Annotated in this window: 54 protein-coding genes and 1 other RNA gene (2 of these 55 only partly in view); 31 read left to right on the top strand and 24 right to left on the bottom strand. The window is 61.0% G+C overall.

Annotation, left to right across the window (positions count from 1 at the left end):
- Together BBI10_RS06100 and BBI10_RS06095 are read left to right on the top strand one after the other, a co-directional pair.
- A protein-coding gene (locus BBI10_RS06100; RefSeq protein ID WP_065987487.1) for a disulfide bond formation protein B crosses the window boundary here: on the top strand, positions 1-391 show its 3' portion. The gene continues 137 nt to the left of window position 1, outside the view; 391 of the gene's 528 nt are visible here — the last part of the coding sequence; the start codon falls outside the window, past its left edge; it ends in the stop codon at positions 389-391.
- Positions 392-573: 182 nt separating this feature from the next.
- Entirely contained in the window at positions 574-1,032 is a 459-nt protein-coding gene (locus BBI10_RS06095) for an Rsd/AlgQ family anti-sigma factor (RefSeq protein WP_065987486.1), read from the top strand.
- An 80-nt stretch (positions 1,033-1,112) separates the two neighbouring features.
- Here BBI10_RS06095 and BBI10_RS06090 read toward each other — a convergent pair whose 3' ends face one another.
- Positions 1,113-1,790 carry an FKBP-type peptidyl-prolyl cis-trans isomerase gene (locus BBI10_RS06090; protein ID WP_065987485.1) on the bottom strand — a complete coding sequence of 226 codons (678 nt, stop codon included), beginning with the start codon at positions 1,788-1,790 and terminating at the stop codon, positions 1,113-1,115.
- A gap of 179 nt (positions 1,791-1,969) precedes the next feature.
- Here BBI10_RS06090 and BBI10_RS06085 point away from each other — a divergent pair, with 179 nt between their 5' ends.
- Positions 1,970-2,950: an AlgP family protein gene (locus BBI10_RS06085; protein WP_065987484.1), complete on the top strand. Its 981-nt coding sequence runs from the start codon at positions 1,970-1,972 to the stop codon at positions 2,948-2,950.
- On the opposite strand, the gene BBI10_RS06080 is transcribed toward BBI10_RS06085, so the two are convergent.
- Positions 2,947-3,414, bottom strand: a complete 468-nt coding sequence (locus BBI10_RS06080; protein ID WP_065987483.1) for a TIGR02444 family protein — start codon at positions 3,412-3,414, stop codon at positions 2,947-2,949. The genes BBI10_RS06085 and BBI10_RS06080 overlap by 4 nt on opposite strands.
- A 46-nt stretch (positions 3,415-3,460) precedes the next feature.
- On the opposite strand from BBI10_RS06080, the gene BBI10_RS06075 reads away from it, so the two are divergent.
- The 4 genes from BBI10_RS06075 to BBI10_RS06060 all read left to right on the top strand — a co-directional run bounded on the left by BBI10_RS06075 (position 3,461) and on the right by BBI10_RS06060 (position 8,768).
- The gene (locus BBI10_RS06075; RefSeq protein ID WP_065987519.1) at positions 3,461-5,371 is read left to right on the top strand and encodes an ATP-binding cassette domain-containing protein; all 1,911 of its coding nucleotides are present in this window, start codon (positions 3,461-3,463) and stop codon (positions 5,369-5,371) included.
- Positions 5,372-5,510: 139 nt separating this feature from the next.
- Entirely contained in the window at positions 5,511-6,137 is a 627-nt protein-coding gene (locus BBI10_RS06070) for a LysE family transporter (RefSeq protein WP_065987482.1), read from the top strand.
- 228 nt (positions 6,138-6,365) lie between these two features.
- Positions 6,366-8,258: a cytochrome c/FTR1 family iron permease gene (locus BBI10_RS06065; RefSeq protein ID WP_065987481.1), complete on the top strand. Its 1,893-nt coding sequence runs from the start codon at positions 6,366-6,368 to the stop codon at positions 8,256-8,258.
- Between the two features lie 27 nt (positions 8,259-8,285).
- Entirely contained in the window at positions 8,286-8,768 is a 483-nt protein-coding gene (locus tag BBI10_RS06060) for a YaiI/YqxD family protein (RefSeq protein WP_065987480.1), read from the top strand.
- Between the two features lie 42 nt (positions 8,769-8,810).
- On the opposite strand, the gene elbB is transcribed toward BBI10_RS06060, so the two are convergent.
- Positions 8,811-9,491: an isoprenoid biosynthesis glyoxalase ElbB gene (gene elbB, locus BBI10_RS06055; protein ID WP_065987479.1), complete on the bottom strand. Its 681-nt coding sequence runs from the start codon at positions 9,489-9,491 to the stop codon at positions 8,811-8,813.
- Between the two features lie 135 nt (positions 9,492-9,626).
- Positions 9,627-10,256, bottom strand: a complete 630-nt coding sequence (locus tag BBI10_RS06050) for a DedA family protein (RefSeq protein ID WP_244160318.1) — start codon at positions 10,254-10,256, stop codon at positions 9,627-9,629.
- Between the two features lie 518 nt (positions 10,257-10,774).
- Between BBI10_RS06050 and ppk1 the strand changes: the two genes are divergently transcribed.
- Complete coding sequence (gene ppk1 / locus BBI10_RS06045) at positions 10,775-12,997, top strand: polyphosphate kinase 1 (protein ID WP_065987478.1); 2,223 nt, start codon at positions 10,775-10,777, stop codon at positions 12,995-12,997.
- Here the strand turns inward: ppk1 and ppx are convergent.
- The 5 genes from ppx to BBI10_RS06020 form a co-directional block, all read right to left on the bottom strand.
- Positions 12,984-14,486 (bottom strand): exopolyphosphatase, encoded by a 1,503-nt coding sequence (gene ppx, locus BBI10_RS06040; RefSeq protein WP_065987477.1) that lies wholly within the window; start codon positions 14,484-14,486, stop codon positions 12,984-12,986. The two genes, ppk1 and ppx, sit on opposite strands and share 14 nt — an antisense overlap.
- A 348-nt stretch (positions 14,487-14,834) precedes the next feature.
- Positions 14,835-15,569, bottom strand: a complete 735-nt coding sequence (locus tag BBI10_RS06035; RefSeq protein ID WP_065987476.1) for an amino acid ABC transporter ATP-binding protein — start codon at positions 15,567-15,569, stop codon at positions 14,835-14,837.
- Positions 15,556-16,206: an amino acid ABC transporter permease gene (locus BBI10_RS06030; RefSeq protein ID WP_065987517.1), complete on the bottom strand. Its 651-nt coding sequence runs from the start codon at positions 16,204-16,206 to the stop codon at positions 15,556-15,558. The genes BBI10_RS06035 and BBI10_RS06030 overlap by 14 nt, the downstream gene beginning before the upstream one ends.
- On the bottom strand, positions 16,203-16,868 hold the full coding sequence (locus BBI10_RS06025) for an amino acid ABC transporter permease (protein WP_065987475.1): 666 nt from the start codon (positions 16,866-16,868) through the stop codon (positions 16,203-16,205). The genes BBI10_RS06030 and BBI10_RS06025 overlap by 4 nt, the downstream gene beginning before the upstream one ends.
- 22 nt (positions 16,869-16,890) lie before the next feature.
- On the bottom strand, positions 16,891-17,676 hold the full coding sequence (locus BBI10_RS06020; protein WP_065987474.1) for a transporter substrate-binding domain-containing protein: 786 nt from the start codon (positions 17,674-17,676) through the stop codon (positions 16,891-16,893).
- 266 nt (positions 17,677-17,942) lie between these two features.
- Between BBI10_RS06020 and BBI10_RS06015 the strand changes: the two genes are divergently transcribed.
- The 7 genes from BBI10_RS06015 to BBI10_RS05985 all read left to right on the top strand — a co-directional run bounded on the left by BBI10_RS06015 (position 17,943) and on the right by BBI10_RS05985 (position 26,043).
- Positions 17,943-18,647 (top strand): FadR/GntR family transcriptional regulator, encoded by a 705-nt coding sequence (locus BBI10_RS06015; protein WP_065987473.1) that lies wholly within the window; start codon positions 17,943-17,945, stop codon positions 18,645-18,647.
- Positions 18,648-18,779: 132 nt separating this feature from the next.
- Positions 18,780-19,109 (top strand): thioredoxin TrxA, encoded by a 330-nt coding sequence (trxA, locus tag BBI10_RS06010; protein ID WP_065987472.1) that lies wholly within the window; start codon positions 18,780-18,782, stop codon positions 19,107-19,109.
- Positions 19,110-19,337: 228 nt separating this feature from the next.
- Positions 19,338-20,597 (top strand): transcription termination factor Rho, encoded by a 1,260-nt coding sequence (gene rho / locus BBI10_RS06005; RefSeq protein WP_037016529.1) that lies wholly within the window; start codon positions 19,338-19,340, stop codon positions 20,595-20,597.
- Positions 20,598-20,693: 96 nt separating this feature from the next.
- Positions 20,694-22,652 (top strand): acyltransferase family protein, encoded by a 1,959-nt coding sequence (locus tag BBI10_RS06000; RefSeq protein WP_065987471.1) that lies wholly within the window; start codon positions 20,694-20,696, stop codon positions 22,650-22,652.
- Between the two features lie 70 nt (positions 22,653-22,722).
- Positions 22,723-24,189, top strand: coding sequence for a 4-hydroxy-3-polyprenylbenzoate decarboxylase (gene ubiD / locus BBI10_RS05995; RefSeq protein ID WP_065987470.1), 1,467 nt, complete (start codon positions 22,723-22,725; stop codon positions 24,187-24,189).
- Positions 24,189-25,157, top strand: coding sequence for a CDP-6-deoxy-delta-3,4-glucoseen reductase (locus tag BBI10_RS05990; RefSeq protein ID WP_065987469.1), 969 nt, complete (start codon positions 24,189-24,191; stop codon positions 25,155-25,157). The genes ubiD and BBI10_RS05990 overlap by 1 nt, the downstream gene beginning before the upstream one ends.
- 211 nt (positions 25,158-25,368) lie before the next feature.
- Positions 25,369-26,043: a gamma-glutamylcyclotransferase gene (locus BBI10_RS05985; RefSeq protein WP_065987468.1), complete on the top strand. Its 675-nt coding sequence runs from the start codon at positions 25,369-25,371 to the stop codon at positions 26,041-26,043.
- Between the two features lie 57 nt (positions 26,044-26,100).
- On the opposite strand, the gene glpT is transcribed toward BBI10_RS05985, so the two are convergent.
- Positions 26,101-27,450, bottom strand: coding sequence for a glycerol-3-phosphate transporter (gene glpT, locus BBI10_RS05980; protein ID WP_065987467.1), 1,350 nt, complete (start codon positions 27,448-27,450; stop codon positions 26,101-26,103).
- 297 nt (positions 27,451-27,747) lie between these two features.
- The gene (locus BBI10_RS05975; protein ID WP_065987466.1) at positions 27,748-28,890 is read right to left on the bottom strand and encodes an acyltransferase family protein; all 1,143 of its coding nucleotides are present in this window, start codon (positions 28,888-28,890) and stop codon (positions 27,748-27,750) included.
- A 243-nt stretch (positions 28,891-29,133) separates the two neighbouring features.
- On the opposite strand from BBI10_RS05975, the gene BBI10_RS05970 reads away from it, so the two are divergent.
- Positions 29,134-29,781, top strand: coding sequence for an energy transducer TonB (locus BBI10_RS05970; protein WP_167355774.1), 648 nt, complete (start codon positions 29,134-29,136; stop codon positions 29,779-29,781).
- Between the two features lie 44 nt (positions 29,782-29,825).
- On the opposite strand, the gene BBI10_RS05965 is transcribed toward BBI10_RS05970, so the two are convergent.
- Positions 29,826-30,803, bottom strand: coding sequence for an NADPH:quinone oxidoreductase family protein (locus BBI10_RS05965; RefSeq protein ID WP_065987464.1), 978 nt, complete (start codon positions 30,801-30,803; stop codon positions 29,826-29,828).
- 135 nt (positions 30,804-30,938) lie between these two features.
- Between BBI10_RS05965 and BBI10_RS05960 the strand changes: the two genes are divergently transcribed.
- A complete protein-coding gene (locus tag BBI10_RS05960; RefSeq protein WP_065987463.1) occupies positions 30,939-31,349 on the top strand; it encodes a flagellar basal body-associated protein FliL in 411 nt (136 codons plus the stop codon).
- A 15-nt stretch (positions 31,350-31,364) separates the two neighbouring features.
- Here BBI10_RS05960 and BBI10_RS05955 read toward each other — a convergent pair whose 3' ends face one another.
- Complete coding sequence (locus BBI10_RS05955; RefSeq protein WP_065987462.1) at positions 31,365-31,814, bottom strand: EVE domain-containing protein; 450 nt, start codon at positions 31,812-31,814, stop codon at positions 31,365-31,367.
- Between the two features lie 194 nt (positions 31,815-32,008).
- Here BBI10_RS05955 and BBI10_RS27120 point away from each other — a divergent pair, with 194 nt between their 5' ends.
- Positions 32,009-32,158, top strand: coding sequence for a hypothetical protein (locus BBI10_RS27120; protein ID WP_122534092.1), 150 nt, complete (start codon positions 32,009-32,011; stop codon positions 32,156-32,158).
- A 52-nt stretch (positions 32,159-32,210) separates the two neighbouring features.
- Here the strand turns inward: BBI10_RS27120 and BBI10_RS05950 are convergent, their stop codons facing one another.
- From BBI10_RS05950 to BBI10_RS05935, 4 genes are all read right to left on the bottom strand, one after another.
- Positions 32,211-32,840: a 5-formyltetrahydrofolate cyclo-ligase gene (locus BBI10_RS05950; RefSeq protein WP_065987461.1), complete on the bottom strand. Its 630-nt coding sequence runs from the start codon at positions 32,838-32,840 to the stop codon at positions 32,211-32,213.
- Between the two features lie 101 nt (positions 32,841-32,941).
- Positions 32,942-33,120, bottom strand: a non-coding RNA gene (ssrS, locus tag BBI10_RS05945) — 6S RNA.
- 31 nt (positions 33,121-33,151) lie between these two features.
- Positions 33,152-33,475 (bottom strand): cell division protein ZapA, encoded by a 324-nt coding sequence (locus tag BBI10_RS05940; RefSeq protein WP_065987460.1) that lies wholly within the window; start codon positions 33,473-33,475, stop codon positions 33,152-33,154.
- Entirely contained in the window at positions 33,472-33,681 is a 210-nt protein-coding gene (locus tag BBI10_RS05935) for a TIGR02449 family protein (RefSeq protein ID WP_037016503.1), read from the bottom strand. The genes BBI10_RS05940 and BBI10_RS05935 overlap by 4 nt, the downstream gene beginning before the upstream one ends.
- 149 nt (positions 33,682-33,830) lie before the next feature.
- Here BBI10_RS05935 and BBI10_RS05930 point away from each other — a divergent pair, with 149 nt between their 5' ends.
- The 8 genes from BBI10_RS05930 (at position 33,831) to gcvH (ending at position 42,967) form a co-directional block, all read left to right on the top strand.
- Entirely contained in the window at positions 33,831-34,388 is a 558-nt protein-coding gene (locus BBI10_RS05930) for a YecA family protein (protein ID WP_065987459.1), read from the top strand.
- Positions 34,389-34,469: 81 nt separating this feature from the next.
- On the top strand, positions 34,470-35,804 hold the full coding sequence (gene pepP / locus BBI10_RS05925) for a Xaa-Pro aminopeptidase (RefSeq protein WP_065987458.1): 1,335 nt from the start codon (positions 34,470-34,472) through the stop codon (positions 35,802-35,804).
- Positions 35,801-36,988, top strand: coding sequence for a 2-octaprenyl-6-methoxyphenyl hydroxylase (gene ubiH, locus BBI10_RS05920; protein WP_065987457.1), 1,188 nt, complete (start codon positions 35,801-35,803; stop codon positions 36,986-36,988). Before pepP ends, ubiH begins: the two co-directional genes overlap by 4 nt.
- A gap of 49 nt (positions 36,989-37,037) precedes the next feature.
- Positions 37,038-38,258, top strand: coding sequence for a 2-octaprenyl-3-methyl-6-methoxy-1,4-benzoquinol hydroxylase (locus BBI10_RS05915; RefSeq protein WP_065987456.1), 1,221 nt, complete (start codon positions 37,038-37,040; stop codon positions 38,256-38,258).
- A gap of 280 nt (positions 38,259-38,538) precedes the next feature.
- Positions 38,539-39,540 (top strand): extracellular solute-binding protein, encoded by a 1,002-nt coding sequence (locus BBI10_RS05910; RefSeq protein WP_065987455.1) that lies wholly within the window; start codon positions 38,539-38,541, stop codon positions 39,538-39,540.
- A gap of 124 nt (positions 39,541-39,664) precedes the next feature.
- Entirely contained in the window at positions 39,665-41,281 is a 1,617-nt protein-coding gene (locus tag BBI10_RS05905) for an ABC transporter permease (RefSeq protein WP_065987454.1), read from the top strand.
- Positions 41,282-41,435: 154 nt separating this feature from the next.
- Positions 41,436-42,518, top strand: coding sequence for a glycine cleavage system aminomethyltransferase GcvT (gcvT, locus tag BBI10_RS05900; RefSeq protein WP_065987453.1), 1,083 nt, complete (start codon positions 41,436-41,438; stop codon positions 42,516-42,518).
- A 65-nt stretch (positions 42,519-42,583) separates the two neighbouring features.
- Complete coding sequence (gene gcvH / locus BBI10_RS05895; RefSeq protein WP_065987452.1) at positions 42,584-42,967, top strand: glycine cleavage system protein GcvH; 384 nt, start codon at positions 42,584-42,586, stop codon at positions 42,965-42,967.
- Positions 42,968-43,063: 96 nt separating this feature from the next.
- On the opposite strand, the gene BBI10_RS05890 is transcribed toward gcvH, so the two are convergent.
- A complete protein-coding gene (locus BBI10_RS05890) occupies positions 43,064-43,381 on the bottom strand; it encodes a DUF2388 domain-containing protein (RefSeq protein WP_065987516.1) in 318 nt (105 codons plus the stop codon).
- Positions 43,382-43,657: 276 nt separating this feature from the next.
- On the opposite strand from BBI10_RS05890, the gene BBI10_RS05885 reads away from it, so the two are divergent.
- Positions 43,658-44,428, top strand: coding sequence for a glucose 1-dehydrogenase (locus BBI10_RS05885; RefSeq protein WP_065987451.1), 771 nt, complete (start codon positions 43,658-43,660; stop codon positions 44,426-44,428).
- A gap of 14 nt (positions 44,429-44,442) precedes the next feature.
- Entirely contained in the window at positions 44,443-45,492 is a 1,050-nt protein-coding gene (locus BBI10_RS05880; protein WP_065987450.1) for an L-idonate 5-dehydrogenase, read from the top strand.
- Here the strand turns inward: BBI10_RS05880 and BBI10_RS05875 are convergent, their stop codons facing one another.
- Complete coding sequence (locus BBI10_RS05875; RefSeq protein WP_065987449.1) at positions 45,493-47,277, bottom strand: GspE/PulE family protein; 1,785 nt, start codon at positions 47,275-47,277, stop codon at positions 45,493-45,495. It abuts the gene before it with no gap.
- Positions 47,278-47,389: 112 nt separating this feature from the next.
- Positions 47,390-47,737, bottom strand: a complete 348-nt coding sequence (locus tag BBI10_RS05870; protein ID WP_065987448.1) for a hypothetical protein — start codon at positions 47,735-47,737, stop codon at positions 47,390-47,392.
- Positions 47,738-47,884: 147 nt separating this feature from the next.
- Between BBI10_RS05870 and BBI10_RS05865 the strand changes: the two genes are divergently transcribed.
- Positions 47,885-48,355: an Lrp/AsnC family transcriptional regulator gene (locus tag BBI10_RS05865; protein WP_065987447.1), complete on the top strand. Its 471-nt coding sequence runs from the start codon at positions 47,885-47,887 to the stop codon at positions 48,353-48,355.
- A 197-nt stretch (positions 48,356-48,552) separates the two neighbouring features.
- On the opposite strand, the gene BBI10_RS05860 is transcribed toward BBI10_RS05865, so the two are convergent.
- Complete coding sequence (locus tag BBI10_RS05860; protein WP_065987446.1) at positions 48,553-49,920, bottom strand: inorganic triphosphatase; 1,368 nt, start codon at positions 49,918-49,920, stop codon at positions 48,553-48,555.
- Between the two features lie 165 nt (positions 49,921-50,085).
- Between BBI10_RS05860 and argE the strand changes: the two genes are divergently transcribed.
- Together argE and argA are read left to right on the top strand one after the other, a co-directional pair.
- Entirely contained in the window at positions 50,086-51,234 is a 1,149-nt protein-coding gene (gene argE, locus BBI10_RS05855; protein WP_065987445.1) for an acetylornithine deacetylase, read from the top strand.
- Between the two features lie 160 nt (positions 51,235-51,394).
- Complete coding sequence (argA, locus tag BBI10_RS05850) at positions 51,395-52,693, top strand: amino-acid N-acetyltransferase (protein WP_065987444.1); 1,299 nt, start codon at positions 51,395-51,397, stop codon at positions 52,691-52,693.
- A gap of 180 nt (positions 52,694-52,873) precedes the next feature.
- On the opposite strand, the gene gshA is transcribed toward argA, so the two are convergent.
- The 3 genes from gshA to BBI10_RS05835 form a co-directional block, all read right to left on the bottom strand.
- Positions 52,874-54,460 carry a glutamate--cysteine ligase gene (gene gshA / locus BBI10_RS05845; RefSeq protein ID WP_065987443.1) on the bottom strand — a complete coding sequence of 529 codons (1,587 nt, stop codon included), beginning with the start codon at positions 54,458-54,460 and terminating at the stop codon, positions 52,874-52,876.
- 197 nt (positions 54,461-54,657) lie between these two features.
- On the bottom strand, positions 54,658-55,041 hold the full coding sequence (locus BBI10_RS05840; protein WP_065987442.1) for a PaaI family thioesterase: 384 nt from the start codon (positions 55,039-55,041) through the stop codon (positions 54,658-54,660).
- Positions 55,041-56,138, bottom strand: the final stretch of a protein-coding gene (locus tag BBI10_RS05835; protein WP_065987441.1) for a Tex family protein. 1,227 nt of this gene lie beyond the right edge of the window; only the last 1,098 of its 2,325 coding nucleotides appear in the window; its start codon lies off the right edge, out of view; it ends in the stop codon at positions 55,041-55,043. Before BBI10_RS05835 ends, BBI10_RS05840 begins: the two co-directional genes overlap by 1 nt.

Here is a 56,138-nt window from a genome sequence, read left to right as displayed (position 1 = left end):
GGCGATATCGGCGGGTGTGTGCCTGCTCGCCGCGCTGCACGCGCCGGGCAAATCTGGCTGGCGTGTCTACGCCGGCTTTCTTTTACTGTCTTCCGCTTTGGGGGCGAGCGTCGCGGCACGTCAGGTCTGGTTGCAGGCTTCGCCACCCGAGAACATGGCCGCATGCATTGAAAACCTTCACTACCTGACGGAAACACAGCCCTACCTGAAGGTCATGGCGATGGTGCTGGCGGGAAGTGCAGGGTGCTCCGAGATCAACTGGTCGCTGTTCGGCATCAGCTTGCCTGAATGGAGCCTGCTGGCATTCTCTGGCTTGTGCCTGTTCGCGATGTACTACCTTTTTATCGAGTTCCGCCGATTCAGATCAATGGATCTGGGAACTCCTGATTAAACACTTGTATGAACTTTGTGTCCTGCGTACCTTGCTGGGCTAGTCATGCGGGCATAATCTGGGCCGCACGCATCATCGGATCAATGTTGCTGTCGACACTTTTGCGGGCCGGTTCCGACAATCCCGGAACGTACCCCAAAAGCGCCTGAAGCAGCATGCCCCTGAAGGGAAGAGAGAACATCATGCTGGAAAGTTGTCAGAACGCTCAGGAACGCTGGGGTGGGGTTCACAAGCTGATTGACCGCTGGTTGCTGGAGCGCAACGAGCTGATCACGGCTTATTACGCCTTGAGTGCAGAGCCGGGAGCGTTTTCGGAAAAACGCGCGCCCCTGCAAGAGTTTTGCGGCACCCTGGTCGATTACGTGTCGGCCGGTCATTTCGAAATCTACGAGCAGCTGACCAACGAAGCCAAGGCGTTCAATAATCAGCGAGGCCTCGACCTGGCTGACACGATTTATCCTCGGCTCGACGTCATCACCGAGAAGCTGCTGGCGTTCAACGATCTCTGTGACGAAGGCAAATGCGTCGCCGAGAAACTCAAGGAGTTGGGCAGCTTGCTGCACGAGCGCTTTGAACTGGAAGACTGCCTGATCGAAGTGCTGCACAACGCGCACAAGGAACAGGTTGGGGAAGAGGTCTGAGAGGGCCGCTGATGTAAAAAAGGGTGCCATGGGCGCCCTTTTTTTATGGTCTTTCGCGGCGAGCTCGGCCACTGCCGGTGTTACTGCGACACCCCCAGCAGCTCTATTTCGAACACCAGCGGCGTGTAAGGATCGATCAGATCGCCAGCGCCTTCTGCGCCATACGCTTGGGCCGAAGGGATGACCAGGCGCCATTTGGCACCCACTGGCATGTCGGCGAGGGCGGTGGTCCAGCCGGCGATGACGCTGTCCAGACGAAACCATTGTGGCTGCTGGCTCTGATCGAAGATCGTGCCGTCAGGCAGACGGCCCACGTACTTCACTTGCACCCGGCCATTGATGTCGGGTTTGGGGCCATTGCCCGGCGTCAGCTCGGTCATCAGGATGCCGTCCGCGAGCTGGCGAACCCCCGGCTTGGCCTTCTCGGCGTCCATGAACTTGCGCTCGTCCTTCAATGCCGCTTCAGTCTGCGGTTCGGTCTGGCCGGAGTTTTCAGCCTGTGCGAGGGCGGCATCGTGGTCGCTGAGAATCTGCTCCATGCGTTCCTGCTTGATCGCCAACGGCTTGCCCTGATACGCCGACTGCAGGCCTTCAAGCAGCGCGGGCAACTGCAGATCGGGTGCTTCCTGGCGCAGGCGCTCACCCAGGCTGGCGCCGAGGCTGTAGGAAAGATCGTGGGTGTTGTCGGACGCCGGAGCATCGGTCGCGTGAGCAAGGGGTACCAAGAGGAACAACGACATAAACAGGTAGCGCGACATGAATGCTCTCCGGCCTGGGAAGTGAGCGATTATGCCAGCGCTGAGGCCCGAGCGTGACGGGTATTGCCGGGTTTTTGGGCGTCCTGCAACAGAGCGGGGATTGTAGTGTCAAGATGCCCTAGCGGCGGTGCGGGCGGAGGTCTAGTATGGCCGCACTCAAATCAGCCAGGAGGTAAGTCATGTCGGCCACCAAGAAGCCAGTAAACACTCCGTTGCATTTGCTTCAACAGCTGTCGGGCAGCCTGCTCGAACATCTCGAAACCGCCTGCTCTCAAGCATTGGCTGACGCTGAAAAACTGCTCGCCAAACTCGAGAAGCAACGTGGCAAGGCGCAGGAAAAACTGCACAAGTCGCGCACCAAACTGCAGGACGCTGCCGCCGCCGGTAAAGCCAAGGCCCAAGGCAAGGCCAAAGACAGCGTAGCCGAGCTCGAGTCGTTGCTCGACGCTTTGAAAGATCGTCAGACTGAAACCCGCAGCTACATCCTCAACCTCAAGCGTGATGCTCAGGAAAGCTTGAAGCTGGCCCAAGGCATTGGCCGCGTGAAGGAAGCCGTTGGCAAAGCGCTGAACGATCGCGCTGCAAAAGACCCGGCTCGACCTGATGCCAAGCCTGTCGCGCCAAAACCGCCTGCGAAAATGCCTCCAAAACCAGCAAAACCTGCACCCAAAGCCGCCCCGGCAAAGCCTGCTGCTAAAACCGCCGTCAAAGCCGTCGCCGAAAAAACCGTTGCCAAGGTGACTGCGAAAACTGTCGCCGCCAAGCCTGCTGCGACCAAGGCACCAGCTGCCAAACCAGCTGCCAGCGCTGCGAGCAAGCCAGCCGCTAAAACCGCTGTGGCCGCCAAGACCACCGCTGCCAAGCCGGCTGCCGTGAAAGCCGCTGCCAAACCTGCTCCGGCTAAAGCGTCTGCTGCGAAACCAGCCGCCAGTGCCGCCGCCAAGCCTGCCGCCAGCAAAGCAGCTGCCAAACCGGCCGGCACAGCATCATCCAAGCCTGCGGGCGCCAAGCCAGTCGCTGCGAAGACTGCTGCAAAACCGTCCGCCAAGCCTGCTGTCTCTGCAACGGCCAAACCAGCGGCCGCAGCGCCTGCTGCTCCAGCAGTGTCCCCTGCACCAGGCGCTCCAGCCGCTGATTCGACCTCGAACAGCGCGTCCTAAGCGATATCGGTCCCGGCGCGAAGCAGAATCTGCAACGCGTCGGGACTGGCTTGAGCAGCACCTCCCGCCAGCGCTTCCAGCCACACACCCGTAGGTTGAGCATCTCGCTCAGGCCAGTCTTTGGTCAGCCGTTGCAGCCGCACCAGTAGCTCACGCTCGGCGTCAAGCTCAAGGGTTTTAAGTCTGTCGCGTAACGCCGTCAGCTCTTCGTCTTCTTTCGCGTCGGCCTTCCAGCGGGTCCGAACATCCCTCAATGGCCCCACCACCTTCTCGTGCCACGGGTCGGCCAATTGTCCGATTTGTCCTGCCCGCTCCGGGTGGAACTGCACACCACGCCGGTCCATCCAGACGCCGCACAGCAGCGCGCAGACATTGGCGCCATCGGCTTGCAGCTTCAGGCACGCCTGCTCGACGCCTGGGCGAGCATAGAAATCGAGGGTGAAACTCCATAGGTCCGAGAGCATCGTCATCTACCTGTTTTGGGCGAAGCTGGTAGACTCCGCCGCCATTATGATCAGACTTCAAAGCCTTACCTTACAGCGTGGTCCGCAACGTCTGCTAGAAGACGCCGAGCTGACCCTGCACGCCGGCCAGAAAGCCGGTCTGATCGGCGCCAACGGCGCCGGTAAATCCAGCCTGTTCGCGCTGCTTCGGGGTGAACTGACCCCCGACAGTGGCGATTGCCTGCTGCCTGCCGATTGGCGCATCGCCCACATGCGTCAGGAGGTCGACACCCTCGATCGTCTGGCGGTGGACTACGTCCTCGACGGCGATCTGCGACTGCGTCAGGTTCAGCATGACCTCGCGGCTGCCGAGGCCGCTCAGGACGGCGCCGCGCAAGCACGTCTGCATTCGGAGCTCGACAGCGCCGATGGCTACACGGCCGATGCGCGGGCGCGCAAGCTGCTCGCAGGTCTGGGCTTTACCAACGAGCAAATGGAGCGCCAGGTCAGCGATTTCTCCGGTGGCTGGCGGATGCGTCTCAACCTGGCGCAGGCGTTGATGTGTCCTTCGGACCTGCTGCTGCTCGATGAGCCGACCAACCACTTGGATCTCGATGCCATTCTCTGGCTTGAAGACTGGCTCAAAAGCTACCAGGGCACCCTGCTGCTGATCTCCCACGACCGCGATTTTCTGGATGCGGTGGTCGATCACGTTGCCCACGTCGAGCAGAAAAAGATCACGCTCTATCGCGGCGGTTACAGCGCTTTCGAACGCGCCCGTGCCGAGCGCCTGGCCCAGCAACAGCAGGCCTACGACAAGCAACAGGCCCAGCGCGCGCACATGGAGAAATTCATCACGCGCTTCAAGGCCCAGGCCACCAAGGCCAAACAGGCCCAGAGCCGGATCAAAGCCCTTGAGCGAATGGAAGAGCTGTCGGCGGCCCACGTCGATTCTCCGTTCGACTTCACCTTCCGCGAATCGACCAAGATCTCCAGCCCGCTGATGGATCTGTCTGACGCGCGACTGGGCTATGGCGACAAAGCCATCCTGCAAAAGGTGAAGCTGCAACTGACGCCGGGCGCACGCATCGGTTTGCTGGGCCCGAACGGTGCCGGTAAATCCACGCTGATCAAAAACCTTGCGGGCGAACTCGAGCCGTTGAGCGGGCGCATGGTGCGTGGCGAAAACACGGTGGTCGGCTACTTTGCCCAGCATCAGCTCGACTCCCTGGACGCCAAGGCCAGTCCGCTGCTGCACCTGCAGCGTATCGCGCCCACCGAGCGCGAACAGTCCTTGCGGGATTTCCTCGGCGGTTTCGACTTCCGCGGTGCGCGCCTCGACGAGCCGGTGCTGAATTTCTCCGGTGGCGAGAAAGCGCGGCTGGCCTTGGCCCTGATTGCCTGGGACAAACCCAACCTGCTGCTGCTCGACGAACCGACCAACCACCTGGATCTGGAAATGCGCCTGGCTTTGACCATGGCGCTTCAGGAGTTCAGTGGCGCGGTACTGGTGGTCTCCCACGATCGGCATTTGCTCAAGAGCACGACGGATAATTTCCTCCTCGTCGCCGATGGCCTTGTTCAGGAGTTCGATGGCGATCTGGACGACTACGCGCGGTGGCTGGTGGACTATCGCCTGCGCAATGCGCCGACCAGTAACACGCCGGTGAATGTCGACAAGACCGACAAGAAAGCGCAGCGACAGCAGGCCGCCGCATTGCGCCAGCAACTCGCGCCGCACAAGCGCGAGGCCGACAAGCTTGAAAAAGAGCTCGGCACGCTGCATGAGAAACTGGCGAAGATCGAAGTGGCCCTGGGCGACAGCGGCATTTACGAGGCGGCCAACAAAGACAAGCTTCGCGACCTGTTGGCCGATCAGGCCAAGCTCAAGTCACGTGAATCCGAGCTGGAAGAAGCGTGGATGGAAGCACTGGAATTGCTGGAGTCGATGCAGGCCGAGCTGGAAGCGTTGTCCTGATGGTGTGGCCTGCGTTAGTCGTATAACGCAGGCGACCGGAACAGCTGTCGGCCAAGTCGCCGCAACAGTCAGAAATAACTGGCCTTTGCAGGTCCGGAAACACTAGGTTAGGCGAAGATTTCGTTGCCTGAGGTGCGTGATGTCGCTCGAAACATGGTTGGCGTTTTTCGCCGCTTGCTGGGTTATCAGTCTGTCTCCGGGCGCGGGCGCCATCGCGTCGATGTCCAGCGGTCTGCAATACGGGTTCTGGCGCGGCTACTGGAATGCTCTGGGCCTGCAGATCGCGCTCGTCGTGCAGATCGCCGTGGTTGCTGCCGGGCTTGGCGCGGTGCTGGCCACTTCAGCCTTGGCGTTCACGCTGATCAAATGGTTTGGCGTCGCCTACCTGGTCTATCTGGGCATCAGGCAATGGCGTGCGTTGCCAAGCAATCTGGCGGATGAGTCGGCTGTGCGCCCGGTGGGCAAGCCCCTTGTGCTCATGGGCCGAGGCTTTCTTGTGAACATCAGCAACCCCAAGGCGCTGGTGTTTATTCTGGCGATCCTGCCGCAGTTCATCGACACGCATCTGCCGCTGCTGCCGCAATACCTGATCATTGCCGCGACCATGGTGTGCGTGGACCTGATCGTCATGGCGGGCTACACCGGCCTGGCTTCGAAAGTGCTCCGCGCCCTCAAAACCCCCAAACAGCAACGCCGGATGAACCGCACCTTTGCCGGGTTGTTCGTCAGCGCCGCGGCATTTCTCGCCACATTGCATCGGGCCTGATTTGGCAAAAGCCCGCCCCACTGGATGCACACGATGTATCGGTTGGACCGGCTTCAGCCGGGAAGAGGCCATTGGCAGCACCCTCAATTTTGCGGTGTGACACCTGACCTCTTCCCGGCTAAAAGCCAGTCCTGCGGTTGAGTCACTGCCATCAATGCAGCGCTTGAGTCCTCGGCGCCTAACATGAACAATGGCAACCCTTCGCATTCCTATTTGAGATCCACCCCCATGTTCCGCTCCCGCTTATTGCCCTGCCTGAGCCTCGTGCTGTTGAGCCTGTTCAGCGTCGGCGCCTGCGCAGCGCCTGCCGAGGACGCGGCTCAGGCTTTGCATTTGCTCGATTACGTCGGAGCGGACTACCCGGCGACGGTTGCGGACGGCAAGGTCGTGGATGACGCCGAATACCGCGAGCAGGTGGAGTTTCTCGCGGCGCTGCAGGGCACGATCGCCGGGTTGCCGGCAAGGCCGGAGCGCGCTGCGCTGGAGCAGGGTGTCTCAGCGCTGTTGAATGCGGTCAACCAGAAGCAGGACGGCGCTCAAGTGGCCCGTCAGGCACGTCAGCTCGGCGCGAAGCTCGCAGCGGCCTACGAAGTCAGCCAGGCGCCGGTGATTACCCCGGATCCTGCACGTGGCGCGCCCTTGTATGCACAGTATTGTTCGGTGTGCCACGGCGATGCGGGCGCCGGCGACGGTCCGGCCGGGATTGGTCTTTCGCCGCCACCCGCCAATCTACGGGACCCGGCGCGGCTCGACCGCCTGAGTCTTTACGACCTCTACAACACCCTCGGGCTGGGCATTGAAGGCACTGAAATGCCAGCGTTCGCGGACCAGCTGGATGATCGGCAGCGTTGGGACGTTGCCACTTACCTTGCAGGCTTCAGCGCGGATTCCTCTGCGAAGCAGGAAAAACCCTACAACCTCGCTGATCTCGCGCGGCAAACGCCCGCTGAGGTCAGTGCCGCCGAAGGGCCGCAGGCCGCTGCCAGCTTCCGTGCCCAGCGCGCGCAGCCGCCTCAGATTCAACGCGGCCCGGCTCAGCTCCTCGATTACACCAGCGCAACCCTCGACAAGAGTCTTGCCGCGTATCAGGCCGGTGATCGCGAGCAAGCGTATGACCTGTCGGTCGCGGCGTATCTGGAGGGTTTCGAGCTGGTCGAAAGCTCGCTCGACAACGTCGATGCCACCGTGCGCAAGGACACCGAAAAAGCACTCATGGCCTATCGGCAGTCGCTTCAGGACGGCTTGCCCGCAGCGCAAGCGGCGCAGAAACTCGCGGATGCCAAGGTCAAGCTCAAGGAGTCCGCCGATCTGCTCGGCAGCGATGGCCTGAGCACCTCATTGAGCTTCATCTCCGGTCTGCTGATCCTGCTGCGCGAAGGGCTGGAAGCGATTCTCGTGCTCGCCGCCATTCTCGCGTTCCTGCGCAACACCGGGCAGCAATCGGCGGTGCGCAGCGTCAACGTCGGCTGGGGGCTGGCGTTGCTGGCGGGTCTGGGTACGTGGGCGCTGGCAGCGTACGTCATTGACGTCAGTGGCTCGCAGCGCGAGCTGCTGGAGGGCGCGACGGCGCTGTTCGCCAGCGTCATGGTGCTGTGGCTGGGTGTGTGGATGCACGACCGACGTCATGCCGCCGCCTGGCAGGACTACATCAAGAGCAGCCTGGTCGGCGGCGGTGGGCGTTTTGGTTTTGCGGTGCTGGCGTTCTTCTCGGTCTATCGCGAGCTGTTCGAAGTCATTCTGTTCTACGAAACCCTGTGGCTGCAGGCAGGCCCCGCTGGCCACAATGCCGTATTGGCCGGGGGCGCCACGGCGCTGGTGTTGCTGGTCGGCTTGGCGTGGGTGATTCTGCGGGGTTCTGCGAAGCTGCCGCTGACGCTGTTCTTCGGTATCAATGCCGCGCTGCTGTGCGCGCTGTCGGTGGTATTCGCCGGCCATGGCGTCAAGGCGTTGCAGGAAGCCGGGATTTTCGGAACGCGTCCGGTGCCGTTCTTCGAGTTCGACTGGCTGGGCATTCACGCCGATGCCTATTCCCTTGGCGCACAAGCCATCGCGCTGTTGGCGATTGGGGTGCTGTATGGCCGCAGCCGGATAGCCGAGAAGCGCCGTGCGGCCGCTGCCTAAATTCACTTTCTGAAATCGGAGTCGCGTATGCGCGTCTGGATCGATGCTGACGCCTGCCCCAAGGCTGCCAAGGACCTCGTCGTCAAGTTTGCACTCAAGCGCAAGTTCGAGGTCGTGCTGGTGGCGGGGCAGAGCCAGATCAAACCGAGCCTGACCTTGGTGAAGCTGATCGTTTTGCCCAGTGGCCCGGATGCCGCCGATGATTATCTGGTCGAGCACGCCGTACCGGGCGAGCTGGTGATCTGCAGCGATGTGCCATTGGCGGATCGGCTGGTGAAGAAGGGCGTTGCGGCGCTCGACCCACGGGGCAGGGAGTTCGATGCGCAGAACATGGGCCAGCGCCTGGCGATGCGCAACCTCTTCACGGATCTGCGGGAGCAAGGCCAGGCCAGTGGCGGGCAGGGCGCTTACGGCGAGCGGGAGAAACAGGCGTTTGCCAACTGCCTCGACCGTATCCTGACGCGGCTGGCTCGCGAGTATCCCTCGCCGCCCACAGGCGATAGCCCGTAGGGCTGGCGCGCAGTCACTCCGCCTCCGGCCCCTTTTTAAACATCAGTCTGGAAGGCGGTCCTCGTTTTCCTGTACCAGCTCCAGCACCCGGTCCACCAGCTTGTTGATCCCGGATGCCGCGTCACCAATGGACTTGGCAACCATGTAAGCGGGTGTGCTCACCAGTTTGCGGTCCTTGTCTTCGACGATCTCCGTCACCTCACACTCCTGGTGGGTGCCGCCCATGCGGGTAATCGCTGCAGCAGTGTCGGCGTCGTTGCCAATCGTGCAGGTGACGCCCGGCCCGTAGATTTTGGCGGCCAGCGCCGGCGATACGCAGATGAGCCCGATGGGTTTGCCCGCGGCGGCGAACGCTTCGGCCATCGCCAGCACTTCAGCCTGGACTTTGCAGCCAGCGCCCTGGGTAGAGAAATCCGACAGGTTTTTCGCGGCACCGAAGCCGCCGGGGATGATCAAGGCATCAAATTCAGTGACGTCGGCTTCGCGGATGTCTTCGATGGCACCCCGGGCAATGCGGGCTGATTCAACCAGCACGTTGCGCGACTCGGGCATCTCTTCGCCGGTCAGATGATTGATGACGTGGTGCTGAGGGATATTGGGTGCAAAGCACTTCACTGCGGCGCCGCGCTGATCGAGGCGGAGCAACGTCAGCACGCTTTCGTGGATTTCCGCGCCGTCGTAAACGCCACAGCCAGAAAGAATAACGGCCACTTTTTTGGTCATTCGCGTGTTCCTCTCTCGGGCGCTCCGGCCCATAGCCGGTTACGCAGGTCAGCATTGCGCTGATTGTCGCAAGCCATGAGCCTAGGACAACGCCGTCAGCGAATGTCTCCAGCTCCGTAGGCATGCGCCGAGGATTTACTCGTCAGGGGTGTTCCGGGCGTCCACATGGACTTGGGCGTTGGCCGCGACGGCCAGCTTTTCTTCGCGAGCGATACGTGCGTTCTTGATGCGCCGGCGGATCCACAGCAGCACACCGATCACCAGCAATGCGCCCAACACCCACAGCTCGTACTTCTTGACGTTGCCCAGCAGGCCTTCGAGCACGGAGCCGAACTTGTACGCCGCTGCGCCCAACGCGGCTGCCCATACCGCTGCGCCGATGCCGTTGAGCAACAGGTAGCGCCCCGGTGGATAGCCGGACAGCCCGATAGCGACCGGCATGACCGTACGCAAGCCATACACAAAGCGGAAGCTCAGCACCCAGATGTCGGGGTGGCGCCGGATATGCTCCAGCGCGCGATCGCCCATTAACTGCCAGCGAGGCTTGCGCGCCAGTAGCTTGCGGCCATGCTTGCGTCCCATGAAATACCAGAGCTGGTCGCCTGCGTAGCTGCCGAAGAAGGCAACCACCACGACCAGATTGATATCCATGTATCCGCGGAACGCAAGAAAGCCGGCAAGCACCAGAATGGTCTCGCCTTCAAAAAAGGTCCCGAGGAAAAGGGCGAAGTAGCCAAATTCTTGTAAAAAATGCTGGAGCATCATTTGGGTGCTGGCGAAATGAACGCGCAGCCTAACGCGCCCAAGGCATTCAGGAAAGTATGCAAATGTGTCACCGCGTTAAAGTTTCCTACGTTCGGAAGCGATTGTTCGCGCGAAGAGCGGGTTTGAGTCGTACACGTTACGTCGCAATTACGCCTGTCACGTGAGTGTCATAATCGCCGCTTATAAATGTCACGCTTGCCGGCCTGGATGGGCGCGGATCCCTTCCTTGCACGTTGCCCTCTCCCTGGCGCCACGCGAATGTTTGCAGTTCAGGGCTTGCACCGTACGGAGAAATCCGTAGCGTGGAGAGTCAAACCGCTCACAGCATTGAGCCTGACGCTGGTCGCCACGCCCCGCGATATCGACTCAGGCTGCAACTATCGTCAGAACCGCTGCCCCCTGGGCGTGACCGTTGTTCCACGCTGTACGTCACCACTGTTGTGGCGCAAGCGGCATTCCGACATCGGCCGTATGCGCGGCCCAACTGTTACAAGGCCATTTGCCTTACAGGATTATTCATGAGCACCGAAGGATCTACCGAAGCCGCAGTCGGGCTTGACCCTCAGCCCGTCAATCAGGAAGTCACTCCGGTGGTCGAGCCGACCATTGAAGTGGTCCCCGCGCTGGAACCGCCTCATCCGGCCCCGCATGCCATCGCGGTGCCCAATCTGGATGACAGCAGTCTTTATATCCATCGCGAGCTGTCGCAGCTGCAGTTCAACATTCGCGTGTTGGAACAGGCGCTGGACGAGTCCTATCCGTTGCTTGAGCGGCTTAAGTTCCTGCTGATCTTCTCCAGCAACCTCGACGAATTCTTCGAAATCCGCGTCGCCGGGCTCAAGAAGCAAATCACCTTCGCTCGCGAACAGGCCGGCGCTGACGGCCTGCAGCCTCATCAGGCGCTGGCCCGTATCAGCGAACTGGTGCACGGCCACGTGGATCGCCAGTACGCCATTCTCAACGACATCCTGTTGCCGGAGCTGGAAAAGCATCAGGTGCGCTTCATCCGCCGTCGCAACTGGAACGCCAAGATCAAAGCCTGGGTGCGCCGTTATTTCCGTGACGAGATCGCGCCGATCATCACGCCGATCGGTCTGGACCCGACGCACCCATTCCCGCTGCTGGTGAACAAGTCGCTGAACTTCATCGTCGAGCTGGAAGGCATCGACGCCTTCGGCCGCGACTCGGGTCTGGCGATCATCCCGGCACCGCGCCTGTTGCCGCGTATCATCAAGGTGCCGGAAGACGTGGGTGGCCCGGGGGACAACTATGTCTTCCTGTCGTCGATGATCCACGCCCACGCCGATGACCTGTTCCAGGGCATGAAGGTCAAGGGCTGCTACCAGTTCCGTCTGACCCGTAACGCCGACCTGGCCCTCGATTCAGAGGACGTGGAAGACCTTGCCCGCGCGCTGCGTGGCGAGCTGTTCTCCCGTCGTTACGGCGATGCCGTGCGTCTGGAAGTGGCAGATACCTGCCCGAAACTGCTCTCGGACTACCTGCTCAAGCAGTTCAACCTGAGCGAGACCGAGCTGTATCAGGTCAATGGCCCGGTGAACCTGACGCGGCTGTTCAGCATCACCGGCCTGGACAGTCACCCCGAGCTGCAGTACATGCCGTTCACCCCGGCGATTCCGAAGCTGCTGCAGAACAGCGAAAACATTTTCAACGTGATCAGCAAGCAGGACATCCTGCTGTTGCACCCGTTCGAGTCCTTCACGCCGGTCGTCGATCTGCTGCGCCAGGCGGCGAAAGACCCTCACGTGCTGGCCGTGCGGCAGACGCTTTACCGCAGTGGCGCCAACTCGGAAATCGTCGATGCACTGGTCGATGCCGCGCGCAACGGCAAGGAAGTCACGGCCGTCATCGAGCTGCGTGCGCGTTTTGATGAAGAGTCGAACCTTCAACTGGCGAGCCGCCTGCAAGCGGCCGGTGCCGTAGTGATCTACGGCGTGGTCGGTTACAAGACCCACGCCAAGATGATGCTCATCCTGCGCCGTGAAGCCGGCGAGATCGTCCGTTACGCGCATTTGGGTACGGGCAACTACCACGCTGGTAACGCGCGTCTGTATACCGATTACAGCCTGCTCACCTCGGACGATGCCTTGTGTGAAGACGTCGGCAAGCTGTTCAGCCAATTGATCGGGATGGGTAAGACGCTGCGCATGAAGAAACTGCTGCACGCGCCGTTCACCCTGAAGAAAGGCATGCTGGACATGATTGCCCGGGAGACGCAGTTCGCGTCCGAGGGCAAGCCTGCGCACATCATCGCCAAGTTCAACTCGCTGACCGACCCGAAGATCATTCGCGCGCTGTACAAGGCGAGTCAGACCGGGGTCAAGATCGACCTCGTCGTGCGCGGCATGTGCTGCCTGCGTCCTGGCGTGCCGGGGGTGTCCCACAACATTCAGGTGCGCTCGATCATCGGTCGCTTCCTTGAGCACACGCGGGTGTTCTACTTCCTCAACGGCGGCGACGAGCAGATGTTCCTGTCGAGTGCCGACTGGATGGAGCGCAACCTCGACAAGCGCGTCGAGACCTGCTTCCCGGTGGAAGGCAAGAAGCTGATCTTGCGCGTGAAGAAAGAGCTGGAAGGGTACCTGACCGACAACACCCATAGCTGGCTGCTGCAGCCGGACGGGCGCTACATTCGCAGCACCCCGACCGGCAACCAGAACGCCCGCAATGTGCAGGCGAGTCTGTTGGAAAAACTCAGCAACCCGGTCCTCAGCGTACGTTGAGGATGATGCCGACTCGGGTCAGCCATTCCGCTTCGAGCGCGAAGTCGGCCTGAGTCAGCTGGTTGTTTTCCAGCCAGCCATCCGGGAACACGATGTCCAGATGGTTATCGTTGGCGGTCAGCACGGGTTGCGGCATTTCCTGAGTACCGCGAATGTGGTGAAACAGGATCGCAAAACGCAGCAGCGCGCACAGACGAATCAGCTTCACGCCTTCGTTGCCGAACTCGGCAAACTTGTCCTTGGGGATATTGCGACGATGACCGCGCACCAGCAGCGCGAGCATTTGCTGGTCTTCGCGTGAGAAACCGGCGAGGTCCGAGTGCTCGATCAGGTATGCGCCATGCTTGTGGTAGTGGTAGTGGGCGATGTCCAGACCCACTTCATGCACCTTGGCGGCCCAGCTCAGTAACTCGCGATACGCATTGTCCTCAAGCTCCCACGCCTTCGCCACTTGCTCCAGTGCCGACAGGGCCTTGCGCTCGACACGGGCGGCTTGTTCGAGATCGACGTGGTAGCGCTCCATCAGCGAGCTGAGGGTGCGTTCGCGCACGTCTTCGTGGTGATGACGGCCAAGCAGGTCGTAAAGCACGCCTTCACGCAGCGCGCCTTCGCAGTGATCCATGCGTTTGAGGTCGAGGGCGTCGAAAATCGCTTCGAGAATCGCCAGCCCTGCGGGGAAGATCGCACGACGGTCAGGCTTGAGGCCTTCGAAATCGATTTTGTCCACTTCGCCCAGCTTCATCAGCTTGCGCTTGAGCCAGGCCAGGCCTTCGGCGTTGACCTCGCCATTGCCGTGGCCGCCGGCCTTCAGAGCCAGGCCGATGGCGCGGATGGTGCCGGAAGAACCGATGGCCTCATCCCACGTCAGGCGATGCAGCGCGTGCTCGATGCTCATGATTTCCAGCCGCGCTGCAGTGTAAGCCTGGGCGTAGCGCGCCGGGGTGATCTTGCCGTCCTTGAAATAACGCTGAGTGAAGCTGACGCAGCCCATCTGCAGGCTTTCGCGCAACAGTGGCTCGAAGCGCTGGCCGATGATGAACTCGGTGCTGCCGCCGCCGATGTCGGCGACCAGGCGTTTGCCGGGCGTGTCGGCCAGGGTATGGGACACGCCCAGGTAGATCAGGCGCGCTTCTTCACGGCCGGAGATCACCTCGACCGGATGGCCGAGGATTTCTTCGGCGCGGTGAATGAATTCGTTGCGATTGCGGGCTTCGCGCAGGGCGTTGGTGCCGACGATGCGCACGGCGCCGGGCGGCATACCGTTGATCAGTTGGGAGAAGCGCTTGAGGCAGTCGAGCCCTCGCTGCATGGATTCTTCGCTGAGGCGGCGGTCGTCATCGATCCCCGCGGCCAGCTGCACTTTCTCACCGAGCCGCTCAAGGATGCGAATTTCGCCCTGATTGGCTTTGGCGACAACCATATGGAAGCTGTTGGAGCCCAGGTCGATCGCGGCGATCAGCGAGAGGTTTTTGGCTGTGGATAGCGGCATGGTCAAAAGGTCTCGGTCGATAACCCCGCCATCGTGCCACGATCCATCACCGTCGCCAAACCGGCAACGTATTTGCGCCGTATTAGTAGGACCGGCTTCAGCCGGGAAGAGGCCAGTGTGTGCGCCGTCAATGTTGCGGTGTGACACCTGACGTCTTCCCGGCTAAAGCCGGTCCTACAGTTTGAGCCGAAGCCAGCCCCCACAGGATGCACGCGGTGTCTTAGTAGGACCGGCTTCAGCCGGGAAGGGGCCAGTGTGTGCGACATCAGTTTCGCGACATGGCACCTGACGCCTTCCCGGCTAAAGGCGGTCCTACAGTTTGAGCCATGGCCGATTCTGCACTCGGGCTCAAGCCTGCTCAACTGACCCAATGAAATTCGCCAGCTCGGGCGTTTTCGGGTTGGCCATCAGTATTTTAGGATCGCCTACCTCATGCACCTTGCCCTGGTGCATGAACACCAGCTTGTCGCCCACCTCGCGGGCGAAGCGCATTTCGTGGGTCACCATGATCAGCGTCATGCCGTCTTTGGCCAGCTCGCGAACGACTGCGAGTACTTCGTTGACCAGCTCCGGGTCGAGCGCCGAGGTGATTTCGTCGCACAGCAGCACTTTGGGCGACATCGCCAGCGCACGCGCGATCGCCACGCGCTGCTGCTGACCACCGGACAGCCGGTCAGGGAAGGCGTCGAATTTCTCGCCCAGGCCCACCCGGTCGAGCATCTCCTTCGCCAGCTTTTTCGCTTCGGCTTTGGAAACCTTCTTCACCACCTGCGGCGCGAGCATTACGTTCTCGCCCACCGTCAGGTGCGGAAACAGGTTGAACTGCTGGAAGACCATGCCGACTTTCTGTCTCAGGCTGCGCAGGTCAGCCCGCGCGGCATCGAGGTATTCGCCGTCGACCTCGATCACCCCGTCATTGATCGACTCAAGGCCGTTCAGGGTGCGCAGCAGCGTGCTTTTGCCCGAACCGCTGCGCCCGATGATCGCCACGACCTGACCTTCCTCGACGCTGAGGTCGATGCCCTTGAGCACATGGTGGTCGCCGTAATACTTGTGCAGGGCGGAAATTCTAAGCAGAGGCATGAAGTCTCCTTTCCAGGTAGCGCGCGCTGAGCGACAACGGATAGCAAAGCATGAAGTAGCCCAGGGCAACGAAGCCGTAGACCATGAAAGGCTGGAACGTGGCGTTGGCGAGCATGCCGCCGGTTTTGGTCAGCTCGGTGAAGCCGATGATCGACGTGACTGCCGTGCCTTTGACCACCTGCACGGAGAACCCCACCGTTGGCGCCACCGCGATGCGCAACGCCTGAGGCAGAATCACGTAACGCAGTTGCTCGAACGGGGTCAGCGCCAGACTTGCGGAAGCTTCCCACTGGCCGTTGGAAATCGACTCCACGCAGCCACGCCAGATTTCGGCCAGGTACGCACTGGTGAACAACGTCAACGCCAGCGCCGCCGCGAACCAGGGCGAAATGTCGATGCCCATCAGCGCCACGCCGAAGAACACCAGGAACAGCTGCATCAATAATGGCGTGCCTTGAAACAGCTCGATGTAGCAGCGCGCGAGCCTGCGTGGCATTGCCTTCTCGGAAATGCGCAGGGTCATCACCAGCAAACCGATCACGCCGCCGCCGATGAACGCCACCAGCGACAGCGCCAGTGTCCACTGCAGGCCGGTCAGCAAGTTGCGCACGACGTCCCAAAGGGTGAAATCCATCAGCGGCTCCTCGCGATATAGCGTCTGCCGATCCACGCCAGCAACTGACGCACCAGCAGCGCCATGCACAGGTAGATCAGCGTGGTAATGATGTACGTCTCAAACGAGCGGAAGTTGCGCGACTGAATGAAGTTCGCGGCGAAACTCAGCTCCTCGGTGGCGATCTGCGAACAGACCGCAGAACCGAGCATGACGATGATGATCTGGCTGCTCAGCGCCGGCCACACCTTGCCCAGCGCCGGGACCAGCACGACATGGCGAAACGTCTCAAAGCGAGTCATCGCCAGCGCGGCCGACGCCTCGATCTGGCCGCGCGGAATCGCCTGCACGCCCGCACGGATGATCTCCGTCGAGTAGGCGCCAAGGTTGATGACCATCGCCAGCACGGCGGCCTGCCACTCCGATATCTGCAGGCCCAGTGACGGCAGCCCGAAGAAGATGAAAAACAACTGCACCAGAAACGGCGTGTTGCGGATCAGTTCTACATAGACACCGAAAATGGCCGAGAACGGCTGGATTTTCCACGCCCTGACAATCGCCCCGACAATGCCGACGCTGACACCGAGCAGCGTGCCGATGGCGGTCAGCTCCAGCGTGAACAGTGCGCCGCGCAGGAGCAGGTCAGTGTTTTGCAGGACCGGGATAAAGTCGAACTGATAAGCCATTTAGCGCCTCGGCAGTCGATGATCAGAGGTCGGCAGGCAATGGCTGCTTGAGCCAGGTCTGCGCGTTCTTTTCCAGCGTGCCGTCTTTCTTCGCCGCTTCGAGAATCTCGTTCACTTTGGCGAGCAACTCGGGCTGACCTTTGTTCACACCCACGTAGACCGGCGAGTCCTTGAGCTTCACTTTCAGCTCCGGGATGCGCTTGGGGTTCTTCTCGCTGATGGCGACCATCACCACGTTGCCACTGGCGATCAGGTCGGTCTGCTTGGCCAGGTAAGCCGCGATGGTCGAGTTGTTGTCTTCGAAGCGTTTGATCGTGGCTTCCTTCGGCGCAACGGCGGTCAGCTCGATGTCCTCGATGGCGCCACGGGTCACGCTGATGGTTTTGCCTTTCAGGTCGTCCACGGTTTTGATCGCGTCTTCAGGCGGGCCGAACACGGCGAGGTAGAAGGGAGCGTAAGCGCGGGAGAAGTCGATGACCTTTTCGCGGTCCGGGTTTTTGCCGAGGCTGGAGATAACCAGGTCAACCTTGCCGGTGGTCAGGTACGGCACGCGGTTGGTGCTGTTGACCGGCGTCAGCTCAAGCTTGACCTTCAACTGATTGGCGATGAGCTGTGCGGTGTCGATGTCCAGGCCGCGCGGCTTCATGTCGGGGCCGACCGAACCGAAGGGCGGGAAGTCTTGCGGAACCGCGACTTTCAACGTGCCGCGAGCGGTTACATCATCCAGACCATTAGCGTGGGCGGGGGCCTGGCCGAGCATGAGGCTGGCAAACAGGGCGGCGAGCAGGGCGCTGTAACGCTGGGTCATGTGGTGTCTCCGAATCGATCAATATGCAGGCGAAGCCCGGGTCATGGCCAAGCACCAGTGCACAGCCCATGCCAGCCGGTGGTTTGCAACCATGGAATGCGGGCCGCAGGCTTGATCCGGTCTAACTGGTCTGAACAGTGAGTGAGGGAGCCGCCCCGCTTTGGCGCGCGCGAAAGGCCCGGCGCCCCTCGCTTGGGCGTCACTTGCCGGATGCCTCCGATGGGGATACAAGGGATTTTTCCTACGGTTTCCACACCTTGATCGCCATGCATCCGAGCCCTGTAGCTGTGCCTGAAGCCGCCTTCCAGGCGATCCGCAAACTGATCGCCGAGCAGGGCTATGTGCCCGGCGACAGCCTGCCGTCTCAGCGGGATCTGGCGATTCGGCTGGGCGTCAGTCGGGCTTCGTTGCGTGAGGCCCTGTCATCATTGAGCGCCTTGGGGTTGGTCAGTGTGCAGCCCGGCAAAGGCGTATTCGTACAGGCGGTTTCTGAACCACAACGGAGCACGGACGGATTTTCCTGGCCGTATGCAGCGCACGCATCACCTGCTGAGACTTTTCAGCTGCGCTATGCGCTGGAAGGGTTTGCCGCCGGACTTGCAGCGGTCACGCTGACGGCGGATGAGCGCGATGTTCTGGAGGATAACGTCGAAGCCATGCGCCTTGAACTCAAGGCAGGGGATTTTGACTGCGCGGCGCGGCTGGACTTCGATTTCCACCGGCGCATCCTCATCGCCAGTGGCAATCAGGCGATTCTGGGGATTATCACCACCAGCGCCGATATTTTTCTGGAGAGCCAAAAGCTGCCTTTTATTCGCGCGGGCAGGGCCATGGAAACCTGGCAGGAGCATCGCAAGATCCTGCGGGCGCTGGCGCGAAACGCGTCTGGCCCGGCGCAGAAAGCCATGCAGGAGCACATCCGCGGCGCTGCGTTGCGCACCGGCATCGTGTTTGTCGCACCTTCCGGCTAAACATCTGCAATTTCTGCAATTAAGGCAACCGCGCCGGGTCATAGCTAGAGACAATGAACCTCGACTTCCTGTCACCGCGTGACACAGTTATGATGGCCCACGTTTTTTTGCCTATGACCTCGGAGAAATCTCATGAGTAACGACCTGATCAAACACGTCAGCGACGCGAGCTTCGACGCCGATGTCCTGAAGGCTGCCGGCCCTGTACTGGTGGATTACTGGGCTGAATGGTGTGGCCCATGCAAGATGATTGCCCCGGTTCTGGATGACATCGCTGGCACTTACGAAGGCAAGCTGACCATCGCCAAGCTGAATATCGACGACAACCAGGAAACACCGGCCAAGCACGGCGTTCGTGGTATCCCGACCCTGATGCTGTTCAAGAACGGCGAAGTCGCGGCAACCAAGGTCGGCGCACTGTCCAAGTCACAGTTGCAGGCGTTCCTCGACGCCAACATCTGATGACGATATAGCCCCGCAAATCGCGGGGTTTTTTTCGGGCGTCGTACTAGACGCTCAGAAAATCAAGTGGTACATTCGGCCCCGCAACGGCTTCTCCGTTGCCCCCTGCTAGCCGTCGCCGACCGTCTCCTTTCGATTTGCACGCGATCCTGTCGCCTTCTCTGCGGCGCGGCCTCATTAAGCCAAAAGCTTAATTTCCCCCTCCATACATGATTACGTCATTCCTATATGAACCTGACTGAACTCAAGCAAAAGCCTATTACCGATCTGCTCGAAATGGCCGAACAGATGGGCATTGAAAATATGGCCCGTTCGCGCAAGCAGGACGTGATTTTCTCCCTGCTGAAGAAACATGCGAAAAGCGGCGAGGAAATCTCGGGTGACGGCGTGCTGGAGATCCTCCAGGATGGCTTCGGCTTCCTCCGTTCTGCAGACGCCTCCTACCTTGCCGGCCCAGACGACATTTACGTCTCGCCGAGCCAGATCCGCCGCTTCAACCTGCGCACGGGCGACACCATTGTCGGCAAGATCCGTCCGCCGAAGGAAGGCGAGCGTTACTTCGCACTGCTCAAGGTCGACACCATCAACTTCGACCGTCCAGAAAACGCGAAGAACAAGATTCTGTTTGAAAACCTGACGCCGCTGTTCCCGACCATTCGCATGAAGATGGAAGCCGGTAACGGTTCCACCGAAGACCTCACCGGTCGCGTCATCGATCTGTGTGCTCCGATCGGTAAAGGTCAGCGCGGTCTGATCGTTGCTCCGCCAAAAGCGGGCAAGACCATCATGCTGCAGAACATCGCGTCGAACATCACGCGCAACAACCCTGAAGTCCATCTGATCGTTCTGCTGATCGATGAGCGTCCGGAAGAAGTCACCGAGATGCAGCGCACCGTGCGCGGCGAAGTGGTTGCTTCTACCTTCGACGAGCCACCTACCCGTCACGTGCAGGTCGCCGAAATGGTGATCGAAAAGGCCAAGCGCCTGGTCGAGCACAAGAAGGACGTGGTCATCCTGCTCGACTCCATCACCCGTCTGGCTCGCGCCTACAACACCGTCATTCCGAGCTCCGGCAAGGTCCTGACCGGTGGTGTCGATGCGCACGCCCTCGAGAAGCCAAAGCGTTTCTTCGGTGCGGCACGTAACATCGAAGAAGGTGGCTCGCTGACCATCATCGCCACCGCGCTGGTTGAAACCGGCTCGAAGATGGACGAAGTGATCTACGAAGAATTCAAAGGCACCGGCAACATGGAGCTGCCTCTGGATCGCAAGATCGCAGAGAAGCGCGTCTTCCCGGCCATCAACATCAACCGCTCCGGCACACGCCGCGAAGAGTTGCTGACGGCCGACGACGAGTTGCAGCGCATGTGGATCCTGCGCAAGCTGCTGCATCCTATGGATGAGGTCGCGGCCATCGAGTTCTTGATCGACAAGCTGAAACAGACCAAGACCAACGATGAGTTCTTCCTGTCGATGAAGCGCAAGTAACACCCTGCGCTGAACCGACCGTAGAAAAATGGTGTCCTTCTGGACACCATTTTTTTTGACCTTTTCTGTAGATCTCTCCCGTAGACAAGGAGCGTCATGCACACGTTTGGCAATCGCCGTGATATCGATGGGCTGCGGGCCCTGGCCGTGGTCCCGGTGCTGTTGTTTCACTTCGGTCTGGGCCTGAGCGGCGGCTTCGTCGGCGTCGACGTGTTTTTCGTCATCTCCGGCTACCTGATCACGTCTATCATCTTCCGCGAGATCAGCGCGGGGCGATTCAGCTTCGTCGATTTCTGGGCCCGTCGCGCGCGGCGTATCGTCCCTGCCGTGACCGTTGTCGTGCTGGCCACGTTGGCGTTTGGCTGGATATTGCTGACGCCCAAGGACTACGCCGAGCTGGGCCGGGAAGTGCGGTATCAGTCGATGTTCATGTCCAACCTGCTGTTCATGCGGCAGGACGGCTACTTCGATTCCGCGTCAGATTTCAAACCGCTTCTTCACACCTGGTCGCTGGCGGTGGAGGAGCAGTACTACATTTTCTTCCCGCTGCTGATGGTGCTGGCGACGCGGTACGTGCGGCACTGGCGCTGGTTGCTGCTCGGCCTGCTGGTGCTGTCGTTCGGGCTGAACATCTGGGCGATCAAGCACAAACCCGAGGCAGCATTCTTTCTGCTGCCGATGCGTGCATGGGAACTGCTGTGCGGGGCGATGCTGGCCGTCGCCCCTGCGCCTAGACGCCCGCTGCCGAGCTGGATGTATCAAACGGTCAGTTTGAGCGGTTTTGCGGCGGTCGTGTTGGCGATGCTGAGTTTTGACAAAACCACGCAATTCCCCGGCTGGGCGGCGCTGCTGCCTGTGATGGGCACCACAGCGATGATCTGGGCCAACGGTCATCCCGCGTCATGGGTCGGGCGTTTTCTGAGCATCAAACCGCTGGTGGCAATCGGGCTTATCTCCTACTCGCTGTACCTGTGGCATTGGCCTATTCATGTCTATGCCAATGCAATTTCAGCTGACGGAATTTCTGACCTTGAAGCGATTGGCTGGATCCTTCTGACCGGCGCGCTTGCCTGGATCAGCTGGCGCTTTGTCGAGCTGCCATTCCGTGAACGCCGCGTGCTGGCCGGCCGCAAGCCGGTACTGATGGGCGGACTGCTGACGCTGGCCGTATTGGCGCTGATGGGGCAGGCGGTGCGCTCCAGTGACGGCGTACCGCAACGCCTGTCCGGCCAGGCCCTGCAATATGCGCAGTCGCGGGAGTGGAGCGCCGGGCAGATGGACTGTTTCCTGCTCGGATCAAAGCACAGCGAAGGTCTGGACAAGCTCTGTCGGGCGGGTGGCAATGCCGATGCCGCGCCGTCCCATCTCGTCTGGGGCGACAGTCATGCGGCAGCCCTGTGGCCAGGCGTCAGAAGCGCGGCCGAGCAAGTCCATGTGCCTGTCTGGCTGGCAAGCATGAGCGGATGTCCGCCGCTGGTCAGCACCGCAACAAGCAAGCGCTGTCAGGACTTCAACGCCCTGAACGTCGAGCGCGTTCGAGCACAGAAAATCCCTGACGTGACGCTGGCCGCGCGCTGGAGTTTGTACATCTACGGCCTGGAAGACGGCAACAAAAGCAACGTGCTGCTGAAACACGAATCCATTCCCCGAAACGAAGCGTATTTCGCCGATGCTTTGAAAGCGCAGATCGCTGAATTGCGAGCAGCGGGGGCGCAGGTCTGGTTGTTCAAGGAAGTGCCGCAGCAGCGCAAGGGCACCATCGAGCGATTGAGCAGCCTGGCGAGGGTTGGACGTTCGGCTGCAGAGGTCGGGCGTCCGGCTGCGGAGCTTGATGGGCGGCAGGCGTTTATCAACCACCTGTTCGACACCCTCAGCCGTGCGGATGCAGGCATTCACCTGATCGACCCTAAACCGCTGCTGTGTGAGGGCGGTCTGTGCCGTGCCGAAGTTGATGGGCGTTCGCTGTACAAGGACGAAGATCACCTGTCGGACCTGGGCGGCGAGAAGATGCAACTGCTGTTCGCGCCGCTGTTGCGCGAAACACCGCGCATTTGAGTTGGACACAAGCTGCCCTCTGCGGTCAGAGCAGGTAGGATGTGCATCTATTTGGTGAGTGGCCGGGTTAATGAAATTCAAGGATCTACGGGATTTCGTGCAGCAGCTTGAGCAGCGCGGAGAGTTGAAACGCATTCAGGTGCCCATTTCCCCTGTACTGGAAATGACCGAGATCTGCGACCGGACCCTGCGCAACAAGGGGCCGGCGCTGCTCTTCGAAAAGCCGACGGGTTTCGACATCCCGGTGCTTGGCAACCTGTTTGGCACGCCCGAGCGCGTCGCTATGGGCATGGGCGCCGAGTCGGTGTCCGAACTGCGGGAAATCGGCAAGCTGCTGGCTTTCCTTAAAGAGCCCGAGCCGCCCAAGGGCTTGAAAGACGCTTGGTCCAAGCTGCCCATCTTCAGAAAAGTGATCGCCATGGCGCCGAAAGTCGTCAAGGACGCGCCGTGTCAGGAGATCGTGATCGAGGGCGACGACGTCGACCTTGGCATGCTGCCCGTGCAGACCTGCTGGCCCGGCGATGTCGGCCCGCTGATTACGTGGGGGCTGACGGTCACTCGCGGGCCCAACAAAGAACGGCAGAATCTGGGTATCTATCGCCAGCAGGTGATCGGCCGCAACAAGGTGATCATGCGCTGGCTCAGCCACCGCGGCGGCGCGCTGGATTTCAGGGATTGGTGCAACAAGCACCCGGGTCAGCCATTCCCGGTGTCCGTGGCCTTGGGCGCTGACCCCGCCACCATTCTGGGCGCCGTCACGCCGGTGCCCGACAGCTTGTCCGAATACGCATTCGCCGGCCTGCTGCGTGGCAACCGTACCGAACTGATCAAGTGCCGTGGCAACGACCTCCAGGTCCCCGCCAGCGCCGAAATCGTCCTTGAAGGGGTGATTCATCCCGGCGAAATGGCCGACGAGGGTCCGTACGGCGACCACACCGGCTACTACAACGAGGTCGACAGCTTCCCGGTCTTCACGGTCGAGCGCATCACCCACCGCATCAAGCCGATTTACCACAGCACCTACACGGGCCGGCCGCCTGACGAGCCGGCCATCCTGGGCGTTGCGCTAAACGAAGTCTTCGTGCCGATTCTGCAGAAGCAGTTCCCGGAAATCGTCGACTTCTACCTGCCGCCCGAGGGTTGCTCGTACCGCATGGCGGTCGTGACGATCAAGAAGCAGTACCCCGGCCATGCCAAGCGCGTGATGCTGGGGGTCTGGTCGTTTTTGCGACAGTTCATGTACACCAAGTTCGTTATCGTCACCGACGACGACATCAATGCCCGTGACTGGAATGACGTCATCTGGGCGATCACCACGCGCATGGACCCCAAGCGCGACACGGTGATGATCGACAACACGCCAATCGACTACCTCGACTTCGCCTCGCCGGTGTCCGGTCTGGGCTCGAAAATGGGGCTCGATGCCACCCATAAGTGGCCGGGCGAAACCACCCGTGAATGGGGTCGCGCTATCGTCAAGGACGAAGCGGTGACCCGCCGGATCGATGAAATCTGGACTCAGCTGGGAATTGATTGATGCGTGTAACTTTGCAGCCCTCGGGCGCGGTCATCGAGACATTGCCAGGCGAACGGATCCTCGACGCCGCCCAGCGTCTGGGCTATGAATGCCCTCAGAGCTGTCGCAACGGCAATTGCCACATCTGTTCCGCGCTGCTGGTTGAAGGCAGCGTCGAGCAGGCCGGAGAGATCCGCAACCACGGCGAAATCTACACGTGCCTGGCGGTGCCGCAGGAAGACTGCGTTGTGCTGTGGGACAGCGTGCTGGCGCTCGGCGAGCTGCCGGTGCGTACGTTCGCCTGCCAGGTCAGCGAGTGTGTTGAAGTCGGCGGCGATGTCTGGCGCGTGATGCTCCGTGCGCCTGCCGGCAAGCCGCCGCGTTATCACGCCGGTCAGTACCTGATGATCCATCGGGACGACGGCGAAAAATCGGCGTTTTCCATGGCGTCAGCGCCGGAGAGCGGGCGCGATCTCGAAATTCACGTCCTCGCCCGCGAGGCCAGTGCGCAAAACCTGATCAAGCAGCTGCGGCGCGAGGGCATGGCGCGGGTTGACTTGCCCTTCGGCGATACTCATCTGGGCGAATTGCCCGATGGCCCGCTGGTATTGATTGCGGCAGGCACCGGTATGGGGCAGATGCACAGCCTGATCGAGCATTGCCGCGCCAAAGGTTTCCCCTATCCGGTGCATGTGTATTGGGGAATGCGCCGTCCGGAAGATTTCTACCAGCTCACGCATTGGGAGGAGTGGCAGACGCTGCCTAATCTGTTCCTGCACAGGATCGTCAGTGATCTGTGCGGTTGGGAAGGGCGCTGCGGCATGCTGCATGAGGCGGTTTGCGAGGACTTCAGCGATCTGAAGCCGCTTTATGTGTATGCCAGCGGCTCCCCGGCCATGGTCTATTCGACCCTCGATGCGCTGGTGCTGGCGGGCATGGATGCGCATCAGATGCGTGCCGATGTGTTCGCGTATGCGCCGAGGCCCTGAAGCGCAGCCACTCGCCGGGCTGGATGTGGACAGCGTATTGCATGGCTGTTTGTCAGATATCGGCTTTTCCGGCGTGACCCGTGCGCCGGTGGCCGAGTCACAACGTCACACTGCCTGCGATGCCGTCTGATTGTTCATTCGTTGTTGCCAGACCCGTTTCATGAGTGTTCAGCGTTGCACCGGCGTCAGCCTTGCCGGTGGGGGGAACCAGATGGGGAATCAAATCAATATCCTGGCGGAAGCTGTCCATGATGGCTTGGGGTTGTCCTACCCGCCGGTCATCGATCTTGGGCCGAAACTGAGCCGCGAGCAGCTTCTTGCCTCCATCCACGCCACGATGAGCCGTCACAAGGGCGGCCCGATCTGGTTGTTCGCATACGGATCATTGATCTGGCGACCCGAGTGCAGCGCCGTCGAGCGTCAGCGCGGACGGGTCCACGGCTATCATCGCGGTCTCTATCTCTGGTCCCACGAACACCGTGGCACGCCCGAGCAGCCAGGGCTGGTATTCGGTCTGGACCGCGGCGGCTCCTGCAGCGGATTCGCCTACCGGTTGCCCGAAGACAATATCGACGAGTCCCTGCTGGCGTTGTGGCAGAGAGAAATGCCGTTCCCGTCCTACCGCCCGCACTGGCTCAACTGCCGACTTGAAGACGGCACCAAGGTGCAGGCGCTGGGATTTGTGCTGGAGCGGCATCTGCCGAGTTACGCCGGGAACCTGCCCGACAGCGTGCTCACCCAGGTGCTGGCCAATGCCAGCGGCCGATACGGGACCACGTGGGAATACGTCGAGCAAACCATCCGCGCACTGCGCACCCACGCCATGCCGGACCTGAGCCTGGAAGCGCGGTTCAAGCGGTGCAGGCCGGTGTTGTTGGCGATATAGCTTCTGGTCCGAATAAGGCTTGATCATTGCACTGACCAAGCCCTTTTCGTTTGAGACTTAAGCTATCTCCTCTCGCGACTGGCTCGCCACCCGCGTATGCCGCAGCGTCGGTATCAGGAACGCTATTGCGAGGATGCAAGCGGACACCAGCAGCACGAAGCCGCCGTCCCAGCCGAAGTGGTCGACCGTGTAACCCATCAGCGCGCTGGCGGCGACCGAGCCACCGAGATAGCCGAACAGGCCGGTGAATCCCGCTGCGGTGCCGGCGGCTTTCTTCGGTGCCAGCTCAAGGGCCTGCAAGCCGACCAGCATGACCGGGCCGTAAATCAGGAAGCCGATCGAGACCAGCGCAATCATGTCGACGGTGGGGTTGCCGGGCGGGTTGAGCCAGTAGACCAACGTCGCAACGGTCACCATTGCCATGAACACGATGCCGGTCAGGCCACGGTTGCCACGAAAGATCTTGTCGGACATCCAGCCGCACAGCAGCGTGCCCGGAATGCCTGCCCACTCATAAAAAAAGTAGGCCCACGAGGTCTTGTCGACGTCGAAGTGCTTGGCTTCTTTCAAGTACGTTGGCGCCCAGTCCAGCACGCCGTAACGCAGCAGGTAAACGAATACGTTGGCCAGCGCGATGTACCAGAGCATTTTGTTACGCAGGACGTATTTGACGAAGATCTCTTTGGCGGTGAATTCCTCTTCGTGGCTCGCGTCGTAGCCTTCCGGGTAGTCGTTCTTGTAGTCCTCGACCGGCGGCAAGCCCACGGACTGTGGGGTGTCGCGCATGGTGACGAAGGCGAACAGGGCGACGAACAGGGCAACCGCCGCAGGCACGTAGAACGCGGCGTGCCAGTCGTTGGTCCAACCCAGCCCGAGCAGGAACAGCGGGCCGATCAAGCCACCACCGACGTTGTGCGCCACATTCCATACCGAGACCACGCCGCCACGCTCCTTCTGCGACCACCAGTGCACCATCGTGCGTCCGCTCGGCGGCCAGCCCATGCCTTGGGCCCAGCCATTGATGAACAGCAGAATGAACATGATGGTTACGCTGGACGTCGCCCAGGGTGCGAATCCGAACACGAACATCACCAGCGCGGAAATCACCAGTCCGAATGGCAGGAAGTAGCGCGGGTTGGAGCGATCCGACACCAGCCCCATCAGGAATTTCGACAGCCCGTACGCAATGGCAATCGCTGAGATCGCGAGGCCCAGTTGGCCACGGGTATATCCCTCGTCGATCAGGTAGGGCATGGCCAGCGAGAAATTCTTGCGCAGCAAATAGTAGCCGGCGTAGCCGAAGAAGATGCCGGCGAAAATCTGCCAGCGAAGGCGGCGGTAGGTAGAGTCGACACGCTCCTCAGGCAGCGGAGCCTGATGTGCGGCAGGACGGAAAAAGGCAAACATCGGGACACTCCATTTATTTTATTGTTATGCGAATCCGAATATTACATTTTCGTTACAGAAAATAGGAAGGCTTCTCATCGGATAAAAAGGACGTAAACACGGGCCGAGAGGGAATTCCTTTGCGAACATCGCATCCGGGATGTCGGGAGGCAGTCAGTGATCGACGTTTGCGCAGAAGCGTTCATTAGCGGGATGTTCGCCCGAAGAAGTTGCTCACCGGTGCAGCATGGCCAGCTGGGCGAACGAGGTGTTCAGTTCGCCATCGGCCAGCCAGCATCGGTGACCCGTTACCGAATCTTAAGCGTTCGGCAGGGTTGCTTTAGCGCTCGGGGGTGCCTTGCGCAGGAACGGATGTTCGATGCACCAGTACGTCGCGACGCTGATGCTGCTGGTCAGCAGGATGATCAGCGGTAAATACAGCGCGTAACTGAGTGGATCCGGTGTGGTGAAGTCATACATGCCCAGCAAGCTGAACGCGCTGTAGATGACGATGCCGTGCAGCAGGTAAATGCTGAAGCTGGCCTCGCCCAAAATCTTCAATCCTCGAATCTCCAGCAACCCGTGCAAGCTGTTGCCGAGCACAAACAGCGCAAACGGAATGCCGAGGATCAGCATCTGCAGCGTCGAATACGATTTGAGCTTCATGCAGATCAGCAGTATCACGACCGCAACCAACGTGCAGCGCACGCCCGTGAAGTCGATTCGCCACTGGCGCATCCGGTCTTCAAACACCGCCACTGCGATGCCGACAGCGAACAGTTTGATGAACCGGTTGTGAAAGTGATGGTGGTATTCGCCCCACAGGCACGCCAGCACAATCAGCGAGGCGACGACAGCTATGCCGGGGAGCTTGCGCCGAAGCAGGCAATACAGCACCGGCAGCGACAGATAGAAAACTGCTTCATAGAGCAGCGTCCACTGCACCGAGGCGTTGATACGCACGGTGTCCGTAAAACCATTGATGGGGCTGCCGATTAAAATCACCCACCGGCCGAGCGACTTGATGGTGTCTATGATCGGCGCGCTGATGCCTGCTGACTGGTACAGCGCGATGGCCGTAATCAGCGCGACGCTGAAGAGGTACATCGGGAAAATCCGCCGTAACCGTGACGACAGGATCTGCCGCCATTTCGGCTCGCTTCGGTAAATCTTCGCGGTAAACAGATAGCCCGTGATCATGAAAAACAACGACACCGGCACCGTGCCCATGTTGTTCAGCACGCGGCTGTCCGTGGTTTCCCAGACCCCGTTGACGTGCCAGTAATAACTGACGATGAAGTGATGAACGATGACTGCGGTTGCGAGCACGCCACGCAGGCCGTCCAGCGACGAAACGCGGTGGAGCGCGTCTTGGGAGAGGATCGGTAAACGCTGAGTGGCGAGGCAAAATACCGCGATCGACAGCGCGTACAGCGAGATCAAAATCAGAGTGACGGTCATCAATATTGGGTCCGCAATTCGTATTGGAGTCGATACCGAATGAGGGCCCGTTCGGTATGTATCGGGCGTGAAATATACGGAACACATCGGGCGCCGTCGCGGGTTGTTTAGCGAGGCGTTGATTTTGGGATCGATCCTACGCAGCTCTGGGAAGTCATGAGCTATTGCCGCCGCAGCCCAACACACAAACTGCGCGCCGGCCTTTTGCACTCAAGCAGGGGGCACACAGGAAGAAGCGCGCAGGTGACGGCAGTGATGAGCAGGTGGGTTTTATGGGTGATGCTTGCGGTGTGTATCAAGGTTCATGCAGACGAGCGCAGTGTTGAGTTTGATTACCGCAGGGCGCCCGCCTGGCCGTATTCGCTTTCAAAATCGGGAGTATCCGGGTGGGTCGTCTACAACCTGAAGGCGCACCACGATGGAAAGGTTTCCGCGCCTGAGGTGCTGGACAGCTCGCACCCTCTGTTTTCCCTCTCCGTAGTAAACATTGCGCCGACATGGCGCGTAAAACCCTGGGTGGTCAGTGATCAGCGTCCGGCAGTTATCTCGCTGCGGCAGGAGCATTACTTCGTCCACCCGCGTGAAGGAAATGCCCCCGTGCCCTGGCTTCATCGCAGCCTGCGACACATGACCTGCGCCCGATTCAACAAGCGACTGGACGACTTCCAGCAAAACTCATCCGGTCTTGAAGAGATCGACATGAGCGTGTTCCGGCACACCTTCAAAGTGCTGGCGAGGGTCGCCACTTACCGCAGGCTGTCCGACGAGCGACGGTTCGCGCTGGGGGATGCGCTGGCAGATGCAGCTCCGGAGATCATTCAGCGATGCCGGGTGAATCCGGAACTGCGTTACAAGGACGTGTTACCTGATCAAGTGAGGATGATGCTGTGAGCGCGTGGTCAGCCCTTTCAGATTGGAAGCGACCCTGATACACGCTACCTGACCCTCACCACCACCTTGCCCACCGCCTTGCGCTGCGCCAACGATTCAATCGCTTCTGCCGCCTGCTCCAGCGGGTAAACCTTCGACACCAGCGGCTTCAGCTTGCCCTCGCTGAACCAGGTGAACAGTTGCTGGAAATTCGCCGCGTTGTCCTGGGGCTGGCGTTGGGCAAATGAGCCCCAGAACACACCTACAACCGAGGCCCCTTTCAACAGCGCGAGATTGACCGGCAGCTCAGGAATGCAGCCACTGGCGAAACCGACGACCAGCAGTCGCCCGTTCCAGGCGATGCCCCTAACGGCCTGATCAAAAAGGTCGCCGCCCACCGGGTCATAGATCACATCGACGCCGTTACCGTTGGTGAGGCGTTTGATTTCATCCTTGAGATTGCTTTCGCTGTAGTTGATTACCTCGTCGGCGCCTGCGTTTTTGGCGACCTCCAGCTTTTCTGCGCTGCTGGCGGCGGCAATCACGCGAGCGCCCATGGCTTTGCCGATCTCGACGGCCGCCAGGCCGACACCCCCGGAGGCGCCGAGCACGAGGAGCGTCTCGCCCGCTTGCAGATTGGCGCGCTGTGTGAGGGCGTGCATGGACGTGCCGTAGGTCATGCTGAAGGCGGCGGCGGTGGTGAAGTCCATCGTTTCGGGGATGGGCAGGACGTTGTAAGCGGCCACGACGATCTGTTCAGCGAAGCTGCCCCAGCCTGTCAGCGCCATTACCCGGTCACCGACACGCACATGGCTGACCTTTTCACCGACAGCGGTCACGATACCCGACGCTTCACCTCCAGGCGAAAACGGAAAAGGCGGCTTGAACTGGTATTTGCCTTCGATGATCAGCGTGTCCGGGAAGTTGACCCCGGCAGCGTGCACGTCCAGAAGAATCTCGTTTTTCTTCGGCTCCGGGCTGGGGATTTCCTCCAGCACCAGATCTGCAGCGGGACCGAAGGCTTTACAAAGCACGGCTTTCATCGAGGGCTATTCCTTTTTCGGGGATGGCCGATAAGTACAGGTAGCGAGGTTGTGGGGTCAATGAGCATGGCCCGGCCTGATAGGCGTGCATAAGCTGAAGTAAGCTATGCGGCAAAACGGATTGAGGAGCGGACTGTGAAAGCGTGGATTTTGATGTTGATGGCATTGTCGATGCCGGTTGTGGCGCTGGCAGAAGAGGGCGGCGAGAAGGAAGATCCGAACAAGGTTTCCTACGTGGCGTTGACGCCACCCTTCGTAGGCAACTACTCACTGGATGGCGGCCCGAAACTGCACGTCTATAAGGCCGACGTCGCCTTGCGCGTGACCGGCGCCGAAGCGCAGAAGCTGGTGAAGCAGAACGAGCCGCTGATTCGCAATCAGCTGGTGGCGCTGTTCACTCAGCAAACGGTCGACAGCATGGGCAACGTCGATGCCAAGGAGAAACTGCGTCAGGAAGCCCTGAAGCAGACCCAGCAAGTGCTGACCCAGGAAACCGGCAAGCCCGTGGTTGATGACCTGCTGTTCAACAACTTCATTGCCCAATAACGCCGCGTTCTGAACTCAGCGCAGGCCCAGCACGGCGGCCCATTGTTCGTCCGTCACCGGCATGACGGACAAGCGGCTGCCTTTCTGCACCAGGGGCATCTGCTCCAGTGCGGCTTGTTGCTTCAGAAAACTCAGGCTCAGCACGGTGGGAAACGCGTCGACGAATGCCACATCAAGGGCGCTCCAGGGGTTTTTCTGGTCGGTGGCCTTGGCGTCGAAGTAGTGGCTTTTTTCGTCCAGCGCAGTGGGATCAGGATACGCGGCCTTGACGATTTCTCCGATGCCGGCGATCCCGGGCTCGGGGCAGCTGGAATGGTAGAAAAAGAACTGATCGCCCACGGCCATCGCGCGCATAAAGTTGCGGGCCTGGTAGTTGCGTACACCGTCCCAGCGCGTCTGCCCGAGCTTTTTCAGCCCGCTGATCGAGAGCTCGTCGGGCTCGGATTTCATCAGCCAATAGGCCATTTATAAGGTTCCTGAACAGGTATTGGGAAAGTTGTCCTACGATTTGATGACAAACCGACAGTCGGCTGGCGCCAGTATTTGCGTGTTGCGTCACGTTGCCGCAGAATGCCGGCATTTTAAGGGCTGCACTATCTGGCGGCCTTGTTTAAACGTTATCGATTTCAGATTCTGATTCGTTACAAAGGGGACGATGAATGCGACGCAAGCCGGATGTACTGTGGATTTTGGCAATTTTGTTCGGCTTGGGAATCGTTACCACCGGTTATGCGCAAAGTCTGTGGGCTGCCAAGGCAGACGCGCCGGTTGAAATCACTCAGCAACAGCAGCCACAGCTCCGCCGCTAAACCGCTTTTTCGCAGCGCGCTTTTTTTCACCCAAGCGCGCATTGCTGATGATTCACCCCGCCATATACCAACGCGTACCCGTCACCGTTCCTGCCAACGGAACATCCCAACTGGCGACCGCCAGCTTCCCGACTTTCTGACACTCGTGGGCCAGTCCCAGCAGCACCGGCTTGCGCCAGGTTTTACGACGCGCGAGATAAGCCAGGCTGCGGTCGTAAAAGCCGCCACCCATCCCAAGACGTCCCCCTTCCGGATCGAACCCCACCAGCGGCATCAGCACCAAGTCGAGCGTCCAGATCTTGCGCTGTCGCCTGGCATTGGTACGTGGCTCCGGGATGCGGAACCGGTTCGGCTTGAACGTCTCCCCGAGGCGCACGCGCTGAAACACCATTTTGGTTCGAGGCCAGGCACTGAGCACCGGCAGGTACGTGGTCTTGCCGCGTTTTTGAGCAGCACGGAGGAGCAGGCGCGGGTCGATTTCACCGTCCATCGGAAGGTAGAGCGAAACGTGACGGGCGCGGCGAAACAGCGGGTTTTGCGCCAGTTGACGGTACAGGCCCTGCGCCGCCTGTCGCTGTTCTGCCGGGCTGAGCGCGCGACGATTATGGCGAAGAAGCCGACGCAACTTTGGTCGAGAGAGGCTTGAAGGATCTGGAAGGGGAGCGGCGCCGGATGAGGTCATGCTGGCGGGTCCGTGAGGCGTTGGATAGTGATGTCGTGGAATCAGGCAGATTCACGATGCCCACCGCCAGACGGGGCGCCTGGCGATGGGTAGAAGGTTCGAGACTCCCCGACGAACCGCTGTCGGTGTAGCCCTTGAACCCGAAAGTTCAAGGTGGAGATTGCAGGAGGTTTTAAGGCTTTCCGTCGAGCGGACATGCACACCAACCCCAACGTGCAACCCCCGTGGTTGTGCGTATCGGCTCAGGGACATGACCGACTGGCAAGCACTCCAGGGAGCGGTCGCAAGTATACCCAATCATGTCCGAACAATCAGCCTTGTGCTTTATCCGAATCCGTGGCAAGGACCAGGTCTACACGGTCCAGCAAATCGCGAACCTGCTCACTGTTGGCACCATTGGCCTGGGCCTTTGCGGGTGGCAGTTCCTGTTTGTGCAGAAGGTCATGGGTAATATTCAGTGCGGCCATCACCGCAATACGGTCGGCGCCGATGACTTTGCCGCTGCTGCGGATCTCGCGCATTTTGCCGTCCAGATAACGCGCGGCGCTGACCAGATTGGTGCGCTCCTCTTGCGGGCAGATGATCGAATATTCTTTGTCGAGGATTTGCACGGTGATGCTGTTGCCATTACTCATGAGTCTTGCTCCAGGGCCTTGAGGCGCGAAATCATGGACTCGACCTTTTGCCGGGCGATTTCGTTTTTTTCAATGAGTTGAGCGCGTTCCTCGCGCCAGGATTTTTCCTGAGCTAATAGGAGTCCGTTTTGACTTTTTAGTTGCTCGACACGATTGATCAATAACTCCAGTCGAGCCATCAGCGCTTGCAGGTCGTTGTCTTCCATTGTTTTCCACTGATTACTTTCAGATGAGTGGTGCAGGCGCTGGCGTCTGGATTCGCCCCGGACATCGCCTGATAGCTTGGGCGCGTCTGCCGGTGCTACGATACAAGGCCTTCATTCTAGACATTGCGCCGCTTGGCGCCTAGTTGCCCATGCCTATTCAGAATTCCCCGTACAACGGCTTCGCCGCCCTGCTTGCCAGCAGTGGTCATCATGTATCTCCTGCCGAATTGCACGGCCTCTTGCTGGGCCGCAGTTGCGCCGGCGCAGGCTTCGATGCAGAAGAGTGGCTGTCCGACGCTCATCTGCTGCTGGAAACAGAGCCAGACGACAAAGTGCGTCAGGCCCTGATCGGCCTGCAGGCAATGGTCAAAAGCGAACTGACCGGTGACGACATGACCGTCGTGTTGCTGTTGCCCGGTGATGATGAGCCCCTGGCTGCACGCACCGCCGCCATGGCCCAGTGGTGCCAGGGTTTCCTCAGTGGCTTTGCCCGGGTGGGTGGCCAGTCACTGAGCGATGATGCCAGGGACGTGCTGCAAGACTTGGCCGCCATCGCGCAGGTTTATGACGCGCTGGACGAGTCCGAAGATGGCGAGAGCGACTACATGGAAGTCATGGAGTACCTGCGCGTTGCGCCGTTGCTGCTGTTCACCGAGTTCAACCAGAAAACCGATGCTGACGACGAAGCCAAGCCTTCTTTGCACTGACAGCGCGTCATCGCGGCTTCCGCCATGCCGCCCTTGCGCGGCGGTGGCCGAAGCGCATCTCCCGGAGAACCGCACTTGCCCATGATTCATATCCCGAAAGCCGAATATGCCCGCCGCCGCAAGGCGTTGATGGAGCAGATGGAGCCCAACAGCATCGCCATCCTGCCAGCGGCGGCTGTGGCGATTCGAAATCGGGACGTCGAGCATGTGTACCGCCAGGACAGCGACTTTCAGTACCTGAGTGGCTTCCCCGAACCGGAAGCGGTGATCGTGCTGATCCCTGGCCGCGAGTACGGTGAGTACGTCCTGTTCTGTCGCGAACGCAATCCCGAGCGCGAGTTGTGGGACGGCCTGCGCGCGGGCCAGGACGGCGCGATGCGCGAGTACGGCGCCGATGATGCCTTCCCTATCACCGACATCGACGACATCCTGCCCGGCCTCATCGAGGGTCGCGATCGGGTGTATTCGTCCATGGGCAGCAATCCTGAATTCGACCGCCATGTGATGGAGTGGATCAACGTCATCCGTTCCAAGGCGCACCTGGGTGCGCAGCCGCCCAAAGAATTCGTTGCGCTGGATCACTTGCTTCACGACATGCGCCTGTATAAATCGGCGGCCGAAGTGAAGGTGATGCGTGAGGCCGCGCAGATCTCGGCCCGTGCCCATGTGCGAGCCATGCAGGCCAGTCGCGCCGGGCTGTACGAGTTCAGCCTGGAAGCGGAGCTTGATTACGAATTCCGCAAGGGCGGCGCGAAGATGCCGGCCTATGGCTCCATCGTCGCCTCGGGGCGCAACGCCTGCATCCTGCATTACCAGGAGAACGACGCGCCGCTCAAAGACGGTGACCTGGTACTGATCGATGCCGGTTGCGAGATCGACTGTTACGCCAGTGACATTACCCGTACCTTCCCGGTAAGCGGCAAATTCTCCGCCGAACAGAAGGCGATTTACGAGGTGGTGCTCAAATCCCAGGAAGCGGCGTTTGCAGCAATCAAACCCGGAAATCACTGGAATCAGGCCCACGAGGCTACGGTTCGAGTCATCACCGAAGGGCTGGTTGAGCTGGGGCTGCTGCGAGGCGCGGTGGATGAACTGATTGCTGCCGAAGCGTACAAAGCTTTTTACATGCACCGCGCCGGACACTGGCTGGGCATGGACGTGCACGACGTCGGCGAATACAAGGTTGGCGGAGAGTGGCGTGTTCTGGAGGCCGGGATGGCGCTGACGGTCGAGCCCGGCATTTATGTGTCCCCGGACAATCAGACCGTCGCCAAAAAGTGGCGCGGGATTGGCGTGCGAATCGAGGATGACGTCGTGGTAACCAAAAAAGGCTGTGAAATCCTGACGGGCGATGTGCCAAAAACCGTTGCCGAGATCGAGGCCCTGATGGCCGCAGCACGAACCCAAGCCGCATGAGCCGCTTTAATCTGGCCATCGTGGGTGGCGGACTGGTCGGCGCAAGCCTGGCCCTGGCCCTGCAAGCCGGGGCGAAGGCGCGAGGCTGGAAAATCGTCCTGATCGAGCCGTTTGCGCCCGGCGACACGTACCAACCCAGCTACGACGCGCGCTCTTCAGCGCTGTCTTTCGGCGCGCGGCAGATCTACGAGCGCCTGGGCCTGTGGCAGCAGATCAGCCGCCGCGCCGAGCCGATCCTCAAAATTCACGTTTCCGACAAAGGCCGGTTTGGCGCCGCGCACCTGTCTTCGATGGAAGAAGGCGTTCCGGCCCTGGGCTACGTGGTTGAAAACGCCTGGCTGGGCCAATGCCTGTGGCAGGCGCTGGACAAGGATGTGATCAGTTGGCGGGTCCCGGCCGAAGTCACGCAGATGCAGGCGCTGCCCGATGGCTACCAACTCACGCTCAATGACGAAACTCAGCTAACCTGCGACCTGGCGGTGCTGGCCGATGGCGGCCGTTCCAGCCTGCGCGAGCAGTTGGGCATTGCCGTGCGACACACGCCATACGATCAAAGCGCGCTGATCGCCAACATCACGCCGGGAGACCCACACGGTGGTGAGGCCTTCGAGCGGTTTACCGAAAATGGCCCCATGGCGTTGCTGCCGCTTCCGGATAATCGTTGCGCGCTGGTCTGGACGCGCACCGGCGATGACGTTCAACGGCTGATGGCGCTGGACGACCGAAGCTTCCTGGAAGAACTGCAGGGCGTCTTCGGCTTCCGGCTGGGCGCACTGAAGCAAGTGGGGGTGCGCCACAGCTATCCGCTGGCGCTGATCGAGGCCGAAGAGCAGATCCGCTCCCATCTGGTGGTGCTCGGCAATGCCGCCCACAGTCTTCATCCGATTGCGGGGCAGGGCTTCAACCTGTCGCTGCGTGATGCCGCCTCCCTGGCCGAGGCGCTGCTGGCCAGTAATGCACCGCTGGGCGAGCTGTCGACGTTGCAGGTGTATCGCGAGCGCCAGCGGGTTGATCAAAAACTGACCGTCGGCTTTTCCGATCAGGTCACCCGGTTGTTCAGCAGTCAGCAGTCGGTCGTGACTGCAGGCCGCAATCTGGGCCTCCTGGGCCTGGATCTGTTGCCTTCGGCCAAGAGCTGGTTCGCCCGTCAGGCCATGGGCCTGGGAACGCGAAGCGATGTCTGAACACTCCATTCATTCGTGGCCTTCGCCACAGTCGAGAACGATTTAAAGCATGGAAACGCGCGCAGATCTGCTGATTGTCGGGGCCGGAATGGTGGGGAGTGCGCTCGCGCTGGCGCTGCGAGACAGTGGGCTGAACATCCTTGTGGTGGATGGCGGTCCCCTGACGGTCAAACCGTTCGTGGCTGATGCCCCCTTCGAAGCCCGGGTCAGTGCGTTGTCCATCGCCAGTCAGCGCATTCTTGAGCGGCTTGGCGTCTGGGATGGCATCGTTGCGCGTCGCGTCAGCCCCTACAGCGACATGCACGTGTGGGATGGCAGCGGCACGGGCAAGGTGCATTTTTCTGCTTCCAGCGTTCACGCTCAGGTGCTTGGGCACATCGTCGAAAACCGCGTGGTGCAGGATGCGTTGGTCGAACGTCTGCATGCCAGCGACATCGGCTTGTTGGCAGACGTGCGTCTGGAGCAGATGCGTCACTCCGGCGATGACTGGCTCCTGACGCTCTCCGACGGCCGCACATTGCGTGCGCCGCTGGTGGTGGCCGCCGATGGCGCCAACTCGACCGTACGACGCATGACCGGCACCGCGACGCGGGAGTGGGACTACCTGCACCACGCCATCGTGACGAGCGTGCAAACGGCGGACTCCCACCGTAAAACCGCCTGGCAGCGCTTCACTGACAGTGGCCCGCTGGCCTTTTTGCCGCTCGACCGAGAGGGTGAGCATTGGTGCTCCATCGTCTGGTCGGTGACGCCGGAGCAATCCGAGCGTTTGATGAAGCTCGACGACGAACGCTTCTGCCGTGAGCTGGAGAATGCGTTCGAAGGCCGTCTCGGACCGGTGATTTCTGTTGATCCGCGGCTTTGCGTGCCGCTGCGTCAACGCCACGCCAAGCGCTACATAGCGCCCGGCCTTGCGCTGATCGGCGATGCCGCGCACACCATCCATCCGTTGGCGGGGCAGGGCGTCAACCTGGGCTTTCTCGACGCAGCGGTGCTGGCCGAAGTGCTGCGCGGTGCGGTGGAGCGCGGCGAACGTCTGGCCGATGAGCGCGTGTTGAGCCGTTACGAGCGTCGGCGCATGCCGCATAACCTGACCTTGATGGCGGCGATGGAAGGCTTCGAGCGACTGTTCCAGGCTGACGCGCTGCCGGTTCGTCTGTTACGCAACGCCGGGCTGAAGATGGTCGATCGTTCGGCAGAGGCCAAAGCGTTGTTCGTGCGCCAGGCCTTGGGCCTGACCGGGGACCTCCCGACGCTGGCACGGCTCTGACAACACGGCACTTTCTGTCCGCGCGCTTCACCGTGGGACCGGCTTTAGCCGGAAAAGCGCCATTCGTTACGCCGCGAATCTGATGGCGTTCAAGCTGGCCTCTTCCCGGCTGAAGCCGGTCCCACTGTAACTGCGCGTGCGTTCAGTGGTTCCGGGTGTGGCACCGCCGGCACCTCGCAACATCCGGTAACGCCTCAATCCTGACTTCGGTTGAGATGGCAGATGCGATTCACTACCATTTCGCCTCGTTTTTCCCCTCTCTCGAATCAGGAGAACCTGCATGCAGGCTAGCAAGCGTCTTTTGGCTGCCCTGGCATTAACCGTGCTCGGCAGCACCGCCCAGGCCGCAGATGAAGTGGTGGTGTATTCCTCCAGAATCGATGAGCTGATCAAACCGGTGTTCGATGCCTACACCGCCAAGACCGGCGTGAAGGTCAAATTCATCACCGACAAGGAAGCGCCGCTGATGCAGCGCATCAAGGCCGAGGGCCAGAACGCAACGGCTGACCTGCTGCTCACCGTCGACGCGGGCAACCTCTGGCAAGCTGAGCAAATGGGCATCCTGCAGCCGTTCACTTCGCCGGTCATCGACGCCAACATTCCGTCCCAGTACCGCTCTTCCACCCACAGCTGGACCGGCCTGAGCCTGCGCGCGCGGACCATTGCCTACTCCACCGATCGCGTCAAACCTGCAGAACTCACCACCTACGAAGCCCTGGCCGACAAACAGTGGGAAGGCCGTCTTTGCCTGCGTACCGCCAAAAAGGTCTACAACCAGTCGTTGACCGCCACGCTCATCGAAACCCATGGCGCCGAGGCGTCAGAGAAGATCCTCAAGGGCTGGGTGAATAACCTGTCGACCGACGTGTTTTCCGATGACATCGCGGTGCTGGAAGCCATCAATGCCGGCCAATGCGACGTCGGTATCGTCAACACCTACTACTATGGTCGCTTGCACAAGGATAATCCGGATCTTGCCGTGCGCCTGTTCTGGCCCAACCAGTCGGATCGTGGCGTGCACGTCAATCTTTCCGGCATTGGCCTGACCAAATACGCGCCCCATCCAGACGCCGCCAAAGCACTGGTGGAGTGGATGACAGGCCCTGAAGCTCAGACGATATTCGCCGGCACCAATCAGGAATTCCCGGCTAACCCGAAAGTGGCGCCTTCTGAAGAAGTGGCGAGCTGGGGCGCATTCAAGGCGGACACGATCCCGGTTGAAGTGGCCGGTCGGCGGCAGGCCGAGGCGATTCGCATGATGGACCGCGCTGGCTGGAACTGATCTTTCGCGAAAGAAGGCCGGGTTAACGCCGGCTTTGCATCCTGACAAAGACCCTGTGGGAGCGCCACCCCGGTCACTCCCACCGAGGGCTTCGGCAACCCGCAACTCTCCATGAGTAACCCCCTTGGCCCACTCCCCCCAGCGTCGCTGGTACCCCCTGGTTTTCAGCATTGCCGCGCTGGTGCTGCTGCCGTTAAGCGTTCTGCTGTTTTCCTGGCAAACCATCGATCAGCAGATATGGTCCCACCTCTGGGAAACCCAGATGCCGCGGTTGCTGGGCAACACCCTGACGTTGGTGATTGGCGTGGGGCTGGGCGTCACGCTGCTGGGCGTGAGTCTGGCGTGGCTGACGGCGCTTTGTGAGTTTCCAGGGCGCCGCTGGCTGGACTGGGCACTGATGCTGCCGTTTGCCATCCCGGCATATGTGCTGGCGTTTGTCTTTGTGGGTTTGCTGGATTTCGCAGGCCCGGTGCAGACGCTGCTGCGCGAGTGGTTCGGTTCCGGCCTGCGTCTGCCGCGAGTGCGCTCCACCGGCGGCGTGATTATCGTGCTGGTGCTGGTGTTCTATCCCTACGTGTATCTGTTGGCGCGCACGGCATTTCTGGCACAGGGCAAAGGCCTGATGGAGGCCGCGCGCATTTTGGGGCAGTCGCCCTGGCAAGCGTTCTGGCGCGTGGCATTGCCCATGGCACGGCCGGCGATCGGTGCCGGTGTCGCGTTGGCGTTGATGGAAACCCTGGCGGATTTCGGCGCGGTGTCGGTGTTCAACTTCGACACCTTCACCACTGCGATCTACAAAACCTGGTATGGCTTCTTCAGCCTGTCGAGCGCCGCGCAACTGGCGAGCCTGCTGCTACTGGCCGTCATGGTCCTGCTGTACGGCGAGCATCGCGCGCGGGGGGCGAGCCGGCCAAGCAACGAGCGCCCGCGGGTCAAGGCCCTCTATCACCTGCACGGATTAAAAGCCGCCGCCGCCAGCACGTGGTGTGGACTGGTGTTCGCCTGCGCGTTTGTGGTGCCGCTGTTGCAGTTGATTGTCTGGGTCTGGCAGCGCGGGCGTTTCGACCTCGACGAGCGCTACGCCGGGTTGATTCTGCACACGCTTTATCTGGGCGGCATCGCTGCGCTGGTCACGGTCTGCGTGGCGATGATCCTTGTGTTTGCCCGGCGTCTCGCCCCCACCCGCGCCATCCGCTCGGGCGTCAGCGTCGCCAACATTGGCTATGCGCTGCCCGGCTCGGTGCTGGCGGTGTCGATCATGTTGGCGTTCAGTTATCTGGACCGGGAACTGGTCGTGCCCTTATCCAGCTGGCTGGGCGGCGCTGGCCGACCGTTGCTGCTGGGCAGCCTGGGGGCGCTCGTGCTTGCGTATCTGGTGCGTTTTATCGCGGTCGCGTACGGGCCGCTCGAGAACAGCCTGTCGCGGATTCGCCCGTCACTGCCCGAAGCCGCGCGCAGTCTGGGGGTCAGCGGGCCGCGATTGTTTTTCAGGATTTATCTGCCGCTGCTCATACCCGGCACGTTGAGCGCTGCGCTGCTGGTCTTCGTCGACGTCCTCAAGGAAATGCCCGCCACGCTGCTCATGCGCCCGTTTGGCTGGGACACGCTGGCCGTGCGCGTCTTCGAAATGACCAGCGAAGGTGAGTGGGCGCGTGCGGCTTTGCCTGCGCTGACCCTGGTGCTGGTCGGGCTGCTCCCGGTCATCGGTTTGATCAGACGTTCGGCCAAGCCGATTGGTTAGGTGCGGGGTCCCAACCTTGCGGCTACAATGCGCCGCAATCGACTCGGTCTGTCAGACAATTCCTCAGATTAGCAAAGGTTCCAGACCCCAATTCACGGGGGATTTGCGGGATTGCCATTGACCGCGTCTTCGCCACGCCCGGAAGGAGAAACCCATGGGACAGCGTACGCCCCTCTTTGACCTGCACCTCGCGCTTGGCGCGAAGCTCGTCGATTTTGGTGGTTGGGACATGCCCTTGCACTACGGCTCCCAAGTTGAGGAGCACCATCAGGTGCGCCGGGACTGCGGGATTTTCGACGTGTCGCACATGCATGTGCTCGACGTATCCGGCAGTCAGGCCAAGCCCTGGCTGCAGCATCTGCTGGCCAACGACGTCGGTAGATTGCAACAGACCGGGCAGGCGCTTTACAGCGCAATGCTCGACACCCACGGCGGTATCGTCGACGACATGATCGTCTACCTGACCGACGAGGGTTATCGACTGGTGGTCAACGCAGCCACCGGCGACAAGGATCTGGACTGGATGAACGCCAACCTTGCCGGCTTCGACGTGCGCGTCAAGCACCGCTCGGAGCTTGCGATGCTCGCCATTCAGGGACCGAACGCCCGGCAGAAGATCGGCGAACTGGTCAATCAGGAACGCACCGCGCTTATCCACACCCTCAGACCCTTCGAAGGTCAGCAGGAAGGCGACTGGTTCATCGCCCGCACGGGTTACACCGGTGAGGACGGACTGGAGATCATCCTGCCAGCCACCGAAGCCTGCAGTTTCTTCAACGACATGGTCGGCGCCGGCATTTCCCCGATCGGACTGGGCGCACGCGATACGCTGCGTCTGGAAGCGGGCATGAACCTGTATGGTCAGGAAATCGACGAGCAGGTCTCGCCGCTGGTCTCCAACATGGCCTGGACGGTGGCGTGGATGCCTGAAGAGCGCGAGTTCATCGGGCGCTCTGCACTCGATGCGGAGCGAAAGCGAGGCATCTCATCAAGGCTTGTAGGACTGGTCCTCGAAGAGCGGGGCGTTTTGCGCGCTCATCAGGTCGTCCGGATAGCGGAAGTTGGCGAAGGAGAGATCACCAGTGGTAGTTTCTCTCCTACGCTAAGCAAGTCGATCGCGCTGGCGCGAGTGCCGATGGCCACCGCTGACCGTGCCGAGGTGGAAATCCGGGGCAAGTGGTACCCGGTCCGAGTGGTTCGACCCGCATTCGTGCGTCACGGCAAGGCCCTGATATAACCTGATTTGAAAGCCATCCCTGGCGGGTTTTTCCGCTGACCTGATGAAGTAGAGAGGATAAGAACATGAGCACTATTCCCGCCGAACTGCGTTTTGCCGAGAGCCACGAGTGGGCCAAGCAAGAGGGTGATCTGATCGTTGTCGGTATTTCCGATCATGCGCAGGAAGCGCTGGGTGACGTCGTGTTCGTCGAGCTGCCTGAAGTGGGTAAAGTTTTCTCGGCACCAGGTGATCAGGCCGGTGTCGTTGAGTCGGTAAAGGCTGCATCTGACATCTACTCGCCAGTGGCGGGCGAAGTCGTTGAAGTCAACGAGGTGCTGTCGGGTGAGCCAGAGGCACTGAACAACTCGCCTTACGATTCGTGGATCTTCAAGGTCAAGCCAGCCAATGCCGCCGACTTGGACAAGCTGCTCGACGCAGCCGGCTACAAGGCGCTGATCGCCGAATAAGCCCATCGGTCAGGCACAAAAAAGCCGCTCACATGAGCGGCTTTTTTTGCGAGCGAGATCGGCGTCAGAACGCCAATTCATCCCGATGTGTCTGACTTATTGCTCGGCAACCAGATTCTTCGCCAGGATGGCGTTTGCCAGGTCCATGTCCGATGCCTTCAGGGCCGGGTTATCTTTGCGCACTTGATCCATCGCCGCTTCAAGGTACGGGCCACGGATTTCGCCGTTGCTGGCCACGAAGCTGCCAGCGTCGTCTTGCGCCGCGACGATCAGCTTGTGGTGACGAAAGGTGAGGTAGGTGGAGCCGGTTGTGGCACCAGACGAAAGCACATCCCGCAGAAAACCGTCGGCCATTGCTGAACCGACCGGCAGGGAAAGCAAGGCTAACGTGGCTACAGCAAGTTTAAGACGCATGACGGGTACTCCGATGTTGGTTTGTTCTGAAACGATTTGATACGCCATCTCCCGTTCTAGTTCCCCACCCACAGAGGGGCATAGCGCCCCGTTCTGCAAAATTGCCCCGTTCCTGGAGTTCATCAACGTTCATGGAGTCACCGTTGATGACGGTGGGAAGTTGATCGGGCAGAGTAAGGTGACTGCACTCTGCGCAGCGAACCTTCCGTATCTGACAGGAAGAACAGCTGGCGCAGCCAATCGAGATTAACGCCACAAAAACAATAGGAGAGCGTCATGGCTGTTCTGGAAAGTTTTCGTCTCGACGGCAGGGTGGCGCTGATCACCGGCTCCAGCGCAGGCATCGGACTGGCGATCGCGCGAGGCCTGGCCGAAGCGGGCGCCACCGTCGTGCTCAACGGCCGCAGCGCCGAGACATTGCATTCGGCCGCCCAAGCGTTGACGGCCGAGGGGCATGCGGTCCTCACCCAGCGTTTTGATGTGACGGACAGCGCGGCGGTCGCCGCTGCGGTTCAGGACATCGAGGCGCGCGTCGGGCCGCTGGAAATCCTGGTCAACAACGCTGGCATCCAGCGGCGCGGGCCGCTGGCGGAGTTTGCCGAAGCGGACTGGCACGAGCTGATGCGCACCAACCTCGACAGTGCCTTCTTCGTCGGTCAAGCGGTCGCGCGCTGCATGATCCCCCGTGGGCGCGGGCGCATCATCAACATCTGTTCAGTGCAGAGCGAGCTGGGCCGCCCGGGTATTGCGCCGTACACGGCAAGCAAGGGCGCGCTGAAGATGCTGACCAAGGGCATGGCGATCGACTGGGGCCCGTTCGGCCTCAACGTCAACGGAATCGGGCCGGGCTACTTCAAAACCGAACTGAACGCTGCGCTGGTGGCCAACGCCGAATTCAGCGACTGGCTGGTGCAGCGGACGCCGAGCCGCCGTTGGGGCGAAGTGTCTGAACTGGCAGGCGCGGCGGTGTTTCTGGCTTCTGACGCGGCCAGCTTCGTCAACGGCCACATCCTTTACGTCGACGGTGCCATCACGGCATCGCTGTAATCCGGAGAATGACCATGCAAGCGATTGTCTGCCATGCCGCGAAAGACCTGCGTGTCGAGCCCGGCAACGAAGCATTGCCGCTTTCTGCCGGCCAGTTGCGGGTTCGCGTTGCTCGCGGCGGTATCTGCGGCTCGGACCTTCACTACTACCAGCACGGCGGTTTCGGCGCGGTTCGGCTGAAAGAGCCGATGGTCCTCGGCCATGAAATCTCGGCGGTTATCGAGGAGGTCGGCGACGCGCAGAGCGCTTTCAGCGTCGGGCAACGGATCTCCGTGTCACCGTCACGGCCGTGCGGCGACTGCAAATACTGTCACGAAGGCCTGCCCAACCATTGCCTGAACATGCGTTTTTACGGCAGCGCGATGCCGTTTCCGCACATTCAGGGCGCGTTTCGCGAGCACTTGGTGATCGAGTCAAGCCAGGCTCATGTACTGGCGCCGACCACTACGCTGGCTGAGGGCGCACTGGCCGAGCCTTTGTCGGTCGGGCTTCACGCGATCCAGCGCGCCGGCGGCGTGTTCGGCAAGCGCGTGCTGGTGACCGGCTGCGGCCCGATCGGCAACTTGCTGATCGGCAGCCTGCGCGCGGCGGGTGCGTTGCAGATCATTGCCGCAGACCTGAGCGACAGCGCGCTGGCGTGCGCGCGGCGCATGGGCGCCAGCGAAACCCACAACCTGCGCGACGAGCCCGAAGCACTGGCGCGCTATACCGCCGACAAGGGTTATTTCGACGTGATGTTCGAGGCCTCCGGCAGCGCCCACGCCTTGCGCGATGGCCTGACCTGCATGCGCCCGCGCGGGATTGTGGTGACGGTCGGGCTCGGTGGCGATGTGGCGATTCCGCTGAATCTGGTGGTGGGCAAGGAAATCGACCTGCGCGGCACCTTTCGCTTCCACCCCGAATTCGCCCAGGCGGTGGACTTGCTCAATCGCAAAGTCATCGACGTCACGCCGGTGATCTCCCACACCTTCGCGTTTCACGACGCGGTCCAGGCGTTCGAGCTTGCCGGGGACAAGCAGCAGGCCATGAAAGTCGTGCTGGATTTCGGGGTTCCGGAGCAGTAACTAACGCTGCTCGCTCTGCGGTGTCACACGCAGTACCTCTTCAACCGTCGTCAACCCCGCCGCGACCTTTTGCGCGCCGGACAACCGCAGGCTGCGCATGCCGTCCTTGAAGCCCTGGCGACGCAACGCCGTCAGGTCCAGGTCCGCCGTGATCAGCGATTTCACGGCGTCGGACATCAGCATGATCTCGTACACCCCCGCACGCCCGCGATAACCCGTATCGCGGCACTCCGCGCAACCCACCGCCCGGTGCGCGCCGCTTGGCACGGGTGCCTGCCATGGCCGCGTCAGGGTCTGCCAGTCAACCTCATCCATTTCGATCGGCGCCTTGCAGTGCGGGCACAGCGTACGCACCAGACGCTGGGCCATCACGCCGAGGATCGTCGCCTTGAGCAGATAATGCGGCACGCCCAGCTCCAGCAGACGGCTGATAGCGCTGGGCGCGTCGTTGGTGTGCAGCGTCGACAGCACCAAGTGACCGGTCAGCGCCGCCTGGATCGCCATTTCTGCGGTCTCCAGGTCGCGAATCTCGCCGATCATGATGATGTCCGGGTCTTGCCGCATCAGCGCGCGGACACCGCTGGCAAAGGTCAGGTCGATGTTGTGCTGCACCTGCATCTGATTGAATGCCGGCTCCACCATCTCGATCGGGTCCTCGATGGTGCAGAGGTTCACCTCCGACGTCGCCAGCATCTTCAGCGTTGTGTACAGCGTGGTGGTCTTGCCGGAACCGGTCGGGCCGGTCACCAGAATGATGCCGTTGGGCTGTCGGGTCATGCCCTCCCAGCGACGCAGGTCATCGCCGGAGAATCCGAGCTGGTCGAAGTCCTTGAGCAGCACTTCCGGGTCAAAAATCCGCATGACCATCTTTTCGCCGAAGGCCGTGGGCAGCGTCGACAGCCGCAGCTCCACCTCGCCACCGTCAGGCGTTTTGGTCTTCACCCGGCCGTCCTGCGGCTTGCGCTTCTCGGCCACGTTCATGCGGCCCAGGCTTTTCAGGCGGCTGGTGACGGCCATCGCCACTTGCGGCGGGAATTGATACACGTTGTGCAGCACGCCGTCGATGCGGAAGCGGACAGTACCGGCGTCGCGGCGGGGCTCGATGTGAATATCGCTCGCCCGCTGCTGGTAGGCGTACTGGAACAACCAGTCGACGATATTGACGATGTGCGCGTCGTTGGCGTCCGGCTCCTGATCGCTGGCGCCGAGCTTGAGCAGCTGTTCGAAGTTACCCATGTTGCTGATTTTCTGATCGCTGGCACTCGCGCCGCTGACCGATTTCGCCAGCCGGTAAAACTCCACGGCCAGTTTCTGCACGTCGACGGGATTGGCGACGACGCGCTTGATCGGCATCTTCAGTACGTGGGTCAGGTCGGCTTCCCACGCACTCACGTACGGTTGCGCGCTGGCGATGGTCACCGCGTCGCGATCGACGTCCACCGCGAGAATCTTGTGGCGCTGGGCGAAGGCGTAGGACATCAACGGCGTGACGGCGGCGACGTTGATCTTCAGCGGATCGATGCGCAGATACGGCTGGCCGGCTTGCTCAGCCAGCCAGGCGGTGAGGGTTTCGAGGTCGAGTTTCTTGCCGGGCCGCTTGTGGTTATCGAACTGCTGGGTGGCGATGAGTTCGAGTGGGTGGGCGTGGAGATTCTGCGCGGCTCGGCGCAGCGTGAGCGCATATTCGGCGTTGTCCTGGTCGAGGTATCCCTGCGCGACGAGGTCACGCAATACTTCGTTCAGATCCAGCCAGCGGTCCTGAGATGATGAGGCGAGGACGGACATGCGGGCTCCTTCGGACGAGACGGCTTACTTCGGTGATGAGCAAGAGTAGTCCCAAGCGTGCCAGTTGTGACGCCCTGCCGGTAGCGAAGCGTTGCCAATATTTTCGGTGCGCTCAACTGGCGGCGAGTGAGACAACCTCGGTTACGACGTGCAAATCACCCATGGGTTCAAGTTCGACCGAGCAAACACTGATCAGGTTGCGCATTTTTTCGCCAATCACCTGAGCGCGGTGCCACGTCATGCCGCCCACCTCGACATTCACCATCAGCATGCCGTCCTGCTGCAGCACGCTGACCTGTTGGGGGATCAGGTACTGCATCGCGAAAAGGTTGAGCAGCCGGCAGAGTACGTCAGCTTCTGCCTCGGCAAGGATTTGATAGCGCGACAGGCAATGAGCGTTGCCGACAGACCAGGCATCGTTGCGAAAGGGGGCGGGGCTGGCGGGTTCGAAATGCGGCATGGGAATCTCCTGACGACCTCGTCGTTGCAATGACGTTGATTGGCAGAAAGTTTTACACGCGGGAAAAGAAATTTCTGATCGAAGATGCGCTGTATTAGGCTATATGAGACTTGTTTATGTGCAGTGGACTGCTTTCAGGAATTGACTATGCAAATCGAGCTGGATGCCTACGACCGGAAGATTCTGGCGCTGCTGCAGGAGGATGCGTCGCTGTCCAGCGCGCAGATTGCCGAGCAGGTCGGCCTGTCGCAGTCTCCTTGTTGGCGGCGGATCCAGCGGCTCAAGGAGGAGGGGGTGATCCGGCGGCAGGTGACGCTGCTGGATCGCAAGAAGATTGGCCTGAATACGCAGATTTTTGCAGAGGTAAAACTCAACGCCCACGGTCGGTCCAATTTCACTGAATTCACAGAGGCGATCCGTGGCTTTCCCGAAGTGCTGGAGTGTTATGTACTGATGGGGTCGGTGGACTTTTTGCTGCGCATCGTCACGCCGGATATCGAGGCGTATGAGCGATTCTTCTTCGAAAAGCTCTCGCTGGTACCGGGCATTCAGGAAGTGAACTCGACAGTGGCGCTGTCTGAGATCAAATCGACGACGAGCTTGCCGATTGGCCGATAGGGCGCCTCTTCCCGGCTGGACCCGGTCCTACTGACACACCGCACGCATCTCGTAGGACCGCTTGCCTTTAGTGGGACCGGCTTTAGCCGGGAAGGCGTCGGTGGACACACCACAAAAATTAAGGTGTGGCTACTGGCCTCTTCCCGGCTGAAGCCGGTCCTACCAAAACAGCGTCAGCCGGTCCTACTGCCAGCGCCTTACAACTTCAACAATGTCTTCCACGCCCGGCTTTGCAGCACGGTGATGGTTTGCTGGACGCGGGCATCGAGGATTTCGTCGGTGATGTCCAGATGCGCCAGTTGCTCTAGCTTGTTCAACTCGCCGTACAAGCGATCCAGCTCAGGCAGGTCGAGGGCCTGGCGGGCGTAATGCAGCCAGACCTGAAGGCGTTCGATGCGTGGCAGTTGCTCGGCCAGATCTTCCGGCTGCTGCTGGTAGCGCGGCAGGTTCAGCGCGGTGGCTTCATCACCCAGGAAACGCGGTACCCAGCTGCTGAGCATCGCGTGGCCCTGACGATTGCCACGGTTGTTGCGCTCCACCGTCCAGCTGTGCGCCATCAACCAGCGCGAGGTGGTCAGCGAGAACACGCCCCAACGAGTGTCCTGCAACTCTTCGATGAACTGCTCATGGGCGGCGGCGCGTACGTCGCCGTCTTCCTGGCCGGCGAGCACCAGCGTGCGCCAGTCTTCCAGCAAAGCGTCCAGCGCGGCGCGCAGGTCATGGGTCGTGGCGCGCGGAGCGGCCTGACCGAGGCTGCCGGCCAGGGCGCGCAATTCAGCGAGCACTTCGACCCATTCCTGCAACAGGCTCCAGTGACCGTTGAAACGGTACTGCTCGGCCAGACGCTGGCTGCTGCCGAGCAGGAACCAGGCGATGGCGCTGAACGCGTCGTCTACGGAGAGTTCGCCATGCAGCTCGGGTGACGGCAACTTGATCGAGTAGCTGCTGGCGTCGAACAGGCGATAGCCACGTTCGGCCTTGCTGATATCGCAGGGCATCAGCGGCAGCTTCTCCGCCAGCTCTGCAGCCAGTTCCAGCAGCGCGGCAGGGTCGCCTTCGCGCAGTTCAAGCTCCAGCTCGCAGATTTCTTCCTGCTGCTTGCCGGCGACGACCTTGCCCAGGTCCAGCGCCGCTTCGATCACCACCTTGGTCTTGCCACGGCCCCAGGCGATTTCCGCTTTCTCGCGGACGAAATCAGTGGTGAACACCGGCTTGATGGTTTTCTTGTCCAGATCTGCCAGTTGCTCGGGCCAGCATTCGCCGTCGAGCTTCTTCAGGTCCAATTTGGCTTTGGGTACATCCCAGTTGTATTCGTTACGCTCGGACAGGCCCGCCACGCTCTGGCCGCGGGTCTTGAGGGTCTGAATGATTGCGTCGCCGTCGCGGCGCAGGCGCAGCGCAACCTTGGCATGGGCCAGCTCGCGCTCGGGGGTGTCGAAGTACTGATTGAACAGCTCCAACCGCTCCCAGCCGCTCTTGTTGCGCTTCTTCAGCAACGGGTGCTCGCGCAGGGCTATGAGGGTTTCGCGGCTGACGCGGAGTTTGATTTCGGTTTCTTTCTGCATGGCCGGAGAATCCAAACGCTCTATCGCTGATAACGGGGTCGCAGCCGGAATCGACACAGCTGCGTGGGCCGTGCAGTGTACAGGACATCAACCGTGACAGTTTATTCATGCGGGCCAATCAACCTATGATGGCCGGCGTGTCGTACCCCATTACCGGAGTCGCCTATGCCGTTGCCGTCCATGAAAGACCAGTTCGCCGCCCTGATCGCCGCGCCGTCTGTGAGCTGTACGCAGCCCGCGCTCGACCAGTCCAATCGCGCCGTCATTGATCTGCTGGCAGGTTGGCTGGGCGATCTGGGTTTTGCCTGCGACATCCAGCACGTGAGCCCTGGCAAATTCAATCTGCTGGCAACGTATGGCACCGGCCCCGGCGGGTTGGTGCTCGCGGGCCACAGCGATACGGTCCCTTACGACGATGCGTTGTGGAAGACCGATCCGCTGAAACTGACCGAAGTCGACGGCAATTGGGTAGGACTGGGCAGTTGCGACATGAAGGGCTTCTTCGCGTTGGCCATTGAGGCGCTTCAGCCGTTGCTCGATCAGCCGTTCAAACAGCCGCTGATCATCCTCGCGACCTGCGATGAAGAAAGCTCCATGGCCGGTGCCAAGGCATTGGCTGCGGCCGGCGGTGTACTGGGCCGCGCGGCAGTTATTGGCGAGCCGACTCGCCTCAAGCCGGTCCGCCTGCACAAGGGCGTGATGATGGAGCGCATCGAGATTCTCGGCCGCAGCGGTCACTCCTCGGACCCGAGCCTGGGGCGCAGCGCCCTGGAAGCCATGTACGACGCCATTGGCGAGTTGAAAGGCCTGCGCCGACACTGGCAGGAGCAATACCGCAATCCGCAGTTCAGCGTGCCTCAACCCACCCTGAACTTCGGCTGCATCCATGGCGGCGACAACCCTAACCGCATCTGCGGGCAATGCTCGCTGGAGTTCGATCTGCGCCCGCTGCCGGGGATGGACCCCGAGGTGCTGCGCGCCGCGATCCGGCAGAAACTGCAGCCCGTCGCCGAACTGCACCAAGTACAGATCGACTACGCGCCGCTGTTTTCGGAAGTGTCCCCCTTTGAAGAAAGCGCCGATGCGGAACTGGTGCGAATCGCGGAGCGTCTGACCGGTCATACGGCCGAAGCGGTGGCATTTGGTACCGAAGCGCCTTATCTTCAGCGCCTTGGTTGCGAAACCATCGTGATGGGGCCCGGGGACATTGCCTGTGCGCACCAGCCCGGTGAATATCTTGAAATGTCACGTTTGCAGCCTACAGTGCGTCTGTTACGTCAATTGATCGAACATTACTGCCTGGCTACCCCTTGAGTGCCCTTGAATGCGCCCAAGTGCTGGTTGAGTCAGGGCCTGTCTGAGAATTACCCGAAAAGGAGAGTACGCGTGTTGCGATGCCTGTTCCGACGATAACGCTCATGCCGTCTTGAGTGCTTCCACCCCTTCGTCCATCCACCACAGGCTCCTTTCGGATATGCCCGATTACGTCAATTGGCTCCGCCACGCGTCTCCCTACATCAATGCCCACCGGGATTGCACCTTCGTCGTCATGCTTCCGGGCGATGGCGTGGCGCACCCGAACTTCGGCAACATCGTCCACGACCTCGTGTTGCTGCACAGCCTCGGCGTGCGCCTCGTGCTGGTTTACGGCTCCCGCCCGCAGATCGAAAGCCGCTTGCAGGCCCGTGGCCTGACGCCGCATTTCCACCACGACATGCGCGTGACTGATTTCGCCACGCTCGAATGCGTAATCGACGCCGTCGGCGCCCTGCGAATTGCCATCGAGGCGCGTTTGTCGATGGACATGGCCGCCTCGCCGATGCAGGGCTCGCGGTTGCGCGTCACGGGCGGAAACTTCGTCACGGCGCGCCCGATCGGCGTCCTCGAGGGCGTCGATTTCCAGCACACCGGCGAAGTGCGCCGTATCGACCGCAAGGGTATTAGCCGGCTGCTCGACGAACGCTCCATCGTGTTGCTTTCACCGCTGGGTTACTCGCCCACCGGCGAGATCTTCAACCTGGCCTGCGAAGACGTCGCGACGCGCGCGGCCATTGATCTGGGGGCGGAAAAGCTGCTGCTGTTTGGCGCCGAGTCAGGCTTGCTGGACGAGCAGGGCCGATTGGTCCGTGAGCTGCGTCCACAGCAGGTGCCCGCGCACCTTCAGCGCCTGGGCAGCAACTACCAGGCGGAACTGCTGGATGCCGCGGCCCAGGCCTGTCGCGGGGGTGTGGCGCGCAGCCATATCGTCAGCTACGCCGAAGATGGCGCGCTGCTCTCCGAGCTGTTCACCCGCGCCGGCGGCGGCACACTGGTGGCCCAGGAGCAGTTCGAGCTGGTGCGCGAAGCGTCGATCGGCGATGTCGGTGGGCTCATCGACCTCATCACGCCGTTGGAAGAGCAGGGCATCCTGGTGCGTCGGTCGCGGGAAGTGCTGGAGCGGGAAATCGAGCAGTTCAGCGTGGTTGAGCGCGAAGGCCTGATCATCGCCTGCGCGGCGCTGTACCCGATTGCCGATTCCGACGCGGGTGAGTTGGCTTGTCTGGCGGTGAATCCAGAGTATCGCCACGGCGGGCGCGGCGACGAGCTGCTTGAACGCATCGAAGAACGCGCCCGGGCGCTGGGTCTGAAAACCCTGTTCGTCCTCACCACGCGTACGGCGCACTGGTTCCAGGAGCGCGGTTTCGAGGCCAGCAGCGTCGATCGCCTGCCCAGCGCACGTGCGTCACTGTACAACTACCAGCGTAATTCGAAGATTTTTGAAAAGGCGATCTAAGCGAAGCGCGTCAGGACCTGAAGCCTGACGCGCATTTTCGGTTCGATACAACCCTTGTGGGAGCGAGCTTGCTCGCGAAGGGTCAGGTCAGACGATACATCTCTCTCGCCTGAGACACCGCTTTCGCGAGTAAGGTGGAGCGCCACCCCGGTCGTCCCACCGTTTGCAACGGGTCTGGCGTCAGTTGCTGATCGCCAGAATGCTCGCCTGATACGCACCCACGAACGTGTCGAAATCCACTTTCTCTTCGGTCTGTTCCAGCTCCGCTTGCTGAGCCAGGGACTCACGCGCCTTGCTCTCAAAATGCGTCTGGTCCTCTGCGCTCAGCGGATTGCTGCGGAAATGATCAGCGTGAACCTGTGACTGGCGCAGCGAGAAGGCCGTGAAGCCTTCCTTGTGCTCGGTCATGGCCGCCAGCACCTGTGCCGAAGGCGTCAGAGAGGCGTCCGCCACTTTCGCGCGCTGAGCGTCCAGCGATTTGACGTGCTGATCCGTGCCCTGGCTGGCATCGAGCAGTTCACAGATCGGCCTGATCGTGTCCAGCATCTCGTTGGCCCAGACTTTCAAGTCGATCGTCGTATCGTTGCGGTTCAGTTGCAGGCCGGGACGGCGACCTTCCTTGACCACGGTCAGGAAGTTCGTGCTGGCGTTGCCGCACTCGTTGCTCGCCAGCTGCGGGCTGTCGTGCAGCGCGCAATACAGAATGAACGCATCGATGAAGCGCGATTGCTCAAGGTCGATGCCCACCGGCAGGAACGGGTTGATGTCCAGGCAACGGACTTCCACGTACTGCACCCCGCGCGCGACGAGCGCCTGAATAGGGCGCTCGCCGGAATAGGTGACGCGTTTCGGGCGGATCGTCGAGTAGTACTCGTTCTCGATCTGCAGCACGTTGGTGTTCAGCTGAATCCACTCGCCATCCTTGTGCGTGCCGATTTCGACGTAAGGCGCGTAGGGCGTTGCCACCGCGCGGCGCAGACTATCGGTGTACGTCAGCAGGTCGTTGTAGCAGGGCGTCAGGTCCGCCTGGGCGTTGCTCTGGTAACCCAGATCGCTCATCCGCAGGCTGGTTGCGTACGGCAGATACAGCGTTTCGGCGTCAAACTGCTCAAGCTGATGCGAGCGGCCGCGCAGGAAACTGGCATCCAGCGCCGGCGACGCGCCGAACAGGTACATCAGCAGCCAGCTGTAACGACGGAAGTTGCGAATCAGGCCGATGTAGCTCTCGGACTGGAAATCGCGGTCATCGCCTTCGAATTTCGCGTCTTGCTTGAGCACGGGCCAGATGGCTTCGGGCAGCGAGAAGTTATAGTGAATGCCGGCAATGCACTGCATGGTTTTGCCGTAACGCAAGGCAAGGCCCTGACGGTAGACGTACTTGAGCTTGCCGATGTTGGAGGTGCCGTAATAGGCGATCGGAATATCTGCTTCGGCCGGCAGCGGGCACGGCATCGAAGGGCTCCAGATGTATTCGCTGCCCAGTTTGCTGTACGCGAAGCGATGGATTTTATCCAGGCTTTCCAGCGTTTGAGCAGGGTCGGCCAGGGCGGGAGTGATGAACTCCAGCAGCGACTCGGAGTAATCGGTGGTGATTTGCTCGTTGGTCAGCGCCGCGCCGAGTGCTTCAGGGTGCGGGGTTTGTGCCAGACGGCCTTCGGCCGTAACGCGCAGGCATTCACGCTCGATGCCGTGCAAGCACTTCTCCAGAAGGGAGAGGTTGGAGTGCTCGCCAAGCAGAGTCAGGCGGCGGTTGAGAAGTTCGCTCAAGTTGGAATCCTTCACGCGTCAGTCGGCCCTATATGGGGGCGATATGGCGGTCTACAAGGGTGAAGAAAGGAACTGGCGTTTTCGCCTCGTCGATGGCCCTAACGCCGATGCCCGTCGCTGATCGTTCCTACAAGGAAATCAGATAATTTCGACACTACTGAACAGTGCCGAAATTAACTCATAACGCTATCGGACAGCTAGACGATCGCAAACGTGCCCTGCGCTTTGGCAACCAGCTTGTCGTTCTGGCGAACGTCGGCTTCGACCACCAGGGTTCGGCGTCCGGCATGCAGCACGGTGCTGGTGCAGATGACTTCACCCTCGGCCACAGCACGCATGTAATTGATTTTGCATTCCACGGTGACACTTTGCTTGTCGAAGCCGTGGGTGCTGGAGCAGGCCAGCCCCATGGTGATGTCTACCAGACTGAACAGCGCGCCGCCGTGCATGACATTGCCGCGATTGCGCAGGTGCGGCTCCAGCGGCAAGGCCACGACGGCGACACCTTCATTCAACTGCACCACCCGGCAGCCGAGCGTCTTGAAGTAGGCGCTCTGAGTCAATTCATCAGGGATATCCATCAGCGCTTCTTCAATTGCTTGGCGTTGGCGAACAGCGACGCCATCGGATTGTTGCTCGGCGCCGGGGTGGGGGCTTCCTTACGGGGGGCATTGCTGTGCTGCTGGCGCGGCGCCGCACCAGGACGGGCACCGCGAGCGCCGTCGACTTTCTCGCCCGGCGTGTCGCTCATGCGCATCGACAGACCGACGCGCTTACGCGGGATGTCCACTTCCATCACCTTGACCTTCACCACATCGCCGGCTTTGACCGCTTCGCGAGGGTCCTTGATGAACTTCTCCGAAAGCGCAGAGATGTGCACCAAACCGTCCTGATGCACGCCGATGTCAACGAACGCACCAAAGTTGGTGACGTTGGTGACCACGCCTTCGAGGATCATGCCCGGCTGAAGGTCCTTCAAGTCTTCAACGCCGTCCTGAAACTCAGCGGTCTTGAATCCCGGACGCGGATCGCGGCCCGGTTTTTCCAGTTCTTGAAGGATGTCGGTGACGGTCGGCAGGCCGAAGGTTTCGTCTGTGAATTTCTTCGGGTCGAGACGCTTCAGAAAGCCTGCATCGCCGATCAGCGAGCGGATGTCGCGATCGGTCTGGGCGGCAATGCGCTGCACCAGGGGATACGCCTCAGGGTGAACGGCGGACGAGTCCAGCGGGTTATCACCGTTCATGACGCGCAGAAAGCCTGCGGCCTGTTCGAAGGTTTTCTCGCCCAGGCGCGGGACTTTCTTCAGCGCCGCACGGGTCTTGAACGCGCCATTCTGGTCGCGGTGGGAAACGATATTCTGCGCCAGCGTGGTGTTCAGGCCGGAAATCCGCGCCAGCAGGGCCACGGAGGCGGTGTTCACATCCACACCCACGGCGTTCACGCAGTCTTCCACCACCGCGTCGAGGCCGCGGGCGAGTTTGAGTTGTGAGACGTCATGCTGGTACTGGCCAACACCAATGGATTTCGGGTCGATTTTCACCAGTTCGGCAAGCGGATCCTGCAAGCGACGGGCGATGGACACCGCGCCACGGATCGAAACGTCGAGGTCCGGGAATTCCTTGGCAGCGAGTTCCGACGCCGAGTACACCGAAGCGCCGGCTTCAGAGACCATGACTTT

This window comes from Pseudomonas graminis (genome assembly GCF_001705435.1).
Lineage (GTDB): Bacteria > Pseudomonadota > Gammaproteobacteria > Pseudomonadales > Pseudomonadaceae > Aquipseudomonas > Aquipseudomonas graminis_B.
The sequence above is the reverse complement of the archived record's forward strand: the minus strand, read 5'-3'. Positions and strand labels throughout refer to the sequence as shown.

Coding starts and splice junctions, on each gene's coding strand:
- BBI10_RS06095 (WP_065987486.1), top strand. CDS start 574: ATGCTGGAAAGTTGTCAGAACGCTCAGGAACGCTGGGGTGGGGTTCAC.
- BBI10_RS06090 (WP_065987485.1), bottom strand. CDS start 1,790: ATGTCGCGCTACCTGTTTATGTCGTTGTTCCTCTTGGTACCCCTTGCT.
- BBI10_RS06085 (WP_065987484.1), top strand. CDS start 1,970: ATGTCGGCCACCAAGAAGCCAGTAAACACTCCGTTGCATTTGCTTCAA.
- BBI10_RS06080 (WP_065987483.1), bottom strand. CDS start 3,414: ATGCTCTCGGACCTATGGAGTTTCACCCTCGATTTCTATGCTCGCCCA.
- BBI10_RS06075 (WP_065987519.1), top strand. CDS start 3,461: ATGATCAGACTTCAAAGCCTTACCTTACAGCGTGGTCCGCAACGTCTG.
- BBI10_RS06070 (WP_065987482.1), top strand. CDS start 5,511: ATGTCGCTCGAAACATGGTTGGCGTTTTTCGCCGCTTGCTGGGTTATC.
- BBI10_RS06065 (WP_065987481.1), top strand. CDS start 6,366: ATGTTCCGCTCCCGCTTATTGCCCTGCCTGAGCCTCGTGCTGTTGAGC.
- BBI10_RS06060 (WP_065987480.1), top strand. CDS start 8,286: ATGCGCGTCTGGATCGATGCTGACGCCTGCCCCAAGGCTGCCAAGGAC.
- elbB (WP_065987479.1), bottom strand. CDS start 9,491: ATGACCAAAAAAGTGGCCGTTATTCTTTCTGGCTGTGGCGTTTACGAC.
- BBI10_RS06050 (WP_244160318.1), bottom strand. CDS start 10,256: ATGATGCTCCAGCATTTTTTACAAGAATTTGGCTACTTCGCCCTTTTC.
- ppk1 (WP_065987478.1), top strand. CDS start 10,775: ATGAGCACCGAAGGATCTACCGAAGCCGCAGTCGGGCTTGACCCTCAG.
- ppx (WP_065987477.1), bottom strand. CDS start 14,486: ATGCCGCTATCCACAGCCAAAAACCTCTCGCTGATCGCCGCGATCGAC.
- BBI10_RS06035 (WP_065987476.1), bottom strand. CDS start 15,569: ATGCCTCTGCTTAGAATTTCCGCCCTGCACAAGTATTACGGCGACCAC.
- BBI10_RS06025 (WP_065987475.1), bottom strand. CDS start 16,868: ATGGCTTATCAGTTCGACTTTATCCCGGTCCTGCAAAACACTGACCTG.
- BBI10_RS06020 (WP_065987474.1), bottom strand. CDS start 17,676: ATGACCCAGCGTTACAGCGCCCTGCTCGCCGCCCTGTTTGCCAGCCTC.
- BBI10_RS06015 (WP_065987473.1), top strand. CDS start 17,943: ATGCATCCGAGCCCTGTAGCTGTGCCTGAAGCCGCCTTCCAGGCGATC.
- trxA (WP_065987472.1), top strand. CDS start 18,780: ATGAGTAACGACCTGATCAAACACGTCAGCGACGCGAGCTTCGACGCC.
- rho (WP_037016529.1), top strand. CDS start 19,338: ATGAACCTGACTGAACTCAAGCAAAAGCCTATTACCGATCTGCTCGAA.
- BBI10_RS06000 (WP_065987471.1), top strand. CDS start 20,694: ATGCACACGTTTGGCAATCGCCGTGATATCGATGGGCTGCGGGCCCTG.
- ubiD (WP_065987470.1), top strand. CDS start 22,723: ATGAAATTCAAGGATCTACGGGATTTCGTGCAGCAGCTTGAGCAGCGC.
- BBI10_RS05990 (WP_065987469.1), top strand. CDS start 24,189: ATGCGTGTAACTTTGCAGCCCTCGGGCGCGGTCATCGAGACATTGCCA.
- BBI10_RS05985 (WP_065987468.1), top strand. CDS start 25,369: ATGGGGAATCAAATCAATATCCTGGCGGAAGCTGTCCATGATGGCTTG.
- glpT (WP_065987467.1), bottom strand. CDS start 27,450: ATGTTTGCCTTTTTCCGTCCTGCCGCACATCAGGCTCCGCTGCCTGAG.
- BBI10_RS05975 (WP_065987466.1), bottom strand. CDS start 28,890: ATGACCGTCACTCTGATTTTGATCTCGCTGTACGCGCTGTCGATCGCG.
- BBI10_RS05965 (WP_065987464.1), bottom strand. CDS start 30,803: ATGAAAGCCGTGCTTTGTAAAGCCTTCGGTCCCGCTGCAGATCTGGTG.
- BBI10_RS05955 (WP_065987462.1), bottom strand. CDS start 31,814: ATGGCCTATTGGCTGATGAAATCCGAGCCCGACGAGCTCTCGATCAGC.
- BBI10_RS27120 (WP_122534092.1), top strand. CDS start 32,009: ATGCGACGCAAGCCGGATGTACTGTGGATTTTGGCAATTTTGTTCGGC.
- BBI10_RS05950 (WP_065987461.1), bottom strand. CDS start 32,840: ATGACCTCATCCGGCGCCGCTCCCCTTCCAGATCCTTCAAGCCTCTCT.
- BBI10_RS05940 (WP_065987460.1), bottom strand. CDS start 33,475: ATGAGTAATGGCAACAGCATCACCGTGCAAATCCTCGACAAAGAATAT.
- BBI10_RS05935 (WP_037016503.1), bottom strand. CDS start 33,681: ATGGAAGACAACGACCTGCAAGCGCTGATGGCTCGACTGGAGTTATTG.
- BBI10_RS05930 (WP_065987459.1), top strand. CDS start 33,831: ATGCCTATTCAGAATTCCCCGTACAACGGCTTCGCCGCCCTGCTTGCC.
- pepP (WP_065987458.1), top strand. CDS start 34,470: ATGATTCATATCCCGAAAGCCGAATATGCCCGCCGCCGCAAGGCGTTG.
- ubiH (WP_065987457.1), top strand. CDS start 35,801: ATGAGCCGCTTTAATCTGGCCATCGTGGGTGGCGGACTGGTCGGCGCA.
- BBI10_RS05915 (WP_065987456.1), top strand. CDS start 37,038: ATGGAAACGCGCGCAGATCTGCTGATTGTCGGGGCCGGAATGGTGGGG.
- BBI10_RS05910 (WP_065987455.1), top strand. CDS start 38,539: ATGCAGGCTAGCAAGCGTCTTTTGGCTGCCCTGGCATTAACCGTGCTC.
- gcvT (WP_065987453.1), top strand. CDS start 41,436: ATGGGACAGCGTACGCCCCTCTTTGACCTGCACCTCGCGCTTGGCGCG.
- gcvH (WP_065987452.1), top strand. CDS start 42,584: ATGAGCACTATTCCCGCCGAACTGCGTTTTGCCGAGAGCCACGAGTGG.
- BBI10_RS05890 (WP_065987516.1), bottom strand. CDS start 43,381: ATGCGTCTTAAACTTGCTGTAGCCACGTTAGCCTTGCTTTCCCTGCCG.
- BBI10_RS05885 (WP_065987451.1), top strand. CDS start 43,658: ATGGCTGTTCTGGAAAGTTTTCGTCTCGACGGCAGGGTGGCGCTGATC.
- BBI10_RS05880 (WP_065987450.1), top strand. CDS start 44,443: ATGCAAGCGATTGTCTGCCATGCCGCGAAAGACCTGCGTGTCGAGCCC.
- BBI10_RS05875 (WP_065987449.1), bottom strand. CDS start 47,277: ATGTCCGTCCTCGCCTCATCATCTCAGGACCGCTGGCTGGATCTGAAC.
- BBI10_RS05870 (WP_065987448.1), bottom strand. CDS start 47,737: ATGCCGCATTTCGAACCCGCCAGCCCCGCCCCCTTTCGCAACGATGCC.
- BBI10_RS05865 (WP_065987447.1), top strand. CDS start 47,885: ATGCAAATCGAGCTGGATGCCTACGACCGGAAGATTCTGGCGCTGCTG.
- BBI10_RS05860 (WP_065987446.1), bottom strand. CDS start 49,920: ATGCAGAAAGAAACCGAAATCAAACTCCGCGTCAGCCGCGAAACCCTC.
- argE (WP_065987445.1), top strand. CDS start 50,086: ATGCCGTTGCCGTCCATGAAAGACCAGTTCGCCGCCCTGATCGCCGCG.
- argA (WP_065987444.1), top strand. CDS start 51,395: ATGCCCGATTACGTCAATTGGCTCCGCCACGCGTCTCCCTACATCAAT.
- BBI10_RS05840 (WP_065987442.1), bottom strand. CDS start 55,041: ATGGATATCCCTGATGAATTGACTCAGAGCGCCTACTTCAAGACGCTC.